Source organism: Pseudomonas beijingensis, assembly GCF_030687295.1.
GTDB classification, from domain to species: Bacteria; Pseudomonadota; Gammaproteobacteria; order Pseudomonadales; family Pseudomonadaceae; genus Aquipseudomonas; species Aquipseudomonas beijingensis.
This window is the reverse complement of record NZ_CP117425.1, coordinates 1,235,344-1,293,014: the sequence shown is the minus strand read 5'-3', so window position 1 is coordinate 1,293,014 and position 57,671 is coordinate 1,235,344. Positions and strand designations below refer to the sequence as shown.

Annotated in this window: 47 protein-coding genes and 5 pseudogenes (2 of these 52 only partly in view); 36 read left to right on the top strand and 16 right to left on the bottom strand. The window is 61.7% G+C overall.

Annotated features, from left to right (window positions below):
* From PSH84_RS06000 to tauD, 7 genes are all read left to right on the top strand, one after another.
* Positions 1–683, top strand: partial view of a Tex family protein gene (locus PSH84_RS06000; RefSeq protein ID WP_122565190.1) — the end only. The gene continues 1,642 nt to the left of window position 1, outside the view; only the last 683 of its 2,325 coding nucleotides appear in the window; its start codon lies beyond the left edge, outside the window; it ends in the stop codon at positions 681–683.
* Positions 683–1,066 (top strand): PaaI family thioesterase, encoded by a 384-nt coding sequence (locus PSH84_RS05995; RefSeq protein ID WP_122565189.1) that lies wholly within the window; start codon positions 683–685, stop codon positions 1,064–1,066. The genes PSH84_RS06000 and PSH84_RS05995 overlap by 1 nt, the downstream gene beginning before the upstream one ends.
* Before the next feature lie 269 nt (positions 1,067–1,335).
* A complete protein-coding gene (gene gshA, locus PSH84_RS05990) occupies positions 1,336–2,919 on the top strand; it encodes a glutamate--cysteine ligase (RefSeq protein WP_122565188.1) in 1,584 nt (527 codons plus the stop codon).
* A 248-nt stretch (positions 2,920–3,167) separates the two neighbouring features.
* Complete coding sequence (tauA, locus tag PSH84_RS05985) at positions 3,168–4,145, top strand: taurine ABC transporter substrate-binding protein (protein WP_305469220.1); 978 nt, start codon at positions 3,168–3,170, stop codon at positions 4,143–4,145.
* 21 nt (positions 4,146–4,166) lie between these two features.
* Positions 4,167–4,961 carry a taurine ABC transporter ATP-binding subunit gene (tauB, locus tag PSH84_RS05980; RefSeq protein ID WP_305469218.1) on the top strand — a complete coding sequence of 265 codons (795 nt, stop codon included), beginning with the start codon at positions 4,167–4,169 and terminating at the stop codon, positions 4,959–4,961.
* Positions 4,958–5,797: a taurine ABC transporter permease TauC gene (gene tauC / locus PSH84_RS05975; RefSeq protein ID WP_305482407.1), complete on the top strand. Its 840-nt coding sequence runs from the start codon at positions 4,958–4,960 to the stop codon at positions 5,795–5,797. Before tauB ends, tauC begins: the two co-directional genes overlap by 4 nt.
* Before the next feature lie 50 nt (positions 5,798–5,847).
* Positions 5,848–6,690 (top strand): taurine dioxygenase, encoded by an 843-nt coding sequence (tauD, locus tag PSH84_RS05970; RefSeq protein WP_305482406.1) that lies wholly within the window; start codon positions 5,848–5,850, stop codon positions 6,688–6,690.
* A gap of 215 nt (positions 6,691–6,905) precedes the next feature.
* On the opposite strand, the gene mgrA is transcribed toward tauD, so the two are convergent.
* Together mgrA and PSH84_RS05960 are read right to left on the bottom strand one after the other, a co-directional pair.
* Positions 6,906–7,943: an L-glyceraldehyde 3-phosphate reductase gene (gene mgrA / locus PSH84_RS05965; protein WP_305482405.1), complete on the bottom strand. Its 1,038-nt coding sequence runs from the start codon at positions 7,941–7,943 to the stop codon at positions 6,906–6,908.
* A 208-nt stretch (positions 7,944–8,151) separates the two neighbouring features.
* Entirely contained in the window at positions 8,152–9,042 is an 891-nt protein-coding gene (locus PSH84_RS05960; RefSeq protein WP_305469214.1) for a LysR family transcriptional regulator, read from the bottom strand.
* A gap of 131 nt (positions 9,043–9,173) precedes the next feature.
* Here PSH84_RS05960 and PSH84_RS05955 point away from each other — a divergent pair, with 131 nt between their 5' ends.
* Positions 9,174–9,914 carry an SDR family oxidoreductase gene (locus PSH84_RS05955; protein ID WP_305482404.1) on the top strand — a complete coding sequence of 247 codons (741 nt, stop codon included), beginning with the start codon at positions 9,174–9,176 and terminating at the stop codon, positions 9,912–9,914.
* A gap of 151 nt (positions 9,915–10,065) precedes the next feature.
* On the opposite strand, the gene betT is transcribed toward PSH84_RS05955, so the two are convergent.
* A complete protein-coding gene (betT, locus tag PSH84_RS05950) occupies positions 10,066–12,027 on the bottom strand; it encodes a choline transporter BetT (protein ID WP_163006691.1) in 1,962 nt (653 codons plus the stop codon).
* 492 nt (positions 12,028–12,519) lie between these two features.
* Here betT and PSH84_RS05945 point away from each other — a divergent pair, with 492 nt between their 5' ends.
* The 12 genes and pseudogenes from PSH84_RS05945 to PSH84_RS05890 all read left to right on the top strand — a co-directional run bounded on the left by PSH84_RS05945 (position 12,520) and on the right by PSH84_RS05890 (position 25,189).
* Positions 12,520–13,518 carry a D-cysteine desulfhydrase gene (locus tag PSH84_RS05945; protein ID WP_305469210.1) on the top strand — a complete coding sequence of 333 codons (999 nt, stop codon included), beginning with the start codon at positions 12,520–12,522 and terminating at the stop codon, positions 13,516–13,518.
* A gap of 314 nt (positions 13,519–13,832) precedes the next feature.
* Complete coding sequence (gene tcyJ, locus PSH84_RS05940) at positions 13,833–14,633, top strand: cystine ABC transporter substrate-binding protein (RefSeq protein ID WP_122565177.1); 801 nt, start codon at positions 13,833–13,835, stop codon at positions 14,631–14,633.
* Positions 14,633–15,299: pseudogene (tcyL, locus tag PSH84_RS05935) on the top strand (cystine ABC transporter permease). The gene tcyJ and the pseudogene tcyL overlap by 1 nt, the downstream one beginning before the upstream one ends.
* A 3-nt stretch (positions 15,300–15,302) precedes the next feature.
* The gene (gene tcyN / locus PSH84_RS05930; protein ID WP_305482403.1) at positions 15,303–16,064 is read left to right on the top strand and encodes an L-cystine ABC transporter ATP-binding protein TcyN; all 762 of its coding nucleotides are present in this window, start codon (positions 15,303–15,305) and stop codon (positions 16,062–16,064) included.
* A 510-nt stretch (positions 16,065–16,574) separates the two neighbouring features.
* On the top strand, positions 16,575–17,345 hold the full coding sequence (locus PSH84_RS05925; protein WP_122565175.1) for a hypothetical protein: 771 nt from the start codon (positions 16,575–16,577) through the stop codon (positions 17,343–17,345).
* 420 nt (positions 17,346–17,765) lie between these two features.
* A complete protein-coding gene (locus PSH84_RS05920) occupies positions 17,766–19,007 on the top strand; it encodes an SfnB family sulfur acquisition oxidoreductase (RefSeq protein ID WP_122565174.1) in 1,242 nt (413 codons plus the stop codon).
* Between the two features lie 23 nt (positions 19,008–19,030).
* Positions 19,031–20,225 (top strand): annotated as a pseudogene (locus PSH84_RS05915) (SfnB family sulfur acquisition oxidoreductase).
* Positions 20,225–21,583, top strand: coding sequence for an LLM class flavin-dependent oxidoreductase (locus PSH84_RS05910; protein ID WP_305482402.1), 1,359 nt, complete (start codon positions 20,225–20,227; stop codon positions 21,581–21,583). Before PSH84_RS05915 ends, PSH84_RS05910 begins: the two are co-directional and overlap by 1 nt.
* Positions 21,584–21,768: 185 nt before the next feature.
* Complete coding sequence (locus PSH84_RS05905) at positions 21,769–22,578, top strand: MetQ/NlpA family ABC transporter substrate-binding protein (RefSeq protein ID WP_122565171.1); 810 nt, start codon at positions 21,769–21,771, stop codon at positions 22,576–22,578.
* Between the two features lies 1 nt (position 22,579).
* Positions 22,580–23,704: a methionine ABC transporter ATP-binding protein gene (locus PSH84_RS05900; protein WP_122565170.1), complete on the top strand. Its 1,125-nt coding sequence runs from the start codon at positions 22,580–22,582 to the stop codon at positions 23,702–23,704.
* On the top strand, positions 23,694–24,338 hold the full coding sequence (locus PSH84_RS05895; RefSeq protein WP_122565169.1) for a methionine ABC transporter permease: 645 nt from the start codon (positions 23,694–23,696) through the stop codon (positions 24,336–24,338). Before PSH84_RS05900 ends, PSH84_RS05895 begins: the two co-directional genes overlap by 11 nt.
* A 221-nt stretch (positions 24,339–24,559) precedes the next feature.
* The gene (locus PSH84_RS05890) at positions 24,560–25,189 is read left to right on the top strand and encodes a class I SAM-dependent methyltransferase (protein WP_305482401.1); all 630 of its coding nucleotides are present in this window, start codon (positions 24,560–24,562) and stop codon (positions 25,187–25,189) included.
* 160 nt (positions 25,190–25,349) lie between these two features.
* On the opposite strand, the gene PSH84_RS05885 is transcribed toward PSH84_RS05890, so the two are convergent.
* Positions 25,350–25,916: a transporter substrate-binding domain-containing protein gene (locus PSH84_RS05885; protein WP_122565166.1), complete on the bottom strand. Its 567-nt coding sequence runs from the start codon at positions 25,914–25,916 to the stop codon at positions 25,350–25,352.
* Positions 25,917–26,049: 133 nt separating this feature from the next.
* On the opposite strand from PSH84_RS05885, the gene PSH84_RS05880 reads away from it, so the two are divergent.
* Positions 26,050–26,475 (top strand): DUF4399 domain-containing protein, encoded by a 426-nt coding sequence (locus PSH84_RS05880; protein WP_122565367.1) that lies wholly within the window; start codon positions 26,050–26,052, stop codon positions 26,473–26,475.
* Positions 26,476–26,670: 195 nt separating this feature from the next.
* On the opposite strand, the gene serA is transcribed toward PSH84_RS05880, so the two are convergent.
* Positions 26,671–27,900, bottom strand: a complete 1,230-nt coding sequence (gene serA, locus PSH84_RS05875; RefSeq protein WP_122565165.1) for a phosphoglycerate dehydrogenase — start codon at positions 27,898–27,900, stop codon at positions 26,671–26,673.
* A gap of 204 nt (positions 27,901–28,104) precedes the next feature.
* Between serA and PSH84_RS05870 the strand changes: the two genes are divergently transcribed.
* From PSH84_RS05870 to PSH84_RS05855, 4 genes are all read left to right on the top strand, one after another.
* Positions 28,105–29,499: a D-2-hydroxyglutarate dehydrogenase gene (locus PSH84_RS05870; protein WP_122565164.1), complete on the top strand. Its 1,395-nt coding sequence runs from the start codon at positions 28,105–28,107 to the stop codon at positions 29,497–29,499.
* Between the two features lie 41 nt (positions 29,500–29,540).
* A complete protein-coding gene (locus PSH84_RS05865) occupies positions 29,541–30,206 on the top strand; it encodes a fumarylacetoacetate hydrolase family protein (RefSeq protein WP_122565163.1) in 666 nt (221 codons plus the stop codon).
* Positions 30,207–30,439: 233 nt separating this feature from the next.
* On the top strand, positions 30,440–31,372 hold the full coding sequence (locus PSH84_RS05860; RefSeq protein WP_305469189.1) for an SdiA-regulated domain-containing protein: 933 nt from the start codon (positions 30,440–30,442) through the stop codon (positions 31,370–31,372).
* A gap of 121 nt (positions 31,373–31,493) precedes the next feature.
* Positions 31,494–32,408 carry an SdiA-regulated domain-containing protein gene (locus PSH84_RS05855; protein WP_122565161.1) on the top strand — a complete coding sequence of 305 codons (915 nt, stop codon included), beginning with the start codon at positions 31,494–31,496 and terminating at the stop codon, positions 32,406–32,408.
* 140 nt (positions 32,409–32,548) lie between these two features.
* Here the strand turns inward: PSH84_RS05855 and rpiA are convergent, their stop codons facing one another.
* Entirely contained in the window at positions 32,549–33,223 is a 675-nt protein-coding gene (rpiA, locus tag PSH84_RS05850; protein WP_122565160.1) for a ribose-5-phosphate isomerase RpiA, read from the bottom strand.
* Between the two features lie 302 nt (positions 33,224–33,525).
* Here rpiA and ilvA point away from each other — a divergent pair, with 302 nt between their 5' ends.
* Both ilvA and PSH84_RS05840 read left to right on the top strand, forming a co-directional pair.
* Positions 33,526–35,040: a threonine ammonia-lyase, biosynthetic gene (gene ilvA, locus PSH84_RS05845; protein WP_305482400.1), complete on the top strand. Its 1,515-nt coding sequence runs from the start codon at positions 33,526–33,528 to the stop codon at positions 35,038–35,040.
* A 163-nt stretch (positions 35,041–35,203) separates the two neighbouring features.
* Positions 35,204–35,632: a DUF2269 family protein gene (locus PSH84_RS05840; protein ID WP_122565158.1), complete on the top strand. Its 429-nt coding sequence runs from the start codon at positions 35,204–35,206 to the stop codon at positions 35,630–35,632.
* A 104-nt stretch (positions 35,633–35,736) separates the two neighbouring features.
* Here the strand turns inward: PSH84_RS05840 and PSH84_RS05835 are convergent.
* Positions 35,737–36,394: pseudogene (locus PSH84_RS05835) on the bottom strand (histidinol-phosphatase).
* 143 nt (positions 36,395–36,537) lie between these two features.
* Here PSH84_RS05835 and PSH84_RS05830 point away from each other — a divergent pair.
* Positions 36,538–37,017 (top strand): RNA pyrophosphohydrolase, encoded by a 480-nt coding sequence (locus tag PSH84_RS05830; protein ID WP_003186867.1) that lies wholly within the window; start codon positions 36,538–36,540, stop codon positions 37,015–37,017.
* Between the two features lie 22 nt (positions 37,018–37,039).
* Complete coding sequence (gene ptsP, locus PSH84_RS05825; protein WP_122565156.1) at positions 37,040–39,319, top strand: phosphoenolpyruvate--protein phosphotransferase; 2,280 nt, start codon at positions 37,040–37,042, stop codon at positions 39,317–39,319.
* A 133-nt stretch (positions 39,320–39,452) separates the two neighbouring features.
* On the opposite strand, the gene PSH84_RS05820 is transcribed toward ptsP, so the two are convergent.
* Positions 39,453–40,199 carry an NRDE family protein gene (locus tag PSH84_RS05820; protein WP_305482399.1) on the bottom strand — a complete coding sequence of 249 codons (747 nt, stop codon included), beginning with the start codon at positions 40,197–40,199 and terminating at the stop codon, positions 39,453–39,455.
* A 321-nt stretch (positions 40,200–40,520) separates the two neighbouring features.
* Between PSH84_RS05820 and PSH84_RS05815 the strand changes: the two genes are divergently transcribed.
* The 3 genes and pseudogenes from PSH84_RS05815 (at position 40,521) to PSH84_RS05805 (ending at position 43,203) form a co-directional block, all read left to right on the top strand.
* Entirely contained in the window at positions 40,521–41,303 is a 783-nt protein-coding gene (locus PSH84_RS05815) for a sulfite exporter TauE/SafE family protein (protein WP_122565154.1), read from the top strand.
* Positions 41,304–41,371: 68 nt separating this feature from the next.
* The gene (lgt, locus tag PSH84_RS05810; protein ID WP_046065244.1) at positions 41,372–42,181 is read left to right on the top strand and encodes a prolipoprotein diacylglyceryl transferase; all 810 of its coding nucleotides are present in this window, start codon (positions 41,372–41,374) and stop codon (positions 42,179–42,181) included.
* 49 nt (positions 42,182–42,230) lie between these two features.
* Positions 42,231–43,203 (top strand): annotated as a pseudogene (locus tag PSH84_RS05805) (thymidylate synthase).
* Positions 43,204–43,337: 134 nt separating this feature from the next.
* Here PSH84_RS05805 and cadR read toward each other — a convergent pair.
* Positions 43,338–43,784, bottom strand: coding sequence for a Cd(II)/Pb(II)-responsive transcriptional regulator (cadR, locus tag PSH84_RS05800; RefSeq protein WP_122565152.1), 447 nt, complete (start codon positions 43,782–43,784; stop codon positions 43,338–43,340).
* Positions 43,785–43,870: 86 nt separating this feature from the next.
* Between cadR and PSH84_RS05795 the strand changes: the two genes are divergently transcribed.
* Entirely contained in the window at positions 43,871–46,090 is a 2,220-nt protein-coding gene (locus PSH84_RS05795; protein WP_305469178.1) for a heavy metal translocating P-type ATPase, read from the top strand.
* Positions 46,091–46,357: 267 nt separating this feature from the next.
* Here the strand turns inward: PSH84_RS05795 and PSH84_RS05790 are convergent, their stop codons facing one another.
* From PSH84_RS05790 to PSH84_RS05780, 3 genes are read right to left on the bottom strand one after another with little or no spacing between them, the layout of a single operon-like run.
* Complete coding sequence (locus PSH84_RS05790; RefSeq protein ID WP_305469177.1) at positions 46,358–49,405, bottom strand: efflux RND transporter permease subunit; 3,048 nt, start codon at positions 49,403–49,405, stop codon at positions 46,358–46,360.
* The gene (locus PSH84_RS05785; protein WP_305482398.1) at positions 49,402–50,466 is read right to left on the bottom strand and encodes an efflux RND transporter periplasmic adaptor subunit; all 1,065 of its coding nucleotides are present in this window, start codon (positions 50,464–50,466) and stop codon (positions 49,402–49,404) included. Before PSH84_RS05785 ends, PSH84_RS05790 begins: the two co-directional genes overlap by 4 nt.
* Positions 50,463–51,566 carry an efflux RND transporter periplasmic adaptor subunit gene (locus PSH84_RS05780; protein WP_305469175.1) on the bottom strand — a complete coding sequence of 368 codons (1,104 nt, stop codon included), beginning with the start codon at positions 51,564–51,566 and terminating at the stop codon, positions 50,463–50,465. Before PSH84_RS05780 ends, PSH84_RS05785 begins: the two co-directional genes overlap by 4 nt.
* Before the next feature lie 123 nt (positions 51,567–51,689).
* On the opposite strand from PSH84_RS05780, the gene PSH84_RS05775 reads away from it, so the two are divergent.
* Positions 51,690–52,850 carry an AAA family ATPase gene (locus PSH84_RS05775; protein WP_122565147.1) on the top strand — a complete coding sequence of 387 codons (1,161 nt, stop codon included), beginning with the start codon at positions 51,690–51,692 and terminating at the stop codon, positions 52,848–52,850.
* A 419-nt stretch (positions 52,851–53,269) separates the two neighbouring features.
* Here the strand turns inward: PSH84_RS05775 and PSH84_RS05770 are convergent, their stop codons facing one another.
* The 4 genes from PSH84_RS05770 to PSH84_RS05755 form a co-directional block, all read right to left on the bottom strand.
* A complete protein-coding gene (locus PSH84_RS05770) occupies positions 53,270–54,052 on the bottom strand; it encodes a MetQ/NlpA family ABC transporter substrate-binding protein (protein WP_122565146.1) in 783 nt (260 codons plus the stop codon).
* Between the two features lie 212 nt (positions 54,053–54,264).
* On the bottom strand, positions 54,265–55,200 hold the full coding sequence (locus tag PSH84_RS05765) for a sigma 54-interacting transcriptional regulator (RefSeq protein ID WP_305469172.1): 936 nt from the start codon (positions 55,198–55,200) through the stop codon (positions 54,265–54,267).
* A 47-nt stretch (positions 55,201–55,247) separates the two neighbouring features.
* Positions 55,248–55,829 carry an alpha/beta hydrolase gene (locus tag PSH84_RS05760; RefSeq protein WP_305469171.1) on the bottom strand — a complete coding sequence of 194 codons (582 nt, stop codon included), beginning with the start codon at positions 55,827–55,829 and terminating at the stop codon, positions 55,248–55,250.
* Between the two features lie 215 nt (positions 55,830–56,044).
* Positions 56,045–56,290 carry a DUF2789 domain-containing protein gene (locus PSH84_RS05755; RefSeq protein ID WP_305469170.1) on the bottom strand — a complete coding sequence of 82 codons (246 nt, stop codon included), beginning with the start codon at positions 56,288–56,290 and terminating at the stop codon, positions 56,045–56,047.
* A gap of 150 nt (positions 56,291–56,440) precedes the next feature.
* Here PSH84_RS05755 and PSH84_RS05750 point away from each other — a divergent pair.
* Together PSH84_RS05750 and PSH84_RS05745 are read left to right on the top strand one after the other, a co-directional pair.
* Positions 56,441–56,966, top strand: a pseudogene (locus PSH84_RS05750) (NfeD family protein).
* 1 nt (position 56,967) lies between these two features.
* A protein-coding gene (locus PSH84_RS05745; protein ID WP_305469167.1) for a slipin family protein crosses the window boundary here: on the top strand, positions 56,968–57,671 show its 5' portion. Its footprint extends 58 nt past the window's final position; only the first 704 of its 762 coding nucleotides appear in the window; it begins with the start codon at positions 56,968–56,970; its stop codon lies off the right edge, out of view.

The following is a 57,671-nucleotide window of genomic DNA, read 5'->3' as shown; positions in this document are numbered from 1 at the left end:
CCGCCGGCTTCCTGCGGGTCATGAACGGCGACAACCCACTGGACTCTTCGGCTGTCCACCCTGAAGCCTACCCGCTGGTGCAACGCATCGCCGCCCAGACCGACCGCGACATCCGCTCGCTGATCGGTGATGCCGCGTTCCTCAAGCGCCTGGACCCGAAGAAATTCACCGACGAAACCTTCGGCCTGCCCACCGTCACCGACATCCTTCAGGAACTGGAGAAACCAGGCCGCGACCCGCGCCCCGAGTTCAAGACCGCCGAGTTCCAGGACGGCGTCGAAGACCTCAAGGACCTGCAACCGGGCATGATCCTCGAAGGCGTGGTGACCAACGTCACCAACTTCGGTGCCTTCGTCGACATCGGTGTGCACCAGGACGGTCTGGTGCACATCTCGGCGTTGTCCGAGAAGTTCATCAAGGACCCGCGCGAAGCGGTGAAGGCCGGCGATGTGGTGAAAGTGAAGGTCATGGAAGTCGACATCCCGCGCAAACGCGTCGGCCTGTCGATGCGCATGAGCGACACACCGGGCGAGAAAATCGACGGTGCCCGCGGTGCGCGCCCTGGCTCGACACCCCGCCAGTCGCAAAACACCGCGCCGCGCAAGGAAACCGCCACGGCGGCCCCGGCCAATAACGCCATGGCCTCGCTGTTCGCCAACGCCAAGCAGTTGAAGAAACGCTGATGGACGCGCCAGCCGGGTTGGTGGAGAGCGCGTTCTTCAAGCTGCTCGGCTGCCGTCTGCAGAGCCTGGGGGACGGGGTGGCGCAAGTCGCCCTGAGCCTTGAGCCGCCGTTGCGCAACCGCGGCGGCAAGCTGCACGGCGGCGCGCTGTTCAGCCTGGTGGACATCGCCATGGGCCTGGCCTGTTCCAGTGTCCATGGCTTTGACCAGCAGAGCGCGACCATCGAATGCAAGATCAACTACATTCGCGCCGTGTCCGACGGCGACGTGTTGTGCACCGCCCGGGTCATCCACCCCGGTCGGCGCACGCTGGTGGTCGAGGCCGAGGTGATGCAAGGCGACAAACTGGTCGCAAAAGCGCAAGGCACGTTCGCTGTCCTATAGCTCCCTGTCATCGATTTGAGTTAATTTCGACGCCATGAATGCGGCATCGAACTTCCCTGTGGGAGCGAGCTTGCTCGCGATAGCGGTATGTCAGTTGGCTCGTTATTGACTGCTCCACCGCCATCGCGAGCAAGCTCGCTCCCACAGTGGGGTTGCGGTGGCGAGTCTTTGGCACGAAAACCAGGCGAAAACGCCAGTTTTAACTTCACCCTTGTAGACCGTCTTGCCCACCCCCATATTGGGGCGACTGACGCGTGAAGGAATTCAACTTGAGCGACCTTTTAAACCGCCGCCTGGCCCTGCTCGGCGAGCGCGCCAACCTCTCCCTGCTCGAACAGTGCCTGCACGGCATCGAGCGTGAATGCCTGCGCGTCACGGACGATGGACGTCTGGCGCAGACCCCGCATCCCAAGGCCCTGGGTTCGGCGCTGACCAACGAACAGATCACTACCGACTATTCCGAGTCGCTGCTGGAGTTCATCACGCCGGCCCTGGCCAACCCGGCCGATACCCTGCGCAGCCTCGACAAGATCCACCGGTTTGCCTACAGCAAACTTGGCGACGAGTACTTGTGGAGCCCGTCGATGCCGTGCCCGCTGCCGGCGGAAGAGGACATCCCTATCGCGTATTACGGCACCTCGAACATCGGCCGGCTCAAGTACGTCTACCGCAAGGGCCTGGCCCTGCGCTACGGCAAGACCATGCAATGCATTGCCGGGATCCACTACAACTTTTCCCTGCCGGAAAAACTCTGGCCCCTGCTCCGCCAGAACGAAGCGGCCGAAGTGAGCGACCGTGACTTCCAGTCGTCGGCCTATATCGCGCTGATCCGTAATTTCCGCCGCTACAGCTGGTTGCTGATGTACCTGTTCGGTGCCTCGCCGGCCCTGGACATCGGTTTCCTGCGGGGCCGCCCGCACCAGTTGGAACAACTGGACCCGGACACCTTGTACCTGCCCTACGCCACCAGCCTGCGCATGAGCGACCTGGGTTACCAGAGCAACGCCCAGGCAGGGCTCACGCCTTGCTACAACGACCTGGCGAGCTACACCGACAGCCTGCGCAAAGCGGTGGCAACGCCCTACGCGCCGTACGTCGAAGTCGGCACTCACCAGAACGGCGAGTGGGTGCAGCTCAATACCAACATCTTGCAGATCGAAAACGAGTACTACTCCAACATCCGCCCCAAACGCGTGACCTACACCGGAGAGCGGCCGATCCAGGCCTTGATGGCCCGGGGTATCCAGTACGTCGAAGTGCGTTGCCTGGACATCAACCCGTTCCTGCCGATGGGCATCGACCTCACCGAGTCGCGCTTCCTCGATGCGTTCCTGCTGTATTGCGGCCTCAATGACAGCCCGCAGCTGGAAAACAACGAATGCGGCAACGCCACGAGCAACTTCCTGACCGTGGTCAAGGAAGGTCGCAAGCCAGGCCTGCAATTGCAGCGCCAGGGTCAAGCGGTGGACATGCAGGCCTGGGCCGTCGAATTGCTGGAAAAAATCGCCCCGCTGGCCTCGCTGCTCGACCAGAGCCAAGGTGGCGATGCCCATCGCCAGGCGCTGGACGCGCAATTGGCGAAAGTCCGCGATCCGTCCCTGACGCCCTCCGCCCAGGTGCTGGCCGCGATGGCCGAACACCAGGAAAGCTTCGCCCAGTTCTCCCTGCGCCAAAGCAAGGCCCACGCCGAATTCTTCCGCGCCGAGCCGTTGCCTGCCCAGGAGCAGACAGCCTTCGAAGCAACCGCCCGGGAATCACTGGTCCAGCAAGCCGAGCTGGAGCAGAACGAGGTGGGGGATTTCGATGTGTTCGTGGGTTCGTATCAGGCGAGCATCCTGGCGATCAGTAACTGAGCCCTCTTTGACGAAGACGGCTTTTTGTGGCGAGGGAGCTTGCTCCCGCTGGACTGCAAAGCAGGCCCCTTTTACGGCTGCTACGCAGCCGAGCGGGAGCAAGCTCCCTTGCCACAAGGGCTCCGAGCCGTCTTCAATAGATTTTTTCGAAAATAAGCTCATTCGAAAAAGTTATTTATTTTCCAATTCTTAGATCATTTAGTCTCCTCCAACGCCGAACATCCGGCGGCCTGTTGAGGAGATTTTCCATGTCTTTGCGTTTCCCCCTTCGCCTTCTCGCGGCCGCCTCCCTGGCCGCAACGAGTCTTTTTGCCCAGGCGGCCGACCTGACCGTCGCTTACCAGACCACCGTCGACCCGGCCAAAGTCGCCCAGGCCGACGGCGCCTATGAAAAAGCCACCCAAGCCAAGATCGACTGGCGCAAGTTCGACAACGGCGCCGATGTCATCAGCGCCATCGCCTCGGGCGACGTGCAGATCGGCTACCTCGGCTCCAGCCCATTGACGGCCGCAATCACCCGCCAGGTCCCGGTGGAAACCTTCCTCATCGCCACCCAGATCGGCGCCGCCGAGGCCTTGGTGGTTCGTGATGGCTCCGGCATTAATTCCCCGCAAGATCTGATCGGCAAGAAGATCGCCGTGCCGTTCGTGTCCACCGGGCACTACAGCCTGCTCGCCGCGTTGAAGCATTGGAACATCGACCCGTCGAAAGTCACCGTGCTCAACCTGGCGCCACCGGCCATCATCGCCGCCTGGAAGCGCGGCGACATCGATGCCACGTACGTCTGGGATCCGGCCCTGGGCGTGGCCAAGGAAAACGGCAAGGTGCTGATCACCTCCGCGGAACTGGCCAAGTTCGGCGCACCAACCTTCGATGCCTGGATCGTGCGCAAGGACTTCGCCCAGAAGCATCCTGAAATTGTCACCGCCTTCGCCAAAGTCACCCTGGACGCCTACGCCCAGTACCGCAAGGACCCAAAAGCCTGGCTGGCCGATGCGTCCAATGTCGACAAACTGGTGAAGCTCTCCGGCGCCAAGGCCAGTGATATCCCGCTGTTGCTGCAAGGCAACGTCTTTCCCCTGGCGGCCGATCAGGTCGTGAGTCTTGGCACACCGACCACCCAAGCCATCACCGACACCGCCGCGTTCCTCAAAGAGCAAGGCAAGGTCGACGCCGTACTGCCGGACTACGCGCCTTACGTCAGCGCCAAATACATCACTCACTGATCAAAAAAAGGGAGACAGGCGATGGCCTTGCTACAGCTGGAGCGCATCAGCGCACAGTACCCCGGCGCGGCGGAACCGGTGCTGGCGGATATTTCCCTGACCCTGGGGCCGAAGCAGTTGCTGGTTGCCCTTGGCCCGTCCGGCAGTGGCAAGACATCGCTGTTGAACCTGATTGCCGGGTTCGTCGAGCCCAGCGCCGGGCAGATCACCCTCGACGGTACGCCGGTCAAGGGCCCGAGCGCCGAGCGCGGCGTGGTGTTCCAGGATGATGCGCTGCTGCCCTGGCAGGACGTGCTGGCAAACGTTGGGTTCGGCCTGGAACTGGCCGGGGTCGCCAAGCAAAAGCGTGAGGCTCGCGCCCGGGAAATGCTTGCCCTCGTGGACCTGGCCGGTTTCGAGCAACGCCGCGTCTGGCAGCTCTCCGGCGGCCAGAAGCAACGCGTCGGCCTGGCCCGGGCATTGGCGGCCGACCCGCGTGTGCTGTTGATGGACGAACCCTTCGGTGCGCTGGACGCCTTCACCCGTGAGCAGATGCAGGAACTGTTGCTGCAGGTCTGGCAGCACACCGCCAAGCCGGTGTTTCTGATCACCCATGACATTGAAGAAGCCGTCTTCCTTGCCACTGACTTGATTCTGCTGGCACCGAACCCGGGGCAGATCGTCGAGCGCCTGAGCCTGGATTTCGGTCAGCGCTACGAGGCAGGGGAGTCGGCGCGGTCGATCAAGTCCGACCCGCGCTTCATCGAAACCCGCGAGCATGTGCTCGCCAAAGTGTTCTCCCAACGCAGCGCCACTCGACCCCAGGAGCGCGCATGAGCAGCTACGAAATTCCAGCCGTGATCCGTGATGCGGCGAACAAGCCCACGGCCAGCGACTTGAGACCCCATCTGAGTACGCGCTGGATCAGTGGCTTGACCTTGATCGCCTTGCTGGCAGCCTGGTGGGCCGTCACCGCCAGCGGTCTGATCGAACCACTGTTCCTGCCCCCGCCGTCGGCCGTGCTGCAAAAAGGCTGGTTGCTGGTGACCCATGGCTACATGGACTCCACTCTCTGGCAACACTTGGCCGCCAGCCTTGAACGCATCGGCCTGGGCCTGTTGTTCGCAGTGCTGACGGCGGTGCCGGTGGGCATCGCCATTGGCGCCAACCGCATCGCGCGCGGCGTGCTCGATCCGTTGATCGAGTTCTACCGGCCGATTCCACCGTTGGCGTACCTGCCGTTGATCGTGATCTGGTGCGGCATCGGCGAGTTGTCGAAGGTACTGCTGATCTACCTGGCGATCTTCGCCCCAATCGCCATTGCCACCGCCACCCGCGTGCGCACCGTCGACCGGGCCAAGCTGCGCGCGGCCCAATCGCTGGGCGCCACACGGGCACAGTTGATTCGCCATGTGATCGTGCCCAGTGCCCTGCCGGACATCCTCACCGGTATTCGCATTGGCCTGGGCGTAGGTTGGTCGACGTTGGTGGCCGCCGAGCTGATTGCCGCCACCAGCGGCCTGGGGTTCATGGTGCAGTCAGCGGCGCAGTTCCTGGTCACCGATGTGGTGGTGCTGGGGATCCTGGTGATCGCACTGATCGCCTTCGCCATGGAAATGGGCTTGCGCGCCCTGCAACGCAAACTGGTGCCCTGGCACGGCCAGACCCATTGAGACCCAATGACCACGCCGTCCATTCGGCGCCCCACCGCGAGAACACGACAATGAGCCGCCCGATCATTACCCCTTTGAGCATCGCCCTTGGCGCGCAGATCAGCGGGATCGATATTAGCCAGCCACTGAGCTCGGAACATCGTGATGTCATCGAGCAGGCCCTGCTTGAGCATCAGGTGCTGTTCTTTCGCGACCAACCAATCGAGCCGACGCAGCAAGCGCGTTTCGCCGCCTATTTTGGTGACCTGCACATTCACCCGATCTACCCCAACGTGCCGGAGCAGCCTGAAGTATTGGTGCTCGACACCGCCGTCACCGATGTCCGCGACAACGCCGTGTGGCACACCGACGTGACCTTCCTCCCGACGCCCGCCCTGGGCGCGGTGCTCAGCGCCAAACTGCTGCCGACGGTGGGCGGCGATACCTTGTGGGCCACCGGCATCGCCGCCTACGAAGCCTTGTCGACACCGTTGAAACACTTGCTGGAAGGCCTGACGGCGACTCATGACTTCACCCGTTCCTTTCCATTGGAACGGTTTGGTAACACCGCCGAGGACCTGGAACGCTGGGAACAAGCACGACGGAAAAACCCGCCGCTGTCCCACCCGGTGATCCGCACCCATCCGGTGAGCGGGCGTCGGTCGCTGTTCGTCAATGAAGGCTTCACCACGCGCATCAACGAACTGTCGGAGACCGAAAGCGAGGCGATCCTGAAACTGCTCTTTGCCCACGCCACTCGCCCGGAGTTCACCCTGCGCTGGCGTTGGCAGGTCAACGACGTGGCGTTCTGGGACAACCGCGTCACCCAGCATTTTGCCGTGGACGACTACCGCCCCGCCCGGCGGGTAATGCACCGGGCGACGGTGTTGGGGGATGTGCCGTTTTTCAAGTAAGGCACTGAATCTGAATTGCTCTTGTGGCGAGGGGATTTATCCCCGCTGGGCTGCGAAGCAGCCCTAAACCTGAGCATGCGGTGTATCAGGTTGATCCAGTTGGCTGCTTGGGGGGGGGCCGCTTCGCAGCCCAGCGGGGATAAATCCCCTCGCCACAGATCATCTCCAGTCACAGGATTGTATGTTCAGCCGAACATCGCTGATCGGCTGATTCATTACTCCGCCGACGAAGGTTTCTCCCAAAGATTGATCCCGCCTTCCTGGGCAAACCGGTCGATCTCGGCCAGTTCTTCGGCGCTGAAGTTCAGGTTCTGCAAGGCGGCGACGTTCTCGATGATCTGCTCCTGCCGACTGGCGCCGATCAGGGCGCTGGTCACGCGGGGATCACGCAGGGTCCAGGCCAGCGCCATCTGGGCCAGGCTCTGGCCGCGACGCTGGGCGATCTCATTGAGCGCACGCACGTGGGCGAGGTTCTCCTCCGACAGGTGCGAAGCCTGCAACGAGCCACCGCCCGGACGATTCACCCGCGCGTCGGCCGGAACGCCCTTGAGGTACTTGTCGGTCAGCAGGCCTTGGGCCAGTGGGGTGAAGGCAATCACACCGGTACCCAATTCGTCGGTGGCGTCCAGCAGGTCTTTTTCCACCCAGCGGTTGAGCAGGTTGTAGGCCGGCTGGTGGATCAGCAGCGGGACTTTCCACTCCTTGAGCAGCGCCGCCATTTCCCGGGTCTTCACCCCGGAATACGAGGAAATACCGATGTACAACGCCTTGCCCTGCTGCACCGCAGTGGCCAGCGCACTGGCGGTTTCTTCCAGTGGCGTATCGGGGTCGAAACGGTGGGAATAGAAGATATCCACATAGTCCAGCCCCAGGCGTTGCAGACTCTGGTCGAGGCTGGCCAGCACGTATTTGCGCGAACCACCGCCCTGGCCGTAAGGCCCCGGCCACATGTCCCAACCGGCCTTGCTGGAGATGATCAACTCATCGCGGTACTGCTTGAAATCTTCGCGCAGCAATCGGCCGAAATTGATCTCGGCGCTGCCGTAGGGCGGGCCGTAGTTGTTCGCCAGGTCGAAGTGGTTGATCCCCAGGTCGAACGCCGTGCGCAGCAAGGCGCGCTGGGTGTCGATGGGCGTACTGTCGCCAAAGTTGTGCCACAACCCCAGCGACAACGCCGGCAGCACCAGACCGCTGCGACCGACGCGGCGGTAAGGAATGGACTCGTAGCGGTTTTGCGCAGCGGTGTAGGTCATCGAAAAGGCTCTCTGTTCGGACGGCTGGTGGCAGAAGCTAACATTTCACAGACGCCTCGGTCAGGCTGAAAGTTCGCATATGAGGTGTGGGAGCGGGCTTGCTCGCGAAAGCGGTGTGTCAGTCAGCACAAATTTCGAATTTGCCGACGCATTCGCGAGCAAGCCCGCTCCCACAGGGTTTTGCAGTGCCAGGAAGTCGGAGGGCACACTAACGCGCCTGCGCAAACACCTCCGCCACCCAATCCACGAATACGCGAACCCGTGGCGACATGAGTCGGTTGTGCGGATAAAGCACCGAGACCGGCATGGACGGTGGTGGGGTGGCAGGGAGGACTTCCTGGATCAGGCCCTGCTGGATCTGCTCTTGCATTCGGTAATGCGGGCATTGGATCAGGCCCAGGCCGGCGATGGCCGAGGCGGCATAGATTTCGGCGCCGGACACCGACAACGAGCCCCCGATCGGCACCTCCTTGAGTTCGCCATCGACCATGAACTCAAACGGATAGAGCTTGCCGGTGGTCCGCGAGACGTAATTCACCGCCCTGTGATGTTTCAAGTCATCGAGGCTTGTCGGTACGCCGTGCTGGCGCAGGTAACCGGGACTGGCACAGGTGATTTGCCGAAGGTTGGCGACACGCCGGCCGATCAATGACGAGTCCGTCAGCGCACCGGAGCGCAGCACGCAATCGACGCCCTCGGCAATCAGGTCGACAAACCGATCCGCCTCGCTGATGAACAGTTCTATTTCGGGGTAGCGGGCCATGAATTGTGGTAACGCCGGAATGACGAAATACCTGGCCTGGGTGCCGTGCAGGTCTACTCTCAGTTTGCCTTTGGGCGCCACGCCGCGAAACGCCAGTTCGGCTTCTTCGAGCTCCGCCAGCAATTGCACGCAGCGTGGGTAGTAGGCTTCGCCATCGAGGGTCGGGCGCACCTTGCGAGTGCTGCGCTCCAGCAAACGAACGCCCAGCCAGGCTTCGAATTGATTGAGCGTGTGGGTCAGCGTGGCCCGGGGCATGTTCAAGTCTTCAGCGGCCAGGGTGAAGCTGCTGCGCTCGTAGATGCGGACAAACACCCTCATCGCCTTGACTTGGTCCATCTGAGCCCCACGCGCTGATTGTTGGAAAAAATTGAACAGTCAAGGCAACTCTCGTGCATTTATCGCCAAGAGTAAACATGTGAATCTGGCCTCAACGGATCACAGCCCCTCAACCTCAAAGGAACCCTCACATGACTGTTCAAAACTCGAAAGTTGCCATCGTGACCGGCGCCTCCCGCGGCATTGGCGCCGAAATCGCCAAGCAACTGGCCAGCGATGGTTTTGCCGTTGTCGTCAATTACGCCAACAGCGCCAGCGAGGCGTCCAGGTTGGTGGTGCAATTGCGCCAGGCTGGCCACCAAGCCATAGCGGTCAAGGCGGACGTATCTTCCGCCGCCGATGTGCGGCGGATGTTCGATGAAACCGAAGCGCAGTTGGGCAAGGTCGATGTGTTGATCAACAACGCTGGCATTCTCCAGGTGATGCCCCTGGCGCAGCACAGCGACGAGCTGTTCGAGCAGACGTTCGCCATCAACACCCGTGGCACCTTCAACACCCTGCGCGAAGCCGCGACCCGGCTGAACGACGGCGGCCGGATCGTGAATTTTTCCAGCAGTACCGTAGGCCTGAACCTACCCGGCTACTCGGTGTACATCGCCAGCAAGGCGGCGGTGGAATCCCTGACCCAGGTGTTTGCCAAGGAACTGCGCGGGCGCCAGATCACGGTGAATGCCGTGGCCCCCGGCCCGGTCGCCACTGAACTGTTCATGCACGGCAAGAGCGAAGAACAGGTGCAGCACTACGCCAAGATGCCGCCCCTGGAACGCCTCGGCCAGCCCCAGGACATTGCCAGCATCATCGCGTTCCTGGTGAGCCCGGCCGCTGGCTGGGTGAATGGGCAGGTCCTGCGGGCCAATGGCGGGCTGGTCTGAGGCTTCGTTCTGCGTCGCCAGTCAAACCGCTATCGCGAGCAAGCTCGCTCCCACAAGGAAATCACTAGCCCTGTAGGAGAGAACCACTTAACCCTGTGGGAGCGAGCCCGCTCGCGATGAGGCCGTGAAGATAGAAAAACCAGGACCTCTGTCAGCGCACCAAATGCAGGAACTGCAAATGCCGCTCGTACTGGTCGAGGATGTCGTTGATGACTTGCTCCTTGGTATAGCCCACCAAATCGTAATCCTGGCTGCCTTCACTCAAGTGCACCTCGGCACGGTAGTAGCGTCGGTTGTTGAGCTCCTTCGAGCCCATGCCGCCGCGGGCGAAGGACGGCGTGAAGTAGCCGCGCATCTGCACCTGGTAAATAAACGGATGCTGCTCCCCGTGGCCGATCTCCAGGCTGACGCTGTCGTTGGCCGGGTCAGGCTGGGTCACCACCGTCAGGCCCTTCTCGACGAACACCGCGGTCACCTCTTCAATGGCCGGACGCACCGTCGTGTCGAGGAAACGGTACACCTCATCACGGGACGGAAAATGCACCGCCTGGCTCAAACGCTGGCGCCAGCCGCCCGTGCCCCGGCGCGCCCCCGACACCGGCGCCAGGGAATGCAATTGCGCGATCTGCTTCTGGGACTCCAGGTAAAACGCCTTGTGCAGGCCCCACATCATCAACAGCAAAATCAACGAGAACGGCAAGGACGTCAGCACCACCGCCGACTTCAAGGCATCGATGCTGCCGGAGAACAACAACGCACTGGTCACCAGGGCCGTCATCGCGCCCCAGAACACCCGCAGCCATTTCGGCCCGTCCTCATCGGGGTTGCCGCCCTTGGCCGACAACGTCGACAGCACCACCGTGCCCGAGTCGGCAGACGTGACGAAAAACACGAAGCTGATGAACACGGTGACCGCGATGACGGTCTTGCTCCAGGGATAGGTTTCCAGCAGCAGGTAAAGGCTCATCGATGGGTTTTCCAGGGCGGACATGCCCAGGGCGCTCATGCCGTGGTTCAACACTTGGTCGATGGCGCTGTTGCCGAAGATCGACATCCACGCCAGGGTGAAACCCAGGGGGATCAGCAACACGCCAAACACGAATTCACGGATGGTGCGACCACGGGAAATCCGTGCGATGAACAGCCCCACGAACGGCGACCACGCGATCCACCAGGCCCAGTAGAACACCGTCCAGCCGCCCAGCCAGTCGCTGGGTTTGTTGTAGGCGTACAGGTCGAAACTCTTCATCGGCAGGGCGCCGAGGTAATCGCCGATGTTCTGGATCAAGGTGTTGAGCAAATGCTGGGTGGGCCCGGCGAACAGCACGAACAGCAACAATGCACAGGCCAACAGCATGTTGATGTCGGACATGACCCGCACGCCCTTGTCGACACCGGCCACCGCCACGAGGATCGCCGCCCCCATCATCAGCACGATCAGGCCGACCTGAATCCACTGGGTGTGGGCGATGCCGAACAGGTAGTCGAGCCCGGAATTGAGGTGCAGCACACCAAAGCCCATGTCCGCGCCGAGGCCGAACACCGTCGCGATAATGCCGAAGCCGTCCACGGCGTAACCGATGGGGCCGTTTATGCGCTTGCCGATCAACGGGTACAACGCCGAACGCAGGGCCAGCGGCAGATTGTGCCGATAGGCGAAGTACGCCAAGGCCATACCGACGAACGCGAAAACGCCCCAGCCGTGCAGGCCCCAGTGCAAGAACAGGATCTGCATGGCCTGGCGCGCCGCCTCGGCGGTACCGGCCTCGCCCTGGGGCGGTTGCACCATGTGGGTCAGCGGCTCGGAAACGCAGAAGAAAAACAGCGTGATGCTGATGCCGGCGGCGAACAGCATGCCGGCCCAGGACAGATAACTGAATTCGGGCTCGTCGTGGTCGGCACCGAGCTTGATCTTGCCGTAGCCGGACAAGGCGGTGACCACCACGAAGACCAGATACAGCGTCATCGCCAGCATGTAGTACCAGCCGACCGTATTGGCCGCCCAGTTCTGCGCGGCCAGCAACCAGGCGCCGGCTTGCGCGGGCATGGCAATCACCACCAGGCCGAACAGCAGGATAAAGGTCGCGGCGAAGTAAAAGACCGGCGGGTTCATGCGGACCAGGCCGCTGGGTGGCAGGGACGAGGCACTCATGAACGAAGCCCCCCGGGGAGCAAAAGGGTGGCAGTGGAATACGGACTCGGCAAAGGCAAGCCTCCTGTTGTGAGCGGGCAGCAAACCGACGGTTTAACTTGAATGAACGTTCAAGTTAAACATGAATAGCCAGCTAAGGACTAATCGCAGGGCTCGACGGTACGTTTCCTACGCGAGCCCGTGGGAGGGTAGACGCTGCCTGGTATGTATTCGTTCAGTGTTCAACAGACACCACACAGCCCCTGTGGGAGCGGGCTTGCTCGCGATGGCGGTAGGTCAGTAAATAAATAGGCCAACTGACCCACCGCTATCGCGAGCAAGCTCGCTCCCACAGGTTTTTCGGCGATCACCCATCATTCGCCACCCCGTTTACACCCCGACCTATGATTGCCGGTTGCCCCTGAATATCGGCGTGCCTATAGTCCAGACATCGCCTACAACCAGTACGGACTCATGATCAAAGAACAGTTGTCTCGCTTTAACCGTCTCGACCTGCTCGACCATCCGACACCGCTGGAAAAACTCGACCGCCTCTCCACCTGGCTCGGCCGGGACATCTATATCAAGCGCGACGACCTGACGCCCCTGGCCTTGGGCGGCAACAAACTGCGCAAGCTCGAATACCTGGCCGCCGATGCCATCGCTCAGGGTGCCGATACCCTCATCACGGCCGGGGCGATCCAGTCCAACCACGTTCGCCAGACCGCCGCCCTGGCCGCGAAGCTCGGCCTGGGTTGTGTCGCCTTGCTGGAAAACCCCATCGGCACCGAAGACAGCAATTACCTGGGCAACGGCAACCGGCTGTTGCTGGAGCTGTTCGACGCCAAGGTCGAGCTGGTGGACAACCTGGACAACGCCGACGAGCAATTGCAGGCCCTCGCCGCTCGCTTGCGCAGCAATGGGAAAAAACCCTACCTGGTGCCGATTGGCGGCTCGAACGCCTTGGGCGCGCTGGGGTATGTGCGTGCTGGCCTGGAACTGGCCGAGCAGATCAAGGACACCGGGATCGAGTTCGCTGCCGTGGTACTGGCCTCGGGCAGTGCCGGGACCCACAGCGGCCTGGCGCTGGCGTTGAGTGAAAGCCTGCCGGCGCTTGCGGTCATTGGCGTCACGGTTTCCCGCAGCGAGGAGGACCAGTTTCCGAAGGTCCAGGGCCTGGCCGAGCGCACGGCAGCGTTGCTGGACGTCGCCCTTCCAGAAGCGTTCAAGGTGAACCTGTGGGATGAATACTTCGCCCCTCGCTACGGTGAACCGAATGCCGGGACACTGGCGGCGGTCAAGCTGCTGTCCAGCCAGGAAGGCCTGTTGCTCGATCCGGTCTACACGGGCAAGGCCATGGCCGGCCTGCTCGACGGCATTGGCCGCGACCGTTTCGACGAAGGCCCGATCATCTTCCTGCACACCGGCGGCGCACCGGCGTTGTTTGCCTATAGTGCGGCGTTCCAGGCTTAGTGAAGACTTCGGTGGAAGCCTTCTGTGGGAGCGAGCTTGCTCGCGATAGCGGCATGTCAGCTGCATAAATTTCTGCTGATCCACCGCGATCGCGAGCAAGCTCGCTCCCACAAATTTTCATTCCAAATAAACATATGCGTTTTATTTAATATTATTTTCCAATCTATAAAAGCCAACTTATAGTCTCGCCGCAGGCGCATTTGCCGCGAGACGCCCAGGCTGCTTTAAGGCAGGATGTGGCAATCTTTTCGGATCGCGGCTACGCCTTATCTCAGCCAAAATAACCTCTTCATAAGAAAACACAGGGGCTTGTCATGAATTTTTCCGCATTACGTCGCAACCTGTTGGTGGGTTCGCTGGGCCTGGCATTGAGCGCCGGGCTGCTGGGGCAAGCAGTTGCCGGTGAGCAACTGCAAGCAATCAAGGACAAAGGCGAAATCAAGATCGGCTTGGAAGGTACTTATCCACCGTTCAGCTTCGTTGATGACAGCGGCAAGCTGACCGGCTTCGAAGTGGAATTCTCCGAAGCCCTGGCCAAGGAACTGGGGGTGAAGGTCAAGCTGCAGACGACCCCATGGGCCGGCATCCTCGCGGCGTTGGAATCCAAGCGTCTGGACGCCGTGGTCAACCAGGTGACCATCTCCGAAGAACGTAAGAAAAAGTATGACTTCTCCGAGCCGTACACCATTTCCGGGATTCAAGCGCTGGTACTGACCAAGAAAGCCGACGAGCTGAACATCAAGAAGGCCGCTGACCTGGACGGTAAAAAAGTCGGCGTGGGCCTGGGCACCAACTACGAACAGTGGGTAAAAGCTGAAGTACCGGGCGCCCAAGTCAAAACCTACGATGACGACCCCACCAAGTTCCAGGACCTGCGCGTCGGCCGTATCGATACCATCCTGATCGACCGCCTGGCCGCGCTGGAATACGCCAAGAAAGCCAAGGACACCACCGTCACCAGCGAAGCCTTTTCGCGTCAGGAGTCCGGCATTGCCCTGCGCAAAGGCGAGCCTGAGTTGCTGGCGGCCGTGAACAAGGCCATCGAGAAACTGCGCGCCGACGGTACGCTGAAAAAGCTTTCGGAAAAATACTTCAGCGCTGACGTTACCCAATAATGGAAGCAGCTCTTCAACTCGCACTGGACTCCGCGCCCTTTTTGCTCAAGGGCGCGTATTACACGGTCATCCTCAGCCTGGGCGGCATGTTTTTCGGCTTGCTGCTGGGGTTCGGCCTGGCGCTGATGCGCTTGTCGCGCTTCAAACTGGTGAACTGGATCGCCCGCATCTACGTGTCGTTCTTTCGCGGCACGCCGTTGCTGGTGCAGTTGTTCGTGATCTATTACGGGTTGCCGCAACTGGGCATCGAGCTGGATCCTCTGCCCGCGGCCCTGATCGGTTTCTCGCTGAACATGGCCGCCTATGCGTGTGAAATCCTGCGGGCCGCCATCAGTTCCATCGAGCGCGGCCAGTGGGAAGCGGCGGCGAGTATCGGCATGACCCGCGCCCAGACCCTGCGCCGGGCCATCCTGCCGCAAGCCGCACGTACGGCCCTGCCGCCGTTGGGGCAACAGCTTCATTTCCCTGGTCAAGGACACCGCGCTGGCGGCGACCATCCAGGTGCCGGAGCTGTTCCGCCAGGCGCAGCTGATCACCGCACGAACCTTCGAAATCTTCACCATGTACCTTGCCGCCGCGCTGATCTATTGGGTTCTTGCCACCGTGCTCTCGCACCTGCAGAACGTCCTGGAAGCCCGGGTCAATCGGCATGACCAGGAGTCCTGACCCATGATTGTCGTGGAAAAACTGACAAAGCAGTTCAAGGGTCAGGTGGTGCTCAACGGCATCGACCTGAAGATCGAAGAAGGCGAAGTGGTTGCGATCATCGGCCCTAGCGGCTCGGGCAAGACGACGTTCCTGCGCTGCCTGAACTTCCTCGAAGAGCCTTCCAGCGGCCGGATCAAGGTCGGCGACATCGAGATCGATGGCAGCCGCCCGCTGAACCAGCAACAGGGCCTGGTGCGCCGTTTACGCCAGCAGGTGGGCTTCGTGTTCCAGAACTTCAACCTGTTCCCCCATCGCACCGCGCTGGAGAACGTGATCGAAGGCCCGCTGGTGGTGAAAAAGACTCCACGCGCAGAAGCCGAGGTCCTGGGCCGCAAGCTCTTGGCCAAGGTCGGCCTGTCCGGCAAGGAAGACGCCTACCCACGACGTCTTTCCGGTGGCCAGCAACAGCGCGTGGCGATCGCCCGGGCGTTGGCGATGGAACCGGCGGTGATCCTGTTCGACGAGCCGACCTCGGCCCTCGATCCGGAGCTGGTGGGCGAGGTCCTGGCAACCATTCGCGGCCTGGCCGAAGAAAAACGCACCATGGTCATCGTGACCCACGAAATGGGCTTCGCCCGGGACGTCGCTAACCGTGTGGTGTTTTTCGACAAAGGCGTGATCGTCGAACAAGGCGAAGCCAAGGCTTGGTTTGCAGCCCCCAAGGAAGAACGTACGCGACAGTTCCTCAGCAAGTTTCTCTCTGCCGGACACGACAGCCAGTAAATCAGCGTTATCACTTCCAGGGATGGAAGTGAGGCCGTCGCACAACTAATACGCCATCGCTATTCACTTCACCCGAACGACACAACTTGCAACTTCCGCCCTACTAACTTCTTCAATTGCTCTATATAGGCAGCAGTCTGTATAGACCTCTCGTAACATATCCCTGCAGCCCAGCCCTCTAAAGCCTAGTTGCCATACGCTGTTTCGAGCCCTTGTCGGAAAACCGACAAGCCTAGGAAATTTGCCTGCCGCGCCGCGCATTCTTAACACGCACGCGTAGGATGTTTCTGAAGCCTTTCACAATGAGTTATTAGGCAAGTGCCTCTATTGACACTGAAACTATTGACCCTTTATCTAGTGCCCAACAGGCAACGCACATTATTTGATGTTTGCGCAGTGACTAGACGCAGACAGCCCATAGGGCTGCGCAAATAAAAATATGTCGCGATGATCCATCGCCTTTTGATCTTCCCGAAACGGACTTAGTTTTCAAGCATCAAGGAGAACACCATGACATGTAAGTCGAAGAGTCCTGAACTGGCCGCCCCCACCCTGGCCAATGCCCACCCTACTGGCATCAATATCGCCAACGCCGCTCACTTGGAGGTGATTATTGCGCCTTACCCCGGCATGGACGTGGGCGATCTGATCGAACTGTTCTGGGACAACTGCTACGTCGGCTCGCGCGTGCTGTCGCAGGCCGATGTGTCGGGCCCCATCACCCTCCGCGTCCCGGAGAGTTTTATCGTCAACGGTACCTCGCGCATCCATTATCGGGTAATGCAGGTTGGACGCGGGCCGGCGCTATCGGCCAAGCAACAGGTGCAGGTGAAGCTCGATTGTCCCGGCGGCCAACCGTCAGCCCAGAGCGGCGACGAGAACCAGAGCCTGGCGCCGGTGCGCATTCCCGCCACCATCCGGCGCCAAGGGGTGAACCCGAACCAGATCAAGCGCGGCGTACCGCTGACCATCGAGCCCTACCGGAACATGGCCGCCGGCGATGCCGTGACCCTGCGCTGGGGCGATGTGCGCATGGACTTGCCTGCGCTCACCACCAGCGAAGTCGGCCAGCCGATCAATATCTGGGTCCCGCCGCAGATCATCCTGGAGGCGGGAGAAGACCTGCGCCTGGAAGTGACCTACTGCATCCTCGACCGCGTGGGCAACAACTCCCACTGGGCACCGCCACGGACGTTGAAGATCGGTTGCGCCAATCCGTACTTGAGCACGTCACCGAAACCGGCGTTCATGGCCGCCGAAACGCGCCGCCGAGAGCCATGATGCAAACGTTTCGGCGATACACATACTTTTGTGGCGAGGGAGCTTGCTCCCGCTTGGGCTGTGGGAGCAAAGCTTGCTCGCGAAACAGGCGCCTCGATTCTGCAAGACCGCATCCTGTCCATCGCGGGCAAGCCTTGCTCCCACATAGCGGGAGCAAGCTCCCTCGCCACGAAAAGCGGCTTCGCCCCTAAGCGAGCATACGGTCCTCCATTTAAAACCAACCTATATATATTCCTAAAAGTTAGTTCAAAAATAAATTACACACGATTAGGGTATATAAACCGGACCACCGGACATTCTTGATTTTTGCTCGCCGCCTTCATCGCGGCGTTTCTTGAGATGTGAGGTGGGTATGGAACGGAACACAATCACCCCAGTGCAGTATGCCGAGGCACTGCCCGCAGCCACGGAGTGGCTGTAATGTCGGATCTGGCGCAAGCAAAGGTCCAGAGCGACCAGGACATCGCTCCGCTGTTGTTGCCCGCACAGGTGTTGCGCAACGATGCCGAGGCGATCAAAGCCGCCCATGAACTGGCACAAGTGGCTCGTCAGCAAGCCGCCCGTCGTGACCAGCAACGCAAGCTGCCCTGGGCGGAAATCGAGCAATTCACCCGCAGCGGACTGGGCAGCATCGCCATCCCCCGGGCCTACGGCGGCCCGCAGGTGTCGTTCGTCACCCTGGCCGACGTGTTCGCAATCATTTCCGCCGCCGACCCGGCCCTGGGACAGATCCCGCAAAACCAGTTCGGCGTGCTCCAGCTGATTCTCGGTACCGGCACCGAGCGGCAGAAAAAAATCCTGTTGCAGAGCGTGCTCGAAGGCTGGCGCATCGGCAACGCCGGGCCCGAACGTGGCACCCGCAACACCCTTGAACTCAAGGCGCGGATCACCGCCGACGGTGACGGGTTCGTCATCAATGGCCAGAAGTTCTATTCCACTGGGGCACTGTTCGCCCACTGGGTCGCGGTCAAGGCGCTGAATGACGAGGGCCGGCAAGTACTGGCGTTCGTGCGGCGCGGCACCCCTGGCCTGCGGATCGTCGACGATTGGTCGGGCTTCGGCCAGCGCACCACGGCCAGCGGCACCGTGCTGTTGAACAATGTGCGGGTGGATGCCGAGTTGGTCCTGGAGAACTGGCGCATCAACGAAACGCCCGGCGTGCAAGGGGCGATTTCCCAACTGATCCAGGCCGCCATCGATGCCGGCATCGCCCGTGGCGCCATCGACGATGCCATCGCCTTCGTGCGCGAACGGGCCCGGCCCTGGATCGACGCCAAGGTCGAGCGGGCCAGTGATGACCTCTACGTGATCGCCGACATCGGCAAACTGAAAATCGAGTTGCACGCCGCCGAAGCGTTGCTGCGCAAGGCCGGACAAGTACTGGACCAAGTCAGTGCCGCGCCCATCACAGCGCAATCGTCCGCTCGCGCCTCGATTGCCGTGGCCGAAGCCAAGGCGCTCACCACCGAGATCGCCCTGCATGCCAGCGAAAAACTGTTCGAGCTGGCCGGCAGCCGCGCCACCCTCGCCGAATTCAATCTCGATCGCCACTGGCGCAACGCACGGGTCCACACCCTGCACGATCCGGTGCGCTGGAAGTATCACGCGGTAGGCGCCTACCACCTGAACGGCACCTTGCCGGCCCGGCATTCCTGGATCTGACGACCCGACCTCTGGAGCAGTACATGACGCTTTCCCAACACGTCGCGGTGATCACCAGCGATGAACAAGCCCTGATCGTGGCCAGCGACCTGGCCGATGACTTCAAGCGCGACAGCGCCCTGCGCGACCGCGAGCGCCGCTTGCCGTACCCGGAGCTGGAGGCCTTTTCCCGCTCCGGCCTGTGGGGCATCAGTGTGCCCAAGGCCTATGGCGGCGCCCGGTGTGTCCAACGTCACCCTGGCCAAAGTCATTGCGCTGATTGCTCAGGCTGACGGCTCTCTGGGGCAGATCCCACAAAACCACTTCTATGCCTTGGAAGTGCTGCGGGTGAACGGCAGCGAGTCGCAGAAACAACGCCTGTACGCCGAAGTATTGGCCGGCCAGCGTTTTGGCAATGCGTTAGCGGAGCTCGGCACCAAGACCGCCCACGACCGCATCACCCAACTGCGCCGTGACGGCGAGGGCTATCGCATCAACGGCCGCAAGTTCTACGCCACGGGGGCAATCTATGCCCAGCGCATCCCCACATCAGTGGTAGATGAAAACGGCGTGCAACAACTGGCGTTTGTTCCTCGCAACAGCAAAGGCCTGACGGTGATCGACGACTGGAGCGGTTTCGGCCAGCGCACCACGGGCAGCGGTTCGGTGGTGTTCGAAGATGTCTATGTCACCGCCAACGACATCGTGCCCTTCCAGAACGCTTTCGAACGTCCCACTCCGGTGGGGCCGCTGGCGCAGATTCTTCACGCCGCCATCGACACCGGCATCGCCCGCGCCGCCTATGAAGACGCCCTGCATTTTGTTCGCAGCAAAACCCGCCCCTGGATCGACGCCACCAGCGACGTCGCCACCGAAGATCCGCACACCCTCAAGAGTTTCGGCCAACTGAGCATTCGCCTGCATGCCGCCGAAGCCCTGTTGGAACGCGCCGGTGAATTCCTCGACCGGGCCCAGGCCGACACCCAGGCCGACACGGTCGCCGCCGCCTCGATTGCCGTGGCCGAAGCCCGCGCCATCAGCACCGAAATTTCCCTGGCCGCCAGCAGCACGCTGTTCGAACTGGCCGGCAGCCAGGCGACCCTGGCCGAACATGGCCTCGACCGTCACTGGCGCAACGCCCGGGTGCACACCCTGCATGACCCGGTGCGCTGGAAATATCACGCGGTGGGCAACTTCTACCTCAACGATGAAAAACCGCCGCTGCGGGGGACGATCTGATGGCGGCCGGCAAGAAAAAAATTCTCCTCAATGCCTTCAACATGAACTGCATCGGGCACATCAACCATGGCCTGTGGACTCATCCCCAGGACACCTCGACTCAGTTCAACACCCTCGAATACTGGACCGCCCTGGCGCAATTGCTCGAGCGCGGGTTGTTCGACGGGCTGTTCATCGCCGACATCGTCGGGGTCTATGACGTGTACCAACAGTCAGTGGACGTCACGCTCAAGGAGTCGATCCAACTGCCGGTCAATGACCCGCTGTTGTTAGTGTCCGCGATGGCCGCCGTGACCAAAAACCTCGGCTTCGGCCTCACCGCCAACCTGACCTACGAACCGCCCTACCTGTTTGCCCGACGCATGAGCACCCTCGACCACCTGAGTCGCGGCCGGGTCGGCTGGAACATCGTCACCGGCTATCTGGACAGCGCAGCCAAGGCCATGGGTCTGACAACGCAGGTCGAGCATGACCGCCGCTACGACCAGGCCGATGAATACCTGCAAGTGCTCTACAAATTGTGGGAGGGCAGTTGGGAAAACGACGCGGTCATCAACGACCGCGCGCAGCGGATTTATGCCCTGCCGGAGAAAGTGCACAAGGTCCGGCACCAGGGCGAGTTCTATCAGGTCGAGGGCTATCACCTGTGCGAACCGTCGCCCCAACGCACCCCGGTGCTGTTCCAGGCCGGCAGTTCCGAGCGCGGCTTGTTGTTCGCCGGGCGGCATGCCGAGTGCGTGTTCATCAGCGGCCAGAACAAATCGGCGACCAAGGCCCAGGTGGACAAGGTCCGCGCCAGCGCCGCCGAGGCCGGGCGCAACTCCGGGGACATTAAGGTGTTCATGGGCTTGAACGTGATCGTCGGCGAGACCGAAGCGGTCGCCTGGGCCAAGCATGCCGAGTACCTGGGCTACGCCAGCGCCGAGGCCGGGGTGGCGCATTTTTCCGCGTCGACGGGGATCGATTTCTCCCAGTACGAACTGGATGAGCCGATCCAGTACGTCAAGAGCAACGCCATCCAATCAGCCACCAAGACCCTGCAGAACAACGATTGGACCCGGCGCAAATTGCTGGAGCAACACGCCCTGGGCGGTCGCTACATCACCCTGGTCGGATCGCCCGAACAGGTGGCCGATGAGTTGGAATCGTGGATCGCCGAAACCGGCCTCGACGGCTTCAACCTGACCCGTATCGTCACGCCGCAAAGCTACGTGGACTTCATCGACCTGGTGATCCCCGAGTTGCAGCGACGCGGCTCGTACAAGACCGAATACGACAACGGCACCCTGCGCGAAAAGCTGTTTCACGCAGAGGCCCATTTGCCCGAACAACACACCGGCTCGACCTACCGGCACTGACCCTGGGGCTACCGACACTGACCCTGTGGGAACAAGGCACTGTGGGAGCAAAGCTTGCTCGCGATGCGGACACCTCGGTTTTTGAGAGACCGCATCAACTTCATCGCGGGCAAGCCTTGCTCCCACATCGCTCTGTTCACCACAAAAAATATGCACCGCCTCCTAAAATGACTGGAACAACTGACATGACCAAACACCTCCTCACCCTGCCAGTCAAAGCACTGGCCCTGGCCCTCGGCCTGTTCAGCTCGGCGCTGTTTGCCGCCGACGCACCGTTGAAGATCGGCACCACCGCCGCGTTCGCCATTCCCCTGGAAGCAGCCGTCGAAGAAGCCGGCAAGCAAGGCCTGAAGGTCGAGCTGGTGGAGTTCAGCGACTGGATCGCGCCCAACGTCAGCCTGGCCTCGGGCGATATCGACGTGAACTACTTCCAGCACATCCCGTTCCTGGAAAATGCCAAGGCCGCCGCCGGGTTCGACCTTGTGCCGTTTGCGCCGGGGATCATCAACAACGTCGGTCTCTATTCGAAAAAATACAAAAGCTTCGACGAACTGCCCGAAGGCGCCAGCGTCGCCATTGCCAACGACCCGATCAACAGCGGTCGCGGCCTGCAACTGCTGGCCAAGGCCGGGCTGATCAGCCTCAAGCCGGGCGTCGGCTACAAGGCCACCGAAGATGACATCATCGCCAACCCGAAGCGGCTCAAGATCCTGCAAGTCGAAGCCGTGCAATTGGTGCGCGCCTATGAAGACGCCGACCTGGTGCAGGGATATCCGGCCTACATCCGCCTGGCCAAGACCTTCGATGCCAGTTCAGCCTTGCTGTTCGACGGCCTCGACCACAAGGAATACGTGATTCAGTTCGTGATCCAGCCTAAGAACCAGAACGACCCACGGCTGATCAAGTTCGTCGACATCTACCAACACTCACCCGCCGTGCGCGCCGCCTTGGACAAAGCCCACGGCAAACTCTACCAAGCCGGCTGGGAAGGCTGACATGAACGCCGTCAACGCTCGACTCCGCCATGACGCCCCCGCGCCGCAAAGCGCCGACCAGACCGAACTGCACCCAGAGCTGAACCGCGCCCATGTGCGCTTCATCGGCCTGGGCAAGACCTACAACGGCAGCCAGGGCCCGGTGGCCGCGCTGCAAGGCATCGACCTGGCGATTCAGCGCGGCGAGGTGTTCGGCATCATCGGCCGCAGCGGCGCCGGAAAATCATCACTGATCCGCACCATCAACCGCCTCGAGCAACCCACCAGCGGCCGGGTGTTGATCGACCGGGTGGACATCGGCGAGTTCGATGAAGACCGCCTGGTGGAGCTGCGCCGGCGCATCGGCATGATCTTCCAACACTTCAACCTGATGTCGGCCAAGACCGTGTGGCAGAACGTTGAACTGCCCCTGAAAGTCGCCGGTGTGCCCAAGGAACAGCGCCAGCGCAAAGTCCGCGAGCTGCTGGAACTGGTGGGCCTGGATGGCAAGCACCAGGCCTATCCGGCGCAGCTTTCCGGCGGGCAGAAGCAACGGGTGGGGATTGCTCGGGCGCTGGTGCATGACCCGCAGATATTGTTGTGCGACGAGGCCACCTCGGCCCTGGATCCGGAGACCACCCAATCGATCCTCGGCCTGCTGCGCGAGATCAACCAGCGGCTGGGCCTGACCATCGTCTTGATCACCCATGAGATGGCGGTGATTCGCGAAGTCTGCGACCGGGTCGTGGTGCTCGAGCAGGGGCGGATCGTCGAGCAAGGACCGGTCTGGGAAGTCTTCGGCAACCCACAACACGAGGTCAGCCGGACGCTGCTGGCACCGTTGCAACACGCCATCCCGGAAGAACTGCAAAGTCGCTTGCAGGTACAGCCGGCGTCGGCGGATGCGGCGACGGTGCTGCGCCTGCAATTCACCGGCATAGAGCGTGAGGAACCGGATCTCGCCGCCTTGTTCAGCGCCCTCGGTGGGCGGGTGCGATTGCTGCACGGCGGCATCGAACGGATTCAGGGCCACGGGCTGGGGCAACTGCTACTGGCCGTGAGCGGCTCGTCGTGGGGCGCCGAGGAACTGCGTCAACGGGCGGGCAATTGGGCGCAACGGGTGGAGGTACTGGGTTATGTGGTTTGATCGGTTGTTGCAGGGTTTCATCGACACGTTCCTGATGGTCGGCGTGTCGTCGTTGATCGCGTTGCTGGCGGGCATACCGCTGGCGGTGATCCTGGTCACCAGCGGCAAGGGCGGGATCTATGAAGCGCCGACCTTGAACCGGGCCCTGGGCGCGTTCGTGAACCTGTTCCGCTCGATACCGTTCCTGATTCTGATGGTGGCGCTGATTCCGTTCACCCGGCTGATCGTCGGCACCACCTATGGCGTGTGGGCCGCGGTCGTACCGCTGACCATCGCCGCCACGCCGTTCTTCGCCCGTATCGCCGAAGTCAGCCTGCGGGAAGTCGACCATGGCTTGATCGAAGCGGCCCAGGCCATGGGTTGCCGACGTTGGCACATTGTCTGGCATGTGCTGCTGCCCGAAGCCCTGCCGGGCATCGTCGGCGGTTTCACCATCACCTTGGTGACCATGATCAACTCCTCGGCCATGGCCGGAGCGATCGGCGCCGGCGGCCTGGGCGACATCGCCTACCGCTATGGCTACCAGCGTTTCGACAGCCAGATCATGCTCACGGTGATCGTGTTACTGGTCGCGTTGGTCGCCGTGATCCAATTGGGGGGTGACCGCCTGGCGCGCGGCCTGAACAAACGCTGACCTATGGGAGCAGTTGCCCTGTGGGAACAGTTGACCTGTGGGAGCAGTTGACCTGTGGGAGCAGTTGACCTGTGGGAGCAAAGCTTGCCCGCGATAGCAGTATTCCATCCAACATGGATGCCAACTGGACGACTGCAATCGCGAGCAAGCTTTGCTCCCACAGGCAGATCAGCGGGCTTGCGGTATAGTCGGCTGACACTCCTCACCCAAGCCCCACACCCATGAAACACACCGCCGACGACCTGCACGCCATCACCGCCACGACCCTGGGCCATTACAACGCCGTGGCCGAGAGCTTTCGCGAAGGCACCCGCGACCACGATGTCAGCCAGAACATCGACGCCCTGCTGCGCCACATCCAGGGCCAGGCCCCACTGCACATCCTGGATTTCGGCTGCGGCCCGGGGCGCGACCTGCGTACATTCACGGCCATGGGCCATGTCGCGGTCGGCCTCGACGGTTCAGCGGAATTCGCCCGGATGGCACGCCAGGACAGCGGCTGTGAAGTGTGGCAACAGGACTTCCTGGAACTCGACCTGCCGGCCGAGCGCTTTGACGGGATTTTCGCCAACGCGGTGCTGTTTCATGTCCCCGTCCAGGAACTGCCGCGGGTGCTCAAGCAACTGCACACCACGCTCAAGCCCGGCGGCGTGCTGTTCAGCTCCAATCCTCGGGGCGAAAACCAGGAAGGCTGGAACGGCCAGCGCTTCGGCGCCTACCACGACCTCGCGGCCTGGCGCACCTTGCTCACGGAAGCGGGCTTTGTAGAGCTGGAACATTACTACCGACCGGCGGGACTGCCGCGAGAGCAGCAGCCTTGGTTGGCGAGTGTCTGGCGTAGACCTGCTTAGGATTTGAGGACGCCATCGCGAGCAAGCTCGCTCCCACATTGGAACTGCGGTGCTCACAGATTATGAGTTCACAACTGATCAAGTGTGGGAGCGAGCTTGCTCGCGATAGCGGTGCAACAATCAATGAAGCTCGATGGTTTGGCCTCATCGCCTGGAATCTTCACTCCTGTTTTTTCAACCACTTCTGCGACAACTGCTCCAGCCTCCCGTCATCCTTGATACGCGTCAGGGCGTTGTCCAGGCTGGCCTTGAACGCCGGATTGCCCTTCTGGAACGGAATCACCAGGCTCGGCGGCGGGCCGCTCTTTTCTTCCGGCTGGAACGACTGCGCCATGACCAACGGACGCTGCGGCTCCTCCTTGCTCGCCAGCAGTTGCGCATCCGGACGGCTGTAAGCGGCACTGAGGTCGAAACGTTCGGCCAGTTCCGGGGTCATTGCTATGTGGTTGATGGCGACGTCGTACTTGCCGCTCTCCACACCGGGCAGCAGATCCGCGGCATCGGTGACCACAAAATCGGGGCGTACATCGAGTTCAGCCGCGAGCATTTCACCCAGTTCCACTTCGAAGCCGGTGAGTTTGCCGTCTTCCTTGAAGTTGAAGGGCGCGGTGTTGGCCTCGAGGGCAATGCGCAGTTCGCCACGGTCATTGATGTCATCGATCAGTTCGGCATGAGCCAGGGGGCTCAAAAGGGGTAGCAGGCAAATCAGGCCAGGCAGAAAGCGCATGGTCACTCCTTTGTATTTGTACAAGCGACGCTCGTTTCAGGCTCGCTTTGCTATGGTTGTTGCAGGCTTCGACAACGATTGGTCATGAAGTTGTGATGGCCAGGCGGATTTCATGGAAAAACTGGAGAAAAAAATGAAAAGCTTTATGTCTCGTGCCGCGTTGGCCGGTCTGTTATTGGGCGCGTCGATGCTGGCAAGCGCCGCGACACCGGCGCCCAAAGGTGCTGAAGTGTTCATCGTTTCCCCGGAAGACGGCGCCACCGTTGCCCAGGAATTCAAGGTCAAGTTCGGTGTCAAGAATATTGCCCTGGCTCCGGCGGGCGATGTGACCAAGAACACTGGCCATCACCATTTGCTGATCGATGTCGACAAGCTGCCTGCCGCCGGCGCGCCGATTCCAACCGACGCCAACCACGTGCACTTCGGCAAGGCACAAACCGAGACCACCATCAAACTGGCCCCAGGCAAGCACACCTTGCAATTGATTCTGGGCGACACCGGCCACATGCCGTTCGACCCGTCGATCGTGTCCAAGAAAATCACGGTGAATGTGAAGTAACACAGCACCGGCTGGCACAACGCAGATCCCTTGTGGGAGCGAGCTTGCTCGCGATGGCGGTATGTCAGAAAAGATTTATCGACTGAACCACCGCCATCGCGAGCAAGCTCGCTCCCACAGGGGTTTTATGGTGTGTCAGGCAAAAAAAACGGGAGCCCTTCGGGGCTCCCGTTTTTTATTGCAAGCCAAGCCTGCTTAGAACAACACCCGGCAACGAATCGTGCCATTAATGTGCTGCAGCTTCTCTTGCGCCAGGTCCGAGTATTCGGCGTCGACGTCGATCACGACGTAGCCGACTTTCTCGTTGGTCTGCAGGAACTGACCGGAAATGTTGATGCCGTTTTCGGCGAAGACCTTGTTGATCTCGCTCATCACACCCGGGATGTTCTCGTGGATGTGCAACAGGCGGTGCTTGCCAGGGTGTGCCGGCAGGGCCACTTCCGGGAAGTTCACCGACGACACCGACGTACCGTTGTCGCTGTACTTGACCAGTTTCTCCGCCACTTCCAGGCCGATGTTGGCTTGGGCTTCAGCGGTGGAACCGCCGATGTGCGGGGTCAGGATCACGTTGTCCAGGCCACGCAGCGGGCTTTCGAAGATGTCGTCGTTGGAGCGTGGCTCCACCGGGAACACGTCGATGGCGGCGCCGATCAGGTGCTTGTCCTTGATCGCGTCGGCCAGGGCATCGAGCTTGACCACGGTGCCACGCGCGGCGTTGATCAGAATCCCGCCCTTCTTGATGGCACGGATTTCCTTCTCGCCGATCATCCACTGGGTGGCGGCGGTTTCCGGCACGTGCAGGGTCACGATGTCGGACATGCCCAGCAGCTCGTGCAAGTCGTTGACTTGGGTGGCATTGCCCAAGGGCAGCTTGGTCACGGTGTCGTAGAAGTACACTTGCATGCCCAGGCCTTCAGCCAGGACCGACAACTGCGTGCCGATCGAGCCGTAGCCGACGATACCCAGCTTCTTGCCACGGATTTCGAAGGAGTTGGCCGCGCTCTTGATCCAGCCGCCACGGTGGCAGGAAGCGTTCTTCTCAGGGATGCCGCGCAGCAACAGGATCGCTTCGGCCAGCACCAGCTCGGCAACGGAACGGGTGTTGGAGTACGGCGCGTTGAACACTGCGATACCGCGCTCGCGCGCCGCGTTGAGGTCAACCTGGTTGGTGCCGATGCAGAAGCAGCCGACCGCCACCAGCTTCTTGGCGTGGTCGAAGATCTCTTCGGTCAGTTGAGTACGGGAGCGAATACCGATGAAGTGAGCATCGGCGATCTTTTCCTTGAGCTGGGCTTCCGGCAGAGAACTGGTGATGTACTCGATGCTGGTGTAGCCCGCCGACTTGAGGACGTCGACAGCCGATTGGTGGACGCCTTCGAGAAGAAGGAACTTGATCTTGCTCTTATCGAGAGAAGTCTTGCTCATCTGCGTAAACCTGTGTCCCGGAGAAAAATGGCAGGGAATCGGACAGCGCATGCTGGCCCGACCGGCGTGACAGCCGTCGCCGCAGAACAGCCGTTGGGCACTACGCTGCGGGGTCGGTATGCTAGCATACGCACCCCGCAAACACTCATTCCTGCGACGTGAAGCGTTCTCAGGATGACCATGAATTGTTCGAGAGTTCTGTCGATGACCCATCCTGCCGTGATAGATGAGCTGAAGACCCTGGTTGAGCCTGGCAAGGTCTTGACCGATGCCGACTCCCTGAACGCTTACGGCAAGGATTGGACCAAACATTTCGCCCCGGCGCCCTCGGCCATTGTCTTTCCCAAGACCACCGAACAGGTCCAGGCCATCGTGCGCTGGGCCAATGCGCACAAGATCGCGCTGGTGCCATCGGGCGGGCGCACCGGGTTGTCCGCCGCCGCTGTGGCCGCCAACGGCGAAGTGGTGGTGTCATTCGACTACATGAACCAGATTCTCGACGTGAACCTCACCGACCGCACTGCCGTGTGCCAGCCGGGCGTGGTCACCGAACAGCTACAGAACAAGGCTGAAGAACATGGCCTGTACTACCCGGTTGACTTCGCTTCGGCCGGTTCCAGCCAGATTGGCGGCAATATCGGCACCAATGCCGGCGGAATCAAGGTCATTCGCTACGGCATGACCCGCAACTGGGTGGCGGGCATGAAGGTCGTCACCGGCAAGGGTGACCTGCTGGAGCTGAACAAGGACCTGATCAAGAACGCCACCGGCTACGACTTGCGGCAGCTGTTCATCGGCGCCGAAGGCACCCTGGGCTTCGTGGTCGAGGCCACCATGCGCTTGGACCGTGCGCCGAAAAACCTCACCGCCATGGTGCTCGGCACCCCGGATTTCGATTCGATCATGCCGGTGCTGCACGCCTTCCAAGGCAAACTGGACCTGACCGCCTTCGAATTCTTCTCCGACAAGGCCCTGGCCAAGGTCCTCGGTCGTGGCGACGTACCGGCACCGTTCGAAACCGACTGCCCGTTCTACGCCCTGCTGGAATTCGAAGCCACCACCGAAGAAGTCGCCAACCAGGCCTTGGAAACCTTCGAGCACTGCGTGGAACAAGGCTGGGTGCTGGACGGCGTGATGAGCCAGAGCGACACTCAGCTGCAAAACCTGTGGAAGCTGCGCGAGTACATCTCAGAAACCATCTCCCACTGGACGCCGTACAAGAACGACATCTCGGTGACCGTCTCCAAGGTTCCAGCTTTCTTGCAGGAAATCGACGCGATCGTCGGCGAACACTACCCGGACTTCGAAATCGTCTGGTTCGGTCACATCGGCGACGGCAACCTGCACCTGAACATCCTCAAGCCGGAAAACCTGAGCAAGGATGAGTTCTTCGCCAAGTGCGCCACCGTGAACAAATGGGTCTTCGAAACCGTCGAGAAGTACAACGGCTCGATTTCCGCCGAACACGGCGTGGGCATGACCAAGCGCGACTACCTGACCTATAGTCGCTCGCCCGTGGAAATTGAATACATGAAAGCCGTGAAGGCCGTCTTCGACCCGAACGGCATCATGAACCCGGGCAAGATTTTCGCGATTTGACGCCTAAAACACCTGATGCCCCCCAAAAGCAGGAGTCGGTAATGAGCTATCAGCACCAGTATGTCGACGGTACACGTATTCATTTTCCACTAGGGAAAGTGGTGTGTATTGGCCGTAACTACGCCGAACATGCAAAGGAACTGGACAACCCGGTGCCCACTGAACCTTTGCTGTTCATCAAGCCGGGCAGTTGCGTGGTGCCGCTGGAAGGCGGTTTCAGCATTCCCGCCGACCGTGGCTCGGTGCACTACGAGGCGGAAATCGCCGTGCTGATCGGCAAGCCATTGTCCACCAAGCCCAGCGTTGAAGAAGTACTGGACGCGATCTCCGGCTTCGCCCCAGCCCTGGACCTGACCCTGAGGGACAAACAGGCCGAGCTCAAGGGCAAGGGCCTGCCATGGGAAGTGGCCAAGTCCTTCGACGGCGCGGCGGTGATCGCTCCATTTGTCTCGAAAGATACCTTTGCCGACCTGACCGACATCCCCGTGCGCCTGACCATCAACGGTGAAGTGCGCCAGGACGGCAACAGCAGCCTGATGCTCAACCCCATCGTGCCGATGATCCAATACATGGCCGGTTGCTTCTCGCTGCAGGCCGGCGACGTGATCCTCACCGGCACTCCGGCGGGCGTCGGGCCGCTGAATGCGGGCGATGAACTGGTCCTGGAACTGCCAGGGGCGAGCCGCTTCGAAAGCAGCGTTCGCTAACAGCTACACCTATGCCCCCCTGTGGGAGCGAGCTTGCTCGCGATAGCGGCATGTCAGCCAACCTCAATGTTGGAAGTGATGACCTCATCGCGAGCAAGCTCGCTCCCACAGGTGTATAGGGCGCCTATCCGATCATTTACCGTTTTTTTCACATGCCATCCGGATAATTCCAGGGAATGCGGCATCTGAGCCAGCCACTCCCTAGCCGAACTTTTTCTGGAACGCATTCCCCGATGGCCAAAACCCAAGCACTGCCTGCCACCAAACCTGCCCGCCGCTCGCGCTTCGCCCTGCCCTGGTATGCCTGGTCGCTGCTGGCGGTGGCCGCCGCCTATGGCCTGGCGTTTGCGATGCATTGGGACGACCGTGGCCTGCTTTGGCTCTCGGAACACTTCCAGAGCCCGGCCCAGCGCCAGGAAAGCATTTGGTTGCCGAACTACCGCGCCGTGATCGACGCCAAGCCGCTACCGGGCATGGAGAAGGACGAGGCGTCCGATGTGACCTACAACCCGCAGACCAAGACCCTGTTCGCAGTCATGGGCAAGAAGCCGTTCCTGGCGGAACTGACCCTGCAAGGCGACGTGCTGCGCAAGATGCCCTTGGTGGGTTGGAGCAATCCCGAGGGCGTGGCTTATATGGAGAACGGCCTACTGGCCATCACCGACGAGAGAAGTCACACCCTGACCATCGTCCACGTCGATGCCGATACCCGCGAACTGAACAATGCCGACTTCCCCCACTATGATCTCGGCCCATCCAAGAACCAGAACAAAGGGTTCGAAGGGATCGCCTGGGACCCGCGCAACCAGCAGTTGATACTCGGCGAAGAACGCCCACCGGCACTGTTTACCTGGAAAAGCGACGGCAGCCAACAGCTCAAGGGCGACAAGCAGATCCATGTCAGCAATGAATTGGACCTGCGCAACCTCTCGGCCTTGGCGATCGACCCGCGCACCGGCCATACACTGGTGCTTTCGGCCGACTCCCACCTGCTGCTGGAACTGGACGAAAAGGGCGAGCAGGTCAGCTTCATGACCTTGCTGGGCGGCTTCAACGGCCTGAAAGACACGATCCCTCGCGCCGAAGGCGTCACCATTGATGAGGCCGGCAACCTGTACGTGGTCAGCGAGCCGAACCTGTTCTATCGTTTCGAAAAACAGCGCTGACAGCACTAACTCTGTAGGATAAGTCCTCCTTCGTTGTAGGGTGTGGCACACAGCCATTAAGTTTCAGTTCAGGCAGCCGTGGTATTTCCACCCACCTGTTCTTATCCGAGCCCACCCCAACATGCGTCGACTCGCCCGCCCCAAGCCCTTGATCCTGATACTGCTGACGCTGGTGCTGATCCTCCTGATCGCCGCCGGCCAGCACCTGCGCTTGTTCGAGCGCGCCTGGTTCAACCTCAACACCTATTGGAAACCCACCAGCGAAGAGACCATCGCCCTGGACCAATACCGGGTCACGGTGGAGGCTCAAGTGATCGACGGTCTGGACGATGACGTTTCCGCGCTGACGTTCGATCCGATCCGCAAGAGCCTGTTCACCGTCACCAATAAAAATGCCGAACTGATCGAATTGTCGTTGGACGGCAAGATTTTGCGGCGCATCGCCCTGATCGGCTTTGGCGATCCTGAGGCGGTGGAATTCATCAGCGAAGACACTTACGTCATCACTGATGAGCGCCAGCAGCGCCTGATCAAGATTCACCTGGAAGACGACACCCAATTCCTCGACGCCGCCGACGCCGAGCAGATGACACTTGGCGTGCACATGAGCGGCAACAAGGGGTTCGAAGGACTGGCGTACGACTCGGTGGGCAAACGCCTGTTCGTGGCGAAAGAGCGCGACCCGATGCTGATTTATGAAGTGCATGGCTTTCCCCATCACAATCCGGAAAAGTCCTACGCGGTCCATGTGATCAACAACCCCAAGCGAGATGCCGGGCTGTTCGTGCGCGACCTTTCAAGCCTGCAATACGACGAGCGCAGCGGTCATTTGCTGGCACTGTCCGATGAGTCACGGTTGATTATCGAGCTGGATATCGACGGCCGACCGTTGAGCACGCTGTCGTTGAGCAAGGGCGGCCAGGGCCTGCAAAAAACCGTGCCCCAGGCCGAAGGCCTCGCCATGGACGACGATGGCAACCTGTACCTGGTGAGCGAGCCGAATCTGTTCTATGTGTTCAAGAAACCGCAGCCTTGATGCACCACAAACCTAATGTGGGAGCGAGCTTGCTCGCGATGGCGGTATGTCAGCCAACATCAGTGTGTCGGATAGACCGCCATCGCGAGCAAGCTCGCTCCCACAGGGTTGGGTGTTGAATCAATAACTGATTGCCCGACCTATTCAGCCCGCAGGGTCTTCACCCCTTCAGCAGTCCCCAGCAACAGCACATCCGCCGGACGGGCAGCGAACAAACCATTAGTGACCACGCCAACGATGGCGTTGATCTGGCTTTCCAGTTCTACCGGGTTGGTGATCTGCAGGTTATGCACGTCCAGGATGATATTGCCGTTGTCGGTCAGCACGCCTTCGCGGTACACCGGGTCGCCGCCCAGCTTCACCAGTTGCCGGGCCACGTGGCTGCGGGCCATGGGAATGACTTCCACCGGCAATGGGAACGCGCCGAGCACGGGCACCAGTTTGCTGGCGTCGGCGATGCAGATGAAGGTCTTGGCCACCGCCGCGACGATCTTCTCGCGGGTCAGGGCCGCGCCGCCGCCCTTGATCAGGTTCAGGTGCTCGTCGCTTTCGTCGGCGCCGTCGATGTAGAACTCCAGGTCGCTGACGGTGTTGAGCTCGTACACCGGGATCCCGTGGCCCTTGAGCCGCGCGGCGGTCGCTTCGGAGCTGGCGACGGCGCCGTCGAACGCGCCCTTGTGTTGCGCCAGCGCATCGATGAAGCAATTGGCCGTGGAGCCGGTGCCGACCCCGACGACGCTCTTGTCATCCAGTTTCGGAAGGATGAGGTCGACGGCGGCCTGGGCCACGGCCTGTTTGAGTTGATCCTGGGTCATGCGGGCTCCGAAGGTGCCGAGAGGGAACGAAAGGCCGGCATTATAGGCGCCGAAAGGGTCCCGGTCATTGCCTGAATAGCACCGATCCAGTGTGGCAAGGGAGCTTGCTCCCGCTCGGCTGCGAAGCAGGCGTGATTGATCTCTCCCGTATATCGATGGGGGACCGCTTCGCGATCCAGCGGGAGCAAGCTCCCTCGCCACAGGGGTTCGGTGCCCTCAAACCACTTAATTCGTGTGGTCGCCCAGCCAAAAGCCGGGTTAGACTCCTTGGCCCTGCCCAACCCGCTCAGTGATGCTTTCCGATGCTTGAACAGTACGTCAAAAAGATCCTCACCTCGCGCGTTTACGACGTTGCCGTAGAAACCCCGATGCAGACCGCTCGCCAGCTCTCCGAGCGGCTGGGCAACAGCATTTTGCTCAAGCGTGAAGACTTGCAGCCGGTGTTCTCGTTCAAGATTCGCGGGGCCTACAACAAGCTGACCCAGCTCAGCGACGAAGAGCGCGCCCGCGGCGTGGTCACGGCTTCGGCGGGCAACCACGCCCAGGGCCTGGCCCTGGCGGCCAAGGTGTTGGGGGTCAAGGCCACCATCGTGATGCCCAAGACCACCCCGGAAATCAAGGTCGAAGGCGTGCGCTCCCGTGGCGGCAAAGTGGTGCTGCACGGCGACTCGTTCCCCGAAGCCCTGGCCTATTCGCTGAAACTGGTGGACGAAAAGGGCTACGTCTACATCCACCCCTATGACGATCCCCACACCATTGCCGGGCAGGGCACGGTGGCGATGGAGATCCTGCGCCAGCACCCCGGGCGCCTGGATGCGATTTTCGTCCCGGTGGGCGGTGGCGGGCTGATCGCCGGGATCGCGGCCTACGTGAAATACCTGCGCCCGGACATCAAGATCATCGGCGTCGAACCGGACGACTCCAATTGCCTGCAAGCGGCCATGGCCGCGGGCGAGCGCGTGGTGCTGCCGACCGTGGGGCTGTTCGCCGACGGCGTTGCCGTGGCGCAGATCGGCCAGCACACCTTTGATATCTGCAAGCACCACGTGGACGAAGTGATCACCGTCAGCACCGACGAGATCTGCGCCGCCATCAAGGATATCTACGACGATACCCGCTCGATCACCGAACCTGCCGGCGCCTTGGGCGTGGCCGGGATCAAGAAGTACGTCGAGTCACGGGGCATCAGCGGCCAGACCCTGGTGGCCATCGACTCTGGCGCCAACGTCAACTTCGACCGCTTGCGCCACGTCGCCGAGCGCGCCGAGCTGGGCGAAGGCCGCGAAGCCATTATCGCCGTGACCATCCCCGAGAAGCCGGGCAGCTTCAAGGCGTTCTGCGAAGCCGTCGGCAAGCGCCAGATCACCGAATTCAACTATCGCTACAACACCGGCAGCGAAGCGCACATTTTCGTCGGCGTGCAGACCCACCCGGAAAACGACCCGCGCAGCGCGCTGATCGCCAGCCTCACCGAACAAGGCTTCCCGGTGCTGGACCTGACCGACAACGAACTGGCCAAGTTGCACATCCGCCACATGGTTGGCGGGCATGCGGCCCATGTCATCGACGAAGTGGTGCTGCGCTTCGAATTCCCGGAACGCCCGGGCGCGCTGTTCAACTTCCTCAACAAGCTGGGTGGGCGCTGGAACATCTCGATGTTCCACTACCGCAACCATGGCGCGGCGGACGGCCGCGTGGTCGCGGGGCTGCAAGTGCCTCACGATGAACGCCACCTGGTCCCCGCCGCCCTGGAAGAAATCGGCTATCCGTACTGGGATGAAAGCGATAACCCGGCGTATCAGCTATTCCTGGGGTGAACCCCATAGTTGCACCCCGTGGCGAGGGGATTTATCCCCGTTGGGCTGCGTAGCAGCCCCAAAAAGGCTGAATGAGGTCTGCCTGAAACACCACAGGGCCAGGCTTCAGGGCCGCCTCGCCACAGGGGCTAAGCTGTAGCGCAAGTCATAAGGAAATCGAACAATGGAAACGTTAACCACGCTGAAAATCGCTCACGTCGTCGCCACGGTGTTGCTGTTGGCAGGCGCCCTGGGGCTGGCCATCTGGGTCTGGCGCACGCGCCGCAATGGCGATGCCACGGCGGCCGCACGCACGCTGCAACGTCCGCGGCTGTTCATCTGGCTGGTGATGATCCTGGCACTGGCGAGCCTGCCCTTCACCGGCTGGTGGATGGTTCATCAAGTCGGCTGGCCGCTGGGCCAGACCTGGCTGCTGGCTTCCAGCGTGCTCTACACCTTGGCGGCGCTGGCGGGGTTCTGGCTGGTGGTGCGGCTGAACAAACTGCGCAAGGCGCCAGCGGTGGGCGCCGGGAAGTTTACGTTTGCCTTGGCGCTGTTCAGTGTTGTCTGCTTTATCGCCATTGCGGGGTTGATGGGGGCCAAGCCGGTTTAAGGCTTGGGACCGCGGCGCTTTCATCGCGAGCAAGCTCGCTCCCACAGGGGATTTGTGTCGATCACGCAACCTCTGTGGGAGCGAGCTTGCTCGCGATGACGATTTCAGCCACGCAACGAAATCACCGGCCAACCACGCCTCTGGGCCTCGGCCCGAAGGTTCGGATCCGGATCCACCGCCACCGGATGCGTCACCACCTCCAGCAACGGCAAGTCGTTCATCGAGTCGCTATAGAAATAGCTGCCGTCGAGGGAATACCCGGTTTCTTCCAGCCAACGGTTCAAGCGAGTCACCTTGCCCTCGCGAAAACACGGAATATCGGTGCTGCGCCCGCTATAGCGCCCGTCGACCATCTCGCATTCGGTGGCAATCAGGGTCTCCACACCCAGGCGCTCGGCAATCGGCGCGGTGACGAAGCGGTTGGTGGCGGTAATGATCACCAGCTTGTCACCGGCGTCACGGTGTTTTTTCAGCAGTTCGATGGCCTGGGGCAATACGATCGGCTCGATGCAGTCGCGCATGTAATCCAAGTGCCACTGGGCCAGCACGTGCATTTCGGTACGGCCGAGGATTTCCAGGCAAAAATTCAGGTACTCGGCGTTGTCGAGCTTGCCGGCCAGGTAATCCTGGTAGAACGCGTCGTTTACGCGCTTTATAGGTAACAGCATCCAGGAAACCGCGCTCGCACAGGTAATCGCCCCACGCGTGGTCGCTGTCGCCGCCCAGCAATGTGTTGTCCAAGTCGAATAAAGCCAGCCGCATTGCAGTTACTCGCTGAAAAATCTGAAGAAAGGCGTCCAGAATACGGACTTTTCACAAGAGTGCACATAAGCTAGGGGCGCTCGTTGCTGCTTTCACAACCTTTGTGGAACAATGCGGCGACATGCGTTTGCGAGGTTGTTGCCGTGATCGATCCCGATGGTTTCCGTCCCAATGTGGGGATCATTCTTACGAATGATGCTGGGCAGGTGCTATGGGCTCGCCGTATCAATCAAGACGCCTGGCAGTTTCCCCAGGGTGGGATCAACCCCCAGGAGACGCCGGAAGAGGCCTTGTACCGCGAGTTGAATGAAGAAGTGGGGCTTGAGCGAGAAGATGTCGAAATACTCGCCTGCACCCGAGGCTGGTTGCGCTATCGTTTGCCGCAACGCCTGGTCAGGACGCACAGCCAACCGCTGTGCATCGGCCAGAAGCAGAAATGGTTTCTCCTGCGCCTGATCTCCAACGAGCAGCGGGTGCGGATGGATTTGACCGGTAAACCGGAGTTCGATGGCTGGCGCTGGGTCAGCTATTGGTATCCGTTGGGCCAGGTGGTGACATTCAAGCGCGAAGTGTATCGACGCGCTCTCAAAGAGCTTGCCCCGCGCCTGCTGACGCGCGACTGACGACGGAGTTCGACCCCGAGCCATGCTCAATACGCTGCGCAAGATCGTCCAGGAAGTTAACTCCGCCAAGGATCTCAAGGCGGCGTTGGGGATTATTGTATTGCGCGTCAAAGAGGCCATGGGCAGCCAGGTCTGCTCGGTCTACCTGCTGGACCCCGAGACCAACCGTTTCGTGCTGATGGCCACCGAGGGCTTGAACAAGCGCTCGATCGGCAAGGTCAGCATGGCTCCCAATGAAGGCCTGGTCGGCCTGGTCGGCACGCGCGAAGAACCCCTGAACCTCGAAAACGCCGCGGATCACCCGCGCTACCGCTACTTTGCCGAAACGGGTGAAGAACGCTACGCCTCGTTCCTTGGCGCACCGATCATCCACCACCGCCGCGTCGTCGGCGTGTTGGTCATCCAGCAAAAAGAACGCCGCCAGTTCGACGAAGGTGAAGAAGCCTTCCTCGTGACCATGAGCGCGCAACTGGCGGGGGTGATCGCCCACGCCGAGGCCACCGGCTCGATCAGTGGCCTGGGTCGCCAGGGCAAGGGCATCCAGGAAGCCAAGTTCGTCGGTGTGCCGGGTTCGCCGGGCGCGGCGGTGGGCACGGCGGTGGTCATGTTGCCGCCCGCCGACCTCGATGTGGTGCCGGACAAGACCATCACCGACATCAATGCCGAGCTGGGCTTGTTCAAGACCGCCATCGAAGGCGTGCGGGCTGACATGCGGGCCCTGTCGGCCAAGCTGGCGACGCAGCTGCGCCCCGAAGAGCGCGCGCTGTTCGACGTTTACCTGATGATGCTCGACGATGCCTCCCTGGGCAGCGAAGTGACCACTGTCATCAAGACCGGCCAGTGGGCCCAGGGCGCGCTGCGTCAGGTGGTGACCGACCACGTCAACCGCTTCGAACTGATGGACGACGCCTACCTGCGCGAGCGCGCCTCGGACGTCAAGGACCTCGGCCGCCGCTTGCTGGCGTACTTGCAGCAGGAGCGCCAGCAGACCCTGGTCTACCCCGACAACACCATCCTGGTCAGCGAAGAACTGACCCCGGCCATGCTCGGCGAAGTGCCCGAAGGCAAGCTGGCGGGGCTGGTCTCGGTATTGGGCTCGGGCAACTCTCACGTGGCGATCCTGGCCCGGGCCATGGGCATCCCGACGGTGATGGGCCTGGTGGACCTGCCGTACTCCAAGGTCGACGGCATCCAGATGATCGTCGATGGCTACCACGGCGAGGTCTACACCAACCCCAGCGACGTGCTGCGCAAGCAGTTTGCCGATGTGGTGGAGGAAGAAAAACAACTGTCCCTGGGCCTGGATGCGCTGCGGGACCTGCCGTGCATAACCCTCGACGGCCACCGCATGCCGCTGTGGGTCAACACCGGCCTGCTGGCCGACGTCGCTCGGGCGCAGAAGCGTGGTGCCGAGGGTGTGGGCCTGTACCGCACCGAAGTGCCGTTCATGATCAACCAGCGCTTCCCCAGCGAAAAGGAACAGCTGGCGATCTACCGCGAACAACTGGCCGCGTTCCACCCGCAACCGGTGACCATGCGCAGCCTGGACATCGGCGGCGACAAGTCCCTGTCCTACTTCCCGATCAAGGAAGACAACCCGTTCCTCGGCTGGCGCGGCATCCGCGTGACGCTTGACCACCCGGAAATCTTCCTGGTCCAGGCCCGCGCCATGCTCAAGGCCAGCGAGGGCCTGAACAACCTGCGCATCCTGTTGCCGATGATCTCCGGCACCCATGAACTGGAAGAAGCCCTGCACCTGATCCACCGGGCCTGGGGCGAAGTCCGCGACGAAGGCACCGACGTGCCGATGCCGCCGGTGGGGGTGATGATCGAGATTCCGGCGGCGGTGTACCAGACCAAGGAACTGGCCCGGCAGGTGGACTTCCTGTCGGTGGGTTCCAACGACCTGACCCAGTACCTGCTGGCGGTGGACCGTAACAACCCACGGGTTGCCGATCTGTACGATTACCTGCACCCAGCGGTGCTGCAAGCTTTGCAGAACGTGGTGCGTGATGCCCATGCCGAAGGCAAGCCGGTGAGCATCTGCGGCGAAATGGCCGGCGACCCGGCGGCGGCAGTGCTGTTGATGGCGATGGGGTTCGACAGCCTGTCGATGAACGCCACCAACCTGCCGAAAGTGAAGTGGATGCTGCGCCAGATCAACCTCAGCAAGGCCCAGGAGTTGCTGGCCGAGGTGATGACCATCGACAACCCGCAGGTGATCCACAGCTCCCTGCAACTGGCGCTGAAGAACCTTGGGTTGGCGCGGATGATCAATCCGGCTTCGAACAAGACGCTCTGAACCTGCGGCGCCCCAATCGCGAGCAAGCTCGCTCCCACAGGGGATTTCGGTTGTTCACAAAATATGTGTTCACCGCAGATCCATTGTGGGAGCGAGCTTGCTCGCGATTGGGCCAGACCTGATACCACAAAAGCTAGATCCTGATCTCCACCTCCCCCAAATGCCCCCCATGCGGCCCGAAACTGCGCTCGACCATCTGCCGCGTACCATCGGCATGAACAATCAACGCCGTACTCGCCCGTGTTCCATAAGCCGGGCTGGCAATGAACACACTCGATAGCAGCATCTCGGTCGCCAGGCCAACCCCCGTGTCCGGCAGTTCCGCCACCGGCGCGGGTTGTGGGTCGTTCAGCAGCGCCAACAAGGCCTCAGGCTGCGGATCGTCCAGCACCTCGCCCAGGGCCGCCCGAGCCTTGAGCAATTTGGGCCACGGCGTGTTCAGCCCAGCGTTCGACAGGCCATAGATTCCCTCAGCCAGCCGCTGGCGCTGGGTATCGCGGGCGTTGTGGTGCCACAGCTCAGTGCCATCGCCGAGCAGCAGGTTGAAGCCACCGTACTCGCCGGCGCGGGGCACGACTTCGCTGAGGTAATCGGCAATCGACAGATTCCCGGTCAGGAACCGCGCCACCAGCTCACCGCGCGACTTGAAGGCCGGCACCTGGCCCGGGTCGCGGATGTTGGTCAACGCGGCAAAGCGGCCCTCGGCGCCAACGCCGAGCCAGGTGCCGCCGGCCTCCAGGTCACGACCGGCATGGACATGGGGCGCGTCAGGCCATTGGGCCAGGGGCAAGGTCGGCCGAGCGTAGAACTCGTCGCGGTTGGCCGCCACGATCAGTGGCTGGGCGTGGCCGGGTCGCCAGGCAAATATGATCAGGCACATCAGGTAGTCCCGTTAGTAATGCCAATCCGCTGAAAGAATAAAGCCAGACAGTTTTTGTGGGAGGCACTGTGTGGGAGCAAAGCTTGCTCGCGAAACAGGCGCCTCGATTTCTGAAAGACCGTAGCGCCGCCATCGCGGGTAAGCCTTGCTCCCACAAAGCGGGGCGACATTTCGCTAAATCCCCTCGCCACAAGGTTTCGTGCCAAATGCTGTGATCACTCTACCCACACATCGCCCCCACATCCATCGCCTTCACTAGAGCCCAAGCCCCTCGATCCGTTACCATGCCGCTCTTATTTCGGGGATGGCGGGGAGAGGCTGGTGGAATTTGTGCTCTATCTGCTACTCGGCGCCTGCGCCGGCGTGCTGGCCGGGTTGTTCGGCGTGGGTGGCGGGATGATCATCGTCCCGGTGCTGGTGTTCAGTTTCACACTGCAGGGTTTCGATCCGCAGGTGTTGACGCACCTGGCCGTCGGCACGTCCCTGGCGTCGATCATCTTCACCTCGGTCAATGCCGTGCGCGAGCATCAGCGCAAAGGCGCGGTGCGCTGGCCGATATTCGCCTGGATGACCGTCGGCATCCTGATCGGTGCCGGTTTCGGCGCCGTCACCGCCGAAGCGATTTCCGGCCCGCACCTGCAAAAGATCATTGGTGTATTCGCCATGATCGTCTCCGTGCAACTGGCCCTGGACTTCAAGCCCAAGGCCAGCCGCACCGTACCGGGCAAGGCCGGGCTGACCGTGGCCGGCACGGTGATCGGCTGGGCCTCGGCGATTTTCGGCATTGGCGGCGGCTCGCTGACCGTGCCGTTCCTGACCTGGCGCAGCGTGCCGATGCAGCAAGCGGTCGCGACCTCGTCGGCCTGCGGTTTGCCGATTGCCCTGGCCAGTGCACTCAGTTTCATGATTCTGGGCTGGCACGATCCGCTGCTGCCGGCCCATAGTCTCGGTTTTGTGTATTTGCCGGCGCTGCTGGGCATCGCCTTGACCAGCATGGTCTTCGCCCGTTTCGGCGCGCGGCTGGCCCATCGCCTGTCACCGCGCTTGCTCAAGCGGTTGTTTGCCGCCCTGCTATTCTGCGTGGGCTTGAGTTTTCTGTTCTGACGCAATCCTGGCTTAATCCTGAGGTGGCAGCGTCGCCCGGGTATTTTTGACGTTTACGAGGAATATCAATGCTGCCTTACCCGCAGATCGATCCGGTAGCCCTGGCCATCGGCCCGCTGAAAATCCACTGGTACGGCCTGATGTACCTGATCGGCATCGGCGGCGCCTGGTTGCTGGCGTCGCGCCGGCTCAACCGCTTCGACCCGACCTGGAACAAGGAAAAACTTTCCGACCTGGTGTTCTGGCTGTCCATGGGCGTGATCGTCGGCGGGCGCCTGGGCTATGTGCTGTTCTACGACCTGAGCGCCTATGTCGCCAACCCGACGCTGATCTTCGAAGTCTGGAAGGGCGGCATGTCGTTCCATGGTGGGTTCATCGGCGTGATGCTGGCGGCGTTGTGGTTCGGCAAGCGCAACAACAAGTCGTTTTTCGAGCTGATGGACTTCGTCGCGCCAATGGTGCCGATCGGCCTGGGCGCAGGTCGCATCGGCAATTTCATCAATGCCGAGTTGTGGGGCAAGCCGACCGACGTGCCATGGGCGATGATCTTCCCGCCGTTCAGCGACCCGGCGCAGTTGCCGCGCCACCCGTCGCAGCTTTATCAGTTCGCCCTCGAAGGCGTGGCACTGTTCCTGATCCTCTGGCTGTTCTCGCGCAAGCCGCGGCCAACCATGGCGGTGTCGGGCATGTTCGCGCTGTTCTATGGCATCTTCCGTTTCATCGTTGAATTCGTCCGCGTCCCGGACGCCCAGCTCGGCTATCTGGCGTGGAACTGGCTGACCATGGGCCAGGTGCTGTGCCTGCCGATGATCATCGGTGGCCTGGCGCTGATCTGGCTGGCCTATCATCGCGCGCCGGCCGCGGCGGCCAAGGTTTAAAATTCGAACCCCGGGGCGCAGGCCCCGGATTCAAGGACACAGGTAACCCATGAAGCAATATCTCGATCTGGTGGCGCACGTCATCAAGAACGGCACCAAGCAAGCCAACCGCACCGGTGTGAACACCATCAGCTTCCCCGGCGCCATGCTGCGCTATGACTTGAAGGATGGTTTCCCGGCCATCACCACCCGCAAGATGGCCTTCAAATCGGCCATCGGCGAGATGTGCGGTTTCCTGCGTGGCGTGAACAACGCCGCCGAATTCCGTGCCCTGGGCTGCAAGGTCTGGGACCAGAACGCCAACGAAAACGCCCAGTGGCTGGCCAACCCGTTCCGCCAGGGCGAAGACGACCTGGGCGAGATCTACGGCGTGCAATGGCGCAAATGGCCGGCCTACAAACAGATCCCCCTGAGCAACCCGGCGGCCATCGAGCAGACGCTGGCCCAGGGTTACCGGCAGATCGCCGAAGGCGAAGAAAACGGCCAGGCCTACGTGGTGCTGTACAAGGCCATCGATCAGGTTCGCCAGTGCGTCGACACCATCATCAAGGACCCGGGCAGCCGGCGCATCCTGTTCCACGGCTGGAACTGCGCCCAGCTCGATGAGATGGCCCTGCCGCCGTGCCATCTGCTCTACCAGTTCCACCCGAATGTCGAGACCAAGGAAATTTCCCTGACCCTCTACATCCGCTCCAACGACCTGGGCCTGGGCACGCCGTTCAACCTCACCGAAGGCGCCGCGCTGCTGAGCCTGATCGGCCGCCTGACCGGCTACACGCCGCGCTGGTTCACCTATTTCATCGGTGATGCCCACGTCTACGAAAACCACTTGGACATGCTCAACGAACAGCTCACCCGCGAGCCGTTCCCGATGCCCAAGCTGGTGATTTCCGAACGTGTGCCGGAGTTCACCAAGACCGGTGTGTACCAGCCCCGAGTGGCTGGAGTTGGTAGAGCCGAGCGACTTTTCCCTAGAAGGCTACCAGCACCATGCGCCGATGACCGCGCCGATGGCGGTCTGAGCCACACCACCTCTCCCCTGTGGGAGCGAGCTTGCTCGCGATAGCGTCCTCACATTCAATACTTATGTGACTGACCCACCGCTATCGCGAGCAAGCTCGCTCCCACATTGGATCTGCATGTGCTCCAAGATCGGCTAATGCCCATGACTACGCCCCACATGCGAATGCTCCACCTCCGCCGCCACCGCCCCGCTCACCTCCAACCGCTGCAAGATCCCGCATTGATCCAAATCCGGCCCTTCGCCACAGCGATGGCGCAGGTCGATCAGTTGCGTCTGCAGGGCCAGCAGGCCATCGATGCGGGCCTTGACGTGCTGGATGTGTTCGTCGATCAGCGCATTGACGCTTTCGCACTGGTCCTGGGGGCTGTCGCGCAGGGCCAGGAGGCTGCGGATTTCTTCCAGGGTCATGTCCAGGGTGCGGCAGTTGCGGATGAACGTCAGCCGCTCGGCATGGGCCTGGGTGTAGACGCGGTAATTGCCGTCGCTGCGGGCCGGCTCCGGCAGCAGGCCTTCGCGCTCGTAATAGCGGATGGTTTCGACCTGGCAGTCGGTGATTTTCGCCAGTTCTCCGATCTTCATGATGCGGCCTCCCAAATAGGTGCTTGACCCTATAGTGGCTACAGGGTCTTTACTGCGCAACAGGCACTTTTCACGGACGTCACCCGATGAGCGATTCCCTTCACATCCACAAACCCGACCACGGCCATGACCACGGGCATTCCTGCTGCGCCTCGAAAGCGGCGCCGGCGGTGGTCAACCTCGGCAAAACGCCGACGGACGGTGCGCGGCTGAGCAGTTTCCGCATCGAAGCCATGGACTGCCCCACCGAACAGACGCTGATCCAGAACAAGCTCGGCAAGCTCGAAGGCGTGCAGCGACTGGAGTTCAACCTGATTAACCGCGTGCTGGGCGTGACCCACGATTTGCCCAGCGACGCGTCGATCATCCAGGCCATCGAGTCCTTAGGCATGCAAGCCGACCCGCTGACTCCGGGCCAGAAATCAGAAACCAACGACCTGCCCGCCCCGGTCAAGCCCTGGTGGCCGTTGGCGCTGTCCGGTGTGACGGCCCTGGGCGCCGAGGTGATCCATTTCACCAATGCCGCGCCAAACTGGGTGGTTGCGCTGGTGGCGTTGGTGTCGATCCTCAGCGGCGGCTTGGGCACGTACAAGAAGGGTTGGATCGCCCTGAAGAACCGCAACCTGAACATCAATGCGCTGATGAGCATCGCCGTGACCGGTGCCGTACTGATCGGCCAATGGCCCGAGGCGGCGATGGTGATGTTCCTGTTCACCGTGGCCGAGCTGATCGAAGCCAAATCCCTCGACCGCGCGCGCAACGCCATCAGCGGCCTGATGCAGATGGCCCCGGAACAGGCCACCGTGCAGCAGGCCGATGGCACCTGGCAGGTCCAAGAGGTCAAGGCCATTGCCCTCGGCGTGCGGGTGCGGCTGCGTCCGGGCGAGCGCGTCGGCCTGGACGGTGAGGTGGTCGCCGGCCGTTCGACCGTCGACCAGGCGCCAATTACCGGCGAAAGCCTGCCGGTGGAAAAAACCATCGGCGACAAGGTGTTCGCCGGCACCATCAACCAGGCCGGTGAACTGGAATATCGGGTGACGGCGGCGGCCGATAACTCAACCCTGGCGCGCATCATCCACGCCGTGGAACAGGCCCAGGGCGCCCGGGCGCCAACCCAGCGCTTCGTCGACCGCTTCTCGACGATCTATACCCCAGCGGTGTTTGCTCTGGCCCTGGCGGTAGCGGTCATTCCGCCGCTGTTCATGGGCGCGCTGTGGTTCGACTGGATCTACCGGGCGCTGGTGCTGCTGGTGGTCGCCTGCCCGTGCGCACTGGTGATTTCCACCCCCGTGACCATCGTCAGCGGCCTTGCCGCCGCAGCGCGCAAAGGTATCCTGGTCAAGGGTGGCGTGTACCTGGAGGGCGGCTACAAGCTCGACTACCTGGCCTTGGACAAGACCGGCACGATCACCCACGGCAAACCGGTGCAAACCGACTACGTGGCCCTGGACCCGACGGTGGAAAGCACCGCTCCGGCCCTGGCCGCCAGCCTCGCCGCCCGTTCCGACCATCCCGTGTCCCGGGCGATTGCCAACGCGGCTGTGGATAAGCAACTGGCCCCGCAGGTTGTGGATAACTTCGAGGCGCTTGCCGGGCGCGGCGTGCGCGGCGACATCGGCGGCCAGACCTATCACTTGGGCAACCACCGCCTGGTGGAAGACCTCGGCCTGTGCTCCCCCGAACTGGAAGAGAAACTCTTCGCCCTGGAAAAACAAGGCAAGTCGGTGGTGCTGCTGCTCGACGCTACAGGCCCCTTGGCGCTGTTTGCCGTGGCCGACACCGTGAAGGACTCCAGCCGCGAAGCCATCCGGCAACTGCATGACCTGGGCATCAAGACCCTGATGCTCACCGGCGACAACGCCCACACCGCCGACGCGATTGCCGCGCAGGTGGGCATGGATCAGGCGCGGGGCGACTTGTTGCCGGAAGACAAGCTGCAAGCCATCGAAGCCTTGTACGCCCAGGGTCACCGCGTCGGCATGGTCGGCGACGGCATCAACGACGCCCCGGCCCTGGCCCGTTCGCAAATCGGTTTCGCCATGGCGGCGGCCGGCACCGACACGGCCATCGAGACCGCCGACGTCGCGCTGATGGACGATGACCTGCGCAAGATCCCGGCGTTCATTCGCCTGTCCCGGCAGACATCCAGCATCCTCAAGCAGAATATTGCCCTGGCGTTGGTGATCAAGGCGATTTTCCTTGGGGTCACCTTCGCCGGGCTTGCCACCATGTGGATGGCGGTGTTTGCCGACATGGGGGTGAGCTTGCTGGTGGTGTTCAATGGGTTGCGGTTGTTGCGCAAGTAAAAGGCCAGGGTAAATTCACCGGCCTCATCGCGAGCAAGCTTTGCTCCCACAGTTGGAGCTTTGTGAATACAGCGTTTTGAACTCACAGCAGATCTGCTGTGGGAGCAAAGCTTGCTCGCGATGGGCTGCGCAGCAGCCCCAAAAAAGCCGCCAACCCGTTGTTTCAGGTTGATTGGGTTGTCCTCTGAGGGGGCTGCTGCGCAGCCCAACGGGGATAAATCCCCTCGCCACAGGTTAACTCCCCTCCCCACAAAATCTGCGCACGGCTCACTCGCGCTTGGGCTCGCGGATCTTGTACCAGGCCACATACAGCGCCGGCAGGAACAGCAGCGTCAGCAGGGTGGCGATGATGATCCCGCCGATCATCGCGTAGGCCATCGGCCCCCAGAACACTTCCCGAGCAATGGGGATCATCCCCAGGCTCGCCGCGGCCGCCGTGAGCAGGATCGGCCGGCGCCGGTGTTCGGTGGCCTCCACCACCGCATCCCAGGGCTCGTAACCGTCACGTTCGTATTCATCGATCTGGGTCACCAGGATCACCGAGTTCCGGATAATAATGCCGATCAAGGCGAGGATCCCGAGGATCGCCACAAAGCCCATGGGCGTGCCCGTCGGCACCAGCGCCAGCACCACGCCGATCAACCCAAGCGGCGCGACGCTCGCCACCAGGAACAGTTTCTGCACGCTGTGCAGTTGGATCATCAGGAAGGTCGCCATCAGAAACAGCATCAGCGGCACGACGCTGGCGATCGGCCCTTGGGCCTTGCTGCTCTCTTCCACCGTACCGCCCGTGGCGACCTTGTAGCCCACCGGCAGGCCGGCGGCGAACTTGTCGATGTCCGGTTGCAGTTGCTTGACCAAGTCGGTGGGCTGGATCTCGTCGCGCACCGCAGCCTTGATGGTGATGGTCGGCTTACGGTCACGACGCCATACCAGCGGCTGCTCCAGCTCATAACGCACCGTGGCGAACGCCAGCAGCGGAATCGAGGTGCCGCTCGGCGTGACAATCTGCAGGTTCTGCAGGGTTTCCGGCGAGCCGCGCTCGGCATCTTCAGCGCGGCCAACCACGTTGATCAGGTAAATATCGTCGTTGACCTGGGTCACCGGCGAGCCACTGACGATGCTGTTCATCAGCCTGGCCACGTCATCGGAAGACAAGCCCAATTGCCGCGCCTTGTCCTGGGCGATATCGATGCGCAGGACCTTGCCCGGTTCGTTCCAGTCGTAAATGATTTCGCCGATGTGGGAGTTCTTGTCCAGCTCGGTGGCCAGCTCGATGGCGTGCTTGCGCACCTGGTCGACGTCCTTGCCGCTGACCCGGTATTGGATCGGCCGACCCACCGGCGGGCCCATTTCCAGAGCCTGCACGTAGCTGCCAATGCCGACGAAATCCTCGCGCAAACGCTTTTGCAGGCGCTCGGTCAGGGCCGTGCGCGACTCCAGACCCTTGCTGACGATCACCAGTTGCGCGTAGTACGGGTTCTGCAATTGCTGGTCCAGCGGCAGATAGAAGCGAATCGCGCCTTCACCGATGTAGGTGCTCCAGCGCGCGATGTCCGGATCGTCCTTGAGCGTCGCTTCCAGGCGATCGACGGCTTTACGGGTCTCGTCCATCGAGGCGTTTTGCGGCAGGTTGAGGTCCACCAGGATTTCCGGCCGGTCCGACGATGGAAAGAACTGGTTCTGCACGAAGCGCATGCAAAACACCGCCAGCACGAACAGCAACACGGTGATGCCGATGGCCCACCAGCGATTGCGCATCGCCCACAACAGGCCGCCGTTGAACGCCCGGCCGATCCGCCCCGGTTCGGCGCTGTGGGGTTTGATGTTGGTGCTGAGGATGTGCACGCCGATCACCGGGGCAAACAGCACGGCGACGATCCACGACACCAGCATCGCCACGGCGATGACCGCGAACAGGGTGAAGGTGTATTCGCCGGCGGAACTGGCGTTCAGGCCGATGGGCACGAAACCGGCCACGGTCACCAGGGTCCCGGTGAGCATCGGAAACGCCGTCGAGGTATAGGCGAACGTCGCGGCCTGTTCCTTGCTGTCGCCTTTTTCCAGGCGCGTGACCATCATCTCCACGGTGATCATCGCGTCGTCCACCAGCAGGCCGAGGGCGATGATCAACGCGCCGAGGGAAATCCGCTGCATGGTGATGCCGCTGTATTCCATGAACAGGAAGACCATCGCCAGCACCAGCGGAATCGAACAGGCCACCACCAGCCCGGCGCGCACGCCAAGGCTGATGAAGCTGACGACCAGTACAATGATCACCGCCTCGAACAAGGCGCTGGTAAAGCCGCCGACCGCCTCTTCCACCACCTCGGCTTGGTCCGACACGGTGTGCACGCCAACGCCCACCGGCAGGTCGGCGGTCAGTTCGGTCATGCGCGCATGCAGCGCCTTGCCGAAGTCCTGGATGTTGCCGCCCTTTTTCATCGCGATGGCGAGGCCGATGGCCGGCGTACCGTTGAAGCGGAACATCGGTGTGGCGGGGTCGACGTAGCCGCGACGGATGTCGGCGATGTCGGCCAGTCGATAGAAGCGGTCATTGAGCCGCAGGTTGACGTTGGCCAGGTCTTTTTCCGACTGGAACTGCCCGGACGTGCGCACGGAAATCCGCTCCGGCCCCGCGTCGATCACCCCGGCCGGCGTCACGGCATTCTGCGATTGCAGGCTCTGCACCACCTGGCGCTGGTCGATGCCCAGCGCGGCGAGTTTGCGCGTGGAGAAGTTCAGGTACAGCACTTCATCCTGCTCGCCGAGCATCTCCACCTTGCCCAGCCCGGGCACGTCGCGAATCTCGGCGCGCACCTGCTCCACGTAGTCGCGCAGCTGGCGCATCGACAGGCCGTCGCCGGTGAAGGCGTACACCGACCCGTACACGTCACCGAACTCGTCGTTGAAGCCCGGCCCTTGCAGCCCCTGGGGGAAGTCGCCACGGATGTCGTTGATCTTCTTGCGCACCTGGTACCAGATCTCGGGGATCTCTTTGGCCCCGGTGGTATCGAGCAGGTACACGAACACCGTCGACTCTCCCGGACGGGTGTAGCTTTTGACGTAGTCGAGTGAGTCGAGCTCTTCGAGTTTTTTCTCGATGCGGTCGGTGACCTGCCTGAGGGTTTCTTCCTGGGTCGCGCCCGGCCAGCGGGTCTGGATGATCATGGTCTTGATGGTGAACGACGGGTCTTCCTCCCGACCCAGGTTCATGTACGAAAACACGCCCATCAACAGCGCCACGAACATCAGGTACCAGACGAACGACTGATGCCGCAGGGCCCATTCGGATAAGTTGAAAGGCCCTTTCATCGTGCGTCCTCGTCGAGTTTCACTTTCTGCCCCGGCTGGAGACTGTTCACGCCGGCGCTGACCACACGGTCGCCGGCCTTGATGCCGTTGGCCACTAGCACCGAGTTGGCCGAACGTTCGAGAATCCGTACCTCACGGGGTGAGACCGTCTGGCTCTGCGGGTCGATGAGCCAGATGCGCGCCTTGCCGTCGATCTCTTGCAGGGCGCTGAGCGGCAGCTCGATGCGCGGTTCGATGGTCGAGCTCAGGGTCACGCTGATGGCCGTGCCCAGGCGAAAGCCTGGCGGTGTGTCGGTCAGCGTCAGGCGCGCGCGGCGAGTGCGGGTCGCGCTCTGGGCCTGGGGTTCGATCTCGCGCACGATGGCGCTGGTGTGGGTGCTCGGGTCCAATTGCGCGGCGACTTCGAATACCACGTCCGAGGGTAGGCGCTCAACCAGCCCGGCCGGCAGGTCGATCACCGCTTCCTTGATGTCCGGGCGGGCCAGGGTCACCACTTGCTGGCCGGCGGTGACCACCTGCCCGGCTTCGGCATTCCAGGCAGTGACGATTGCGTCGTGGTCGGTGCGCAACTCGCTGTAGTTGAGCTGATCGCGAGCCTGCTCCACCGAGGCCCGGGCCTGTTCGAGGGACGCGCCAGTGGTTTTCAAATCGGTCTGGGCGATGTCCAGTTGCGCCTGGGCCCCGACGCCACGGTCGAACAATTGCTGCTGGCGACGGGCATTGGCCTGGGCATTGATGTACTGCGCCTCGATCCGCGCCAGATCGCCCTGGGCGGCGCGCAACTGGTTCTGTTGATCGGTGGGGTCGAGCGTGGCGAGCAGGTCGTCCTTCTTCACCTCTGCGCCGACATCGACATTGCGACTGGCGATGCGTCCTGGCACGCGGAAACCCACGTTGCTTTCGTAGCGTGCCTGGATATTCCCGGCGAACCGCCCGAGTGCCTGCTGGTCGAGGGCCCGGACCTCAACGGACAACACCGGGCGCACCGGTTCGGGCGGCGCTTCCTCCTTGGAGCAGGCGGCCAGCAACAGACCGGCCGAGACCATCCACAAACGCTTCATGGCTGGGCTCCCGGCGCGGATTTTCCGTAGGTGTTTTCAGCGATCTCGACGCGTACGCCAGGGTGCAGCAACTGCCCGCCTGCGGTGACGATTTTCTCACCGCCCTTGAGGCCATCGCTGATGATGACCTTGCCGGTCAGGTAACGGCCGACCGTCACCGTTTGCAACCGGGCCTTGCCCTCGCCGTCCACCAGCCACACGGCCGGTTCACTGAGGTTCTTGGTCAGGGCCGACCAAGGCAGTTCGAAGGCGGTCTTGCCGGCGGACTTGGCGGTGGCGCTGACCACCGAGCCCAGGCGCATGCCTTCGGGCAAATCATTGAGGGTGACCTTGACCTGCACGGTGCCGGTTTGGGCAGACACCGCAGGGGTGATTTCGCGCACCGTGCCGGTGGTCTTGATGGCGGGGTTGTCCAGCAGACTGATGGTGATCGCCGGGTCCGACGGTGGTTCGCTCAACAGCGATTCGTAGATGTTGAACACCGCGTCGCGCTCGCCATCCCGGGCCAGGCTGAAGATCGGCTCCGTGGCCTGCACCACCTGGCCGACTTCAGCCTGGCGCGCGGTGATGATGCCCGGTGCCTCGGCGACCAGCGCGGTGTAGCTCAGTTGCTCACGGGCGTTGGCCAATTGGGCCTGGGCGGCGGTCAGCGCACTCTGGCTGCTGCGCAGTTGGGCCTGGGCCGCGTCGTATTCGCTCTGGCTGGTGTAGCCCTTGGGCAGGAGTTTCTGCTGGCGCACGAACGCCGCCGCGCTCTGCTTGACCCGCGCCTGCTCGGCGGCCACCTGGGCCTCGGCGGAGTCGACGTTGGTCTGCAGGTCCCGGGGATCGAGCCGGGCCAGCACTTGCCGGGCCGAGACCCGGTCACCGACATCGACCTTGCGCTCGATGATCTTGCCGCCCACACGAAACGACAGGTCAGCCTGCACCCGCGCCTGGACGTCGCCGGTCAGGGTCACCGAGGCCGCGTATTCACTGGGCACGGCTTGCTGCACGAAAACCCGTGGCAGGGCTTTTTCTTCGGGCTTCTTATCACCGCACCCCGTCAACAATGCACACACGCCCAAACCAATAACCCATTTGATTCCGGGACCAGCCATGCAGACTCCTTTGCGTTGTACGGACGTACCAGTGACGATACGACTGTGAGCTTAGAACAGGGTTCACTCAAAGCACAGCAATCAGGCAGACTTGCTCCCCACGCCCATGCAAAGGAAATCTGCATGCTCAAGACACTGGCGGTGGCCAACTACCGATCGATCAATAAATTGGTCATCCCCCTGGGCCGACTGAACCTGATCACCGGCCCCAACGGCAGCGGCAAATCCAATCTGTACCGTGCCCTGCGTCTGCTGGCCGAAACGGCCCAGGGTGGGGTGGTCAATGCCCTGGCCCGTGAAGGTGGGCTGGACTCGACCTTCTGGGCCGGCCCGGAGGAAATCAGCCGCCGCATGCGTAACGGCGAGGTACCGGTCCAGGCGGTTGTGCGCCAGGGCACCAAGCGCCTGCGCCTGGGTTTTGTCGGCGAAGACTTCAGCTATTCCATCGCCTTGGGCTTGCCGGAAACCAGTAGCTCAGCGTTTTCACTGGACCCTGAAATCAAGCGCGAATGCATCTGGGCCGGCCCGGTGTTTCGGCCGGCCAGCCTGCTGGTGGACCGCAAGGGGCCGATGATCCGGGCCCGCGAAGGCCGTTCCTGGGATGTGCTGGCCCAGCACACACCGACCTTCGACAGCCTGTTCGACCAGGTCGGCAGCCTGCGCACGTCGCCGGAGGTCCTGCAGATGCGCGAGTTCATTCGTCGCTGGCGCTTCTATGATCACTTTCGCAGCGACGCCGACGCCCCGGTGCGCCAACCGCAACTGGGCACCCGCACGCCGGTGCTGCACCACGACGGACGCGACCTGGCCGCCGCCCTGCAAACCATCCTTGAAATCGGCGACGACGAAGCCCTGCATGCCGCCATCGGCGACGCATTTCCCGGTGCCCACCTGCACATCGAGAAACTGCAAGGCGGACGTTTCGCCATCGCGTTCCAACAACATGGCCTGCTACGGCCGCTGTCCGCCGCCGAACTGTCGGACGGGACCCTGCGCTATCTGTTGCTGGTGGCCGCCCTGCTCACCCCACGCCCGCCCTCGCTGATGGTGCTCAACGAACCGGAAACCAGCCTGCACCCGGACCTGTTGCCGGCCCTGGCGCGGTTGATCATCCGCGCCTCGGCCAATTGCCAGGTCTGGGTCGTGTCCCATGCCACGCGCTTGATCGCCGCCCTGGAACAGGATGAGCAATGCAATTGCATCGTGCTGGAGAAAGACCTTGGACAGACCGGGATCGTCGGGCAGCGGGCGTTGGATGAACCGGCGTGGCATTGGCCGGATTAATCAGCGCCTGATAACGCGCTTTCGCGAGCAAGCTCGCTCCCACAGTGGCGCGGTGTTGAGTTCACGCTCTCTCACCACAGAATTTGCCGCGAAGGGTAAAGACGACTATTTTTCTTGCGCCGCAGGGAGAGTTTTTTCGCCATCTCCCTCACCATTACAAGGAAGAAAACATGGCTGACGTAAAAGTGCCGCAGCGACTGGAACCGCAGGACATAGTGAAATTGTTGGTGGCGTTGCGCAGGGCGTTGAAGAACGGGGAGGCCTGACAGTGCCTTGTGGCGAGGGGATTTGTCCCCTCGCCACAAGGACAGGTTCGACCAATCCGAAAGTAAACAACCTTACTACCCACAGGCACAAAAAAACGCCGACGCTGTATCAGCCGTCGGCGTTTGAAACCGTGACAAGGTTTACCGCGCGAATCAGAACGCCGGCAGTACCGCGCCGCTGTATTTCTTCTCGATGAACGCCTTCACTTCAGGGCTGGTCAGGGCCTTGGCCAGTTTCTGGATGGCCGGGCTGTCCTTGTTGTCCGGACGGGCCACCAGGAAGTTGACGTAAGGCGAATCCGAACCTTCGATCACCAGGGCATCCTTGGCCGGGTTAAGACCCGCTTCCAGGGCATAGTTGGTGTTGATCAGGTCCAGGTCAACCTGGTCCAGCACCCGCGGCAGCATGGCCGATTCCAGTTCTTTGAACTTGAAGTTCTTCGGGTTCTTGGCGATGTCTTTCGGCGTTGCCAAAGCGTTTTTCGGGTCTTTCAACTCGATCAGGCCAGCCTTCTGCAACAGGATCAGCGCACGGCCGCTGTTACTGCCTTCATTGGGCAGCGCGATGGTCGCGCCGTCTGGCAGATCAGCCAGTTTTTTGTACTTCTTCGAGTAGCCACCGAACGGTTCGACGTGAACACCGATCACGGTCACCAGATGGGTGCCTTTGCCTTCGTTGAAGTTAGTCAGGTACGGCAGGGTCTGGAAATAGTTGGCGTCCAGACGCTTCTGGTCAACCTGTACGTTGGGTTGGACGTAGTCGGTGAAGACCTTGATTTCCAGGTCCACGCCTTCCTTGGCCAAGGCTGGCTTGATCAGCTCGAGGATTTCAGCGTGGGGCACCGGCGTGGCGGCCACGACCAATTTTTCCGCGGCCTGGGCCAGGCCCGAAGCCAGAGCTGCCGCCAATGCGGTGAACAACAGAACCTTTTTCATGCAGTGTCCTTATCGAGAATCACGGTCGTCATCGACGACGGCTAAATGTGGTGTGCCAGTGAAGTGCTATCGCTGGCGTGATGAGGACAATACCGATATTTTTTATTCCTTAACAATATCTTTTATTCAAGTTCATATTCATTTCACTCATATAGAAAAATCCGCTTTTTGTGGCGAGGGAGCTTGCTCCCTCGCCACGGGGGATATCGGGTCTATAGGGCCTGGTTCAGTCGATTGAGCAGCGCCTTGAGCGCCGTGCGCTCGCCTTGCGTGCCCTGTGCAACGACCTGCGCCACCTGGCGGTCAATCAACTCCAGGGCCGAGGGCTGAGACGGCAAATTCAAATGCTCCGGCAAAATTTCATCCCCCGTGCTCACCAGCAACGCGAAATGAATGACGTTTTCCAACTCGCGGGTGTTGCCCGGCCAACTGTGCTGTTCGAGGGCATGCTGCGCAGCTTCACTGATCAGCGGCACGGCCAGGTTGAGTCGCTGGCTGTAGATGCCCAGAAAGTATTCGGCCAGGGACAGGATATCGCCCACCCGTTCGCGCAGGGCCGGCAGTTCCAGTTGGCCTTCACCCAGGTAGTGATAGAGCCGTTCGTGGAATTTCCCGGCGGCCACCGCTTGCGCCAGGTCGATGCTGGTGGCCGCGACCAGGCGGACATCCACCGGGCTGGGCTGATGGGCACCCACTCGGGTGACTTCGTGGTTTTCCAGCGCAGCCAGCAATTTGATCTGGATCGGCAGCGGCAAATCGCCGATTTCATCCAGGTAAAGGGTGCCGCCGTTGGCCGAACCGAACCAACCGGCCCGACTGCTGGCCGAACCGCTGTAGCTGCCAGCGGTATAACCGAACAGTTCGGCGTCGGCGTAGGTCGGGCTGATGGCGCCGCAGTTAACCGACACAAACAATCCGCCGCGATCGCTTTCGCGATGGATATGCCGGGCCAGCAATTCCTTGCCGCTACCGGTTTCGCCGCGTATCAGCACCGAAATCGCCCGGGGTGCCAGTTGTTCCAGTTCCTGGCGCAACTGCCGTGAACGGGGGTCGACGAACACCAGCGCCTTGGCGCGAATGCTCAGGGGGCTTTTTTCCGCATCGGGAAAGGTCAGCAAGGGCTGACCGAAGGTTTCATGCAAACTCATGGCAGGCTCCCGCCCCAGACCGCCGGGAGACGGGGGGCGCTAAACATTCAGGCGCGACGCAGGGCGTGATGCTCCATGCGGTTTTGCAGACGATAGAGATAAGCGAAACCCTGCTCCCAGCGCTGGTGGCCGGACTTCACGTTGATATGCCCCGCCCCCGCCAGGATCCCGGCCTCGGCCCCCCAGTTGCGCGCCAGTTCCAAGGCACGCGGGGCGCTCACGGCGGCGTCGTTGTCGGAGCTGACCACTTGGCTTGGGAACGGCAACAAATCAGTGGGAATCGGCGCGAAGTTGCGCAGCGCCGGGACGCAGGCGGGCCGCTCGACATCCGCCGGTGCCACCAGCAGCGCCCCACGCACCTGCCGCAGAAACTGCACCGGCGCGGTGGAGGCCCAATGAGCTACCGTGATGCAACCCAGGCTATGGGCAATCAGGATCACCGGTGTGCTGTCGGCGGCCACGGCCTCGGCCAGCGCCGCGACCCAGTCTTCACGTCGGGGCGTCACCCAGTCGGCCTGCTCGACCCGGGCGCTGTTGGGCAGGCTGTTCTGCCAGTGGGTTTGCCAATGATTTTCCGGCGATCCTTGCCAGCCCGGCACAATCAGGTAGCGAATCGATTCGTTGCGCATGGGTTGCTCTCCTGCGTGTCTGTTCCCGGACGAGTATAGGGAGGAGAGCTATATTCTTTAAGGAATAAGAAGCTATTTGTTAATGCTTAAAGCGAATAACAAGATAACCCTGTGGGAGCGAGCTTGCTCGCGATAGCGGACTTTCAGTCAACATTGATGTGACAGACATATCGCTATCGCGAGCAAGCTCGCTCCCACAGGTATTGCGTACGTTCTCACTCGCTACGTCCCTTGCGCAGCAACACATCCAGTTGATCTATCACTTCCGCCCAGTCCGCATCCTCAAGGATTTCCTCGCGCAGCATTTGCCGCTGGCCCTCATTCCAGAAAAACGCATCGGCCAAGTGCAACCTGGGCTTGAGGGGTGAATGCGTCGCAATGAACTGGTCAATGCCAATAGCATCATCGGGCAAGCCCAGTTGCTTGAACAATGCGCGAAGGGTGTGAATCGGCGGTTCCATAGGGGGCTCCTGGACATGAATGAATGGCGGGGTTGTTCCTAGGCAGTCTAGCCCCTCGCCGACCGCCAGACTGATCAAAATTCAATCAACCCCCGACTCGACTAGACTTTGAATAAACATCCCGACGACTACACGTTGTGGGAGGATCCCGTGAACATTCACTGGTTGACGGTTGCGCTGCTGGCGATCAGCGGGCCTGCGTTCGGCGCCGAGGGCCTCGTGCCGTCGGGCACCGATCCCCCTGGGTTTCTGGCTGATTGCCGTGGGCGTGGCCTTGCTGGTCTTCGAGGCGGCCTTGCCCAATTACGGCGTCGCGGGGTTGGGCGGCATTGTCTTGTGTGTGATTGGCGCGGTCATCCTGACCAACGCTGATATACCGGTTCCGCTGATGCTCGGCCTGGGCCTGGTCAGTGCCTTGCTGCTGATCGCCCTGCTGGTCCGTGCGTTGAAAACACGGCCGCGCCAGCCTGTCAGCGGCGATGCCGCGCTGCTGGGCAGCGTCACGGCGGTGACCGCATTGCAGGCCGGTAATAATCATCATGGCTGGGTCCAGTTGGAAGGCGAACGCTGGCAGGTGGCAAGCGCAACGCCGCTGCGGCCTGGGCAAGCGGTGCGGGTCATCGCCCGCAAGGGTTTACTGCTGGAAGTGGCCGCCGCTGACTCCGGAGGGGTATGAGATGGGCATGCAAATCGGTTTTGCGCTGCTGTTGTTGCTGGTGATCGCGCTGGCGGGGGCGACCTTCCGGATCCTGCGCGAGTACGAACGAGCGGTGGTGTTCCAGCTCGGACGGTTCTGGCAGGTCAAGGGGCCGGGGTTGATCCTGCTGATTCCGGTGGTGCAGCAGATGATTCGCGTTGACCTGCGCACCATTGTCCTCGACGTGCCGCCCCAGGACGTGATCACCCGGGACAACGTCTCGGTGAAGGTCAATGCGGTGCTGTATTTCCGCGTGCTCGACCCGCAGAAAGCCATTATCCAGGTGGAAAACTTCCTCATGGCCACCAGCCAACTGGCCCAGACCACGTTGCGCGCGGTCCTCGGCAAGCATGACCTGGACCAACTGCTGGCCGAACGCGAGCAGTTGAACGGCGACATCCAGCAAGTGCTCGACGCCCAGACCGACGCCTGGGGTATCAAGGTGGCAAACGTCGAGATCAAGCACGTAGACCTCAACGAATCCATGATCCGCGCCATCGCCCGCCAAGCCGAGGCCGAACGGGAACGGCGAGCCAAGGTGATCCACGCCGAAGGCGAGCTGCAAGCCTCGGAAAAACTCATGCAGGCCGCCGAAATGCTCGGCCGCCAGCCAGGCGCCATGCAACTGCGCTACATGCAGACGCTGGGGTCGATCGCCGGGGATAAAAGCTCCACCATCGTCTT

Bases quoted from the DNA above. Each gene is read 5' to 3' on its own strand.
- PSH84_RS05995 (WP_122565189.1), top strand. From the start codon at position 683: ATGGACGCGCCAGCCGGGTTGGTGGAGAGCGCGTTCTTCAAGCTGCTC.
- tauA (WP_305469220.1), top strand. From the start codon at position 3,168: ATGTCTTTGCGTTTCCCCCTTCGCCTTCTCGCGGCCGCCTCCCTGGCC.
- tauB (WP_305469218.1), top strand. From the start codon at position 4,167: ATGGCCTTGCTACAGCTGGAGCGCATCAGCGCACAGTACCCCGGCGCG.
- tauC (WP_305482407.1), top strand. From the start codon at position 4,958: ATGAGCAGCTACGAAATTCCAGCCGTGATCCGTGATGCGGCGAACAAG.
- tauD (WP_305482406.1), top strand. From the start codon at position 5,848: ATGAGCCGCCCGATCATTACCCCTTTGAGCATCGCCCTTGGCGCGCAG.
- mgrA (WP_305482405.1), bottom strand. From the start codon at position 7,943: ATGACCTACACCGCTGCGCAAAACCGCTACGAGTCCATTCCTTACCGC.
- PSH84_RS05960 (WP_305469214.1), bottom strand. From the start codon at position 9,042: ATGGACCAAGTCAAGGCGATGAGGGTGTTTGTCCGCATCTACGAGCGC.
- PSH84_RS05955 (WP_305482404.1), top strand. From the start codon at position 9,174: ATGACTGTTCAAAACTCGAAAGTTGCCATCGTGACCGGCGCCTCCCGC.
- betT (WP_163006691.1), bottom strand. From the start codon at position 12,027: ATGAACCCGCCGGTCTTTTACTTCGCCGCGACCTTTATCCTGCTGTTC.
- PSH84_RS05945 (WP_305469210.1), top strand. From the start codon at position 12,520: ATGATCAAAGAACAGTTGTCTCGCTTTAACCGTCTCGACCTGCTCGAC.
- tcyJ (WP_122565177.1), top strand. From the start codon at position 13,833: ATGAATTTTTCCGCATTACGTCGCAACCTGTTGGTGGGTTCGCTGGGC.
- tcyN (WP_305482403.1), top strand. From the start codon at position 15,303: ATGATTGTCGTGGAAAAACTGACAAAGCAGTTCAAGGGTCAGGTGGTG.
- PSH84_RS05925 (WP_122565175.1), top strand. From the start codon at position 16,575: ATGACATGTAAGTCGAAGAGTCCTGAACTGGCCGCCCCCACCCTGGCC.
- PSH84_RS05920 (WP_122565174.1), top strand. From the start codon at position 17,766: ATGTCGGATCTGGCGCAAGCAAAGGTCCAGAGCGACCAGGACATCGCT.
- PSH84_RS05910 (WP_305482402.1), top strand. From the start codon at position 20,225: ATGGCGGCCGGCAAGAAAAAAATTCTCCTCAATGCCTTCAACATGAAC.
- PSH84_RS05905 (WP_122565171.1), top strand. From the start codon at position 21,769: ATGACCAAACACCTCCTCACCCTGCCAGTCAAAGCACTGGCCCTGGCC.
- PSH84_RS05900 (WP_122565170.1), top strand. From the start codon at position 22,580: ATGAACGCCGTCAACGCTCGACTCCGCCATGACGCCCCCGCGCCGCAA.
- PSH84_RS05895 (WP_122565169.1), top strand. From the start codon at position 23,694: ATGTGGTTTGATCGGTTGTTGCAGGGTTTCATCGACACGTTCCTGATG.
- PSH84_RS05890 (WP_305482401.1), top strand. From the start codon at position 24,560: ATGAAACACACCGCCGACGACCTGCACGCCATCACCGCCACGACCCTG.
- PSH84_RS05885 (WP_122565166.1), bottom strand. From the start codon at position 25,916: ATGCGCTTTCTGCCTGGCCTGATTTGCCTGCTACCCCTTTTGAGCCCC.
- PSH84_RS05880 (WP_122565367.1), top strand. From the start codon at position 26,050: ATGAAAAGCTTTATGTCTCGTGCCGCGTTGGCCGGTCTGTTATTGGGC.
- serA (WP_122565165.1), bottom strand. From the start codon at position 27,900: ATGAGCAAGACTTCTCTCGATAAGAGCAAGATCAAGTTCCTTCTTCTC.
- PSH84_RS05870 (WP_122565164.1), top strand. From the start codon at position 28,105: ATGACCCATCCTGCCGTGATAGATGAGCTGAAGACCCTGGTTGAGCCT.
- PSH84_RS05865 (WP_122565163.1), top strand. From the start codon at position 29,541: ATGAGCTATCAGCACCAGTATGTCGACGGTACACGTATTCATTTTCCA.
- PSH84_RS05860 (WP_305469189.1), top strand. From the start codon at position 30,440: ATGGCCAAAACCCAAGCACTGCCTGCCACCAAACCTGCCCGCCGCTCG.
- PSH84_RS05855 (WP_122565161.1), top strand. From the start codon at position 31,494: ATGCGTCGACTCGCCCGCCCCAAGCCCTTGATCCTGATACTGCTGACG.
- rpiA (WP_122565160.1), bottom strand. From the start codon at position 33,223: ATGACCCAGGATCAACTCAAACAGGCCGTGGCCCAGGCCGCCGTCGAC.
- ilvA (WP_305482400.1), top strand. From the start codon at position 33,526: ATGCTTGAACAGTACGTCAAAAAGATCCTCACCTCGCGCGTTTACGAC.
- PSH84_RS05840 (WP_122565158.1), top strand. From the start codon at position 35,204: ATGGAAACGTTAACCACGCTGAAAATCGCTCACGTCGTCGCCACGGTG.
- ptsP (WP_122565156.1), top strand. From the start codon at position 37,040: ATGCTCAATACGCTGCGCAAGATCGTCCAGGAAGTTAACTCCGCCAAG.
- PSH84_RS05820 (WP_305482399.1), bottom strand. From the start codon at position 40,199: ATGTGCCTGATCATATTTGCCTGGCGACCCGGCCACGCCCAGCCACTG.
- lgt (WP_046065244.1), top strand. From the start codon at position 41,372: ATGCTGCCTTACCCGCAGATCGATCCGGTAGCCCTGGCCATCGGCCCG.
- cadR (WP_122565152.1), bottom strand. From the start codon at position 43,784: ATGAAGATCGGAGAACTGGCGAAAATCACCGACTGCCAGGTCGAAACC.
- PSH84_RS05795 (WP_305469178.1), top strand. From the start codon at position 43,871: ATGAGCGATTCCCTTCACATCCACAAACCCGACCACGGCCATGACCAC.
- PSH84_RS05790 (WP_305469177.1), bottom strand. From the start codon at position 49,405: ATGAAAGGGCCTTTCAACTTATCCGAATGGGCCCTGCGGCATCAGTCG.
- PSH84_RS05785 (WP_305482398.1), bottom strand. From the start codon at position 50,466: ATGAAGCGTTTGTGGATGGTCTCGGCCGGTCTGTTGCTGGCCGCCTGC.
- PSH84_RS05780 (WP_305469175.1), bottom strand. From the start codon at position 51,566: ATGGCTGGTCCCGGAATCAAATGGGTTATTGGTTTGGGCGTGTGTGCA.
- PSH84_RS05775 (WP_122565147.1), top strand. From the start codon at position 51,690: ATGCTCAAGACACTGGCGGTGGCCAACTACCGATCGATCAATAAATTG.
- PSH84_RS05770 (WP_122565146.1), bottom strand. From the start codon at position 54,052: ATGAAAAAGGTTCTGTTGTTCACCGCATTGGCGGCAGCTCTGGCTTCG.
- PSH84_RS05765 (WP_305469172.1), bottom strand. From the start codon at position 55,200: ATGAGTTTGCATGAAACCTTCGGTCAGCCCTTGCTGACCTTTCCCGAT.
- PSH84_RS05760 (WP_305469171.1), bottom strand. From the start codon at position 55,829: ATGCGCAACGAATCGATTCGCTACCTGATTGTGCCGGGCTGGCAAGGA.
- PSH84_RS05755 (WP_305469170.1), bottom strand. From the start codon at position 56,290: ATGGAACCGCCGATTCACACCCTTCGCGCATTGTTCAAGCAACTGGGC.